General features: G+C 66.7%; 49 protein-coding genes (2 of these 49 cut by a window edge). 19 read left to right on the top strand and 30 right to left on the bottom strand.

What is annotated here, in order from left to right; translation table 11 throughout:
- The 4 genes in view from CYFUS_RS16300 to CYFUS_RS16285 are tightly spaced (at most 27 nt apart) and all read left to right on the top strand, a layout consistent with a single transcriptional unit that may run on beyond the window.
- Window positions 1–725, top strand: the 3' portion of a protein-coding gene (locus CYFUS_RS16300) for an acetyl ornithine aminotransferase family protein (RefSeq protein WP_095986067.1). The gene continues 649 nt to the left of window position 1, outside the view; only the last 725 of its 1,374 coding nucleotides appear in the window; its start codon lies off the left edge, out of view; its stop codon occupies window positions 723–725.
- Between the two features lie 11 nt (window positions 726–736).
- Window positions 737–1,654, top strand: coding sequence for a CoA transferase subunit A (locus CYFUS_RS16295; protein ID WP_095986066.1), 918 nt, complete (start codon window positions 737–739; stop codon window positions 1,652–1,654).
- The gene (locus CYFUS_RS16290) at window positions 1,644–2,417 is read left to right on the top strand and encodes a CoA-transferase subunit beta (RefSeq protein WP_232537603.1); all 774 of its coding nucleotides are present in this window, start codon (window positions 1,644–1,646) and stop codon (window positions 2,415–2,417) included. The genes CYFUS_RS16295 and CYFUS_RS16290 overlap by 11 nt, the downstream gene beginning before the upstream one ends.
- Before the next feature lie 27 nt (window positions 2,418–2,444).
- The gene (locus CYFUS_RS16285; protein ID WP_095986064.1) at window positions 2,445–3,641 is read left to right on the top strand and encodes a thiolase family protein; all 1,197 of its coding nucleotides are present in this window, start codon (window positions 2,445–2,447) and stop codon (window positions 3,639–3,641) included.
- A 194-nt stretch (window positions 3,642–3,835) separates the two neighbouring features.
- Here CYFUS_RS16285 and CYFUS_RS16280 read toward each other — a convergent pair whose 3' ends face one another.
- From CYFUS_RS16280 to CYFUS_RS16205, 16 genes are all read right to left on the bottom strand, one after another.
- Window positions 3,836–4,360, bottom strand: a complete 525-nt coding sequence (locus CYFUS_RS16280; RefSeq protein ID WP_095986063.1) for a DUF6484 domain-containing protein — start codon at window positions 4,358–4,360, stop codon at window positions 3,836–3,838.
- Between the two features lie 86 nt (window positions 4,361–4,446).
- Window positions 4,447–5,238: a hypothetical protein gene (locus CYFUS_RS16275; RefSeq protein ID WP_095986062.1), complete on the bottom strand. Its 792-nt coding sequence runs from the start codon at window positions 5,236–5,238 to the stop codon at window positions 4,447–4,449.
- Between the two features lie 3 nt (window positions 5,239–5,241).
- Entirely contained in the window at window positions 5,242–5,835 is a 594-nt protein-coding gene (locus CYFUS_RS16270; RefSeq protein ID WP_095986061.1) for an imm11 family protein, read from the bottom strand.
- Entirely contained in the window at window positions 5,835–6,701 is an 867-nt protein-coding gene (locus tag CYFUS_RS16265) for an AHH domain-containing protein (protein WP_095986060.1), read from the bottom strand. The genes CYFUS_RS16270 and CYFUS_RS16265 overlap by 1 nt, the downstream gene beginning before the upstream one ends.
- Window positions 6,689–7,999, bottom strand: coding sequence for a hypothetical protein (locus tag CYFUS_RS16260; RefSeq protein ID WP_157758476.1), 1,311 nt, complete (start codon window positions 7,997–7,999; stop codon window positions 6,689–6,691). The genes CYFUS_RS16265 and CYFUS_RS16260 overlap by 13 nt, the downstream gene beginning before the upstream one ends.
- A 14-nt stretch (window positions 8,000–8,013) precedes the next feature.
- Entirely contained in the window at window positions 8,014–8,814 is an 801-nt protein-coding gene (locus CYFUS_RS16255) for a hypothetical protein (RefSeq protein ID WP_095986058.1), read from the bottom strand.
- 3 nt (window positions 8,815–8,817) lie between these two features.
- Entirely contained in the window at window positions 8,818–9,411 is a 594-nt protein-coding gene (locus tag CYFUS_RS16250) for an imm11 family protein (protein WP_095986057.1), read from the bottom strand.
- Window positions 9,411–10,415: an AHH domain-containing protein gene (locus CYFUS_RS16245; protein WP_095986056.1), complete on the bottom strand. Its 1,005-nt coding sequence runs from the start codon at window positions 10,413–10,415 to the stop codon at window positions 9,411–9,413. The genes CYFUS_RS16250 and CYFUS_RS16245 overlap by 1 nt, the downstream gene beginning before the upstream one ends.
- Window positions 10,416–10,437: 22 nt before the next feature.
- Entirely contained in the window at window positions 10,438–11,571 is a 1,134-nt protein-coding gene (locus CYFUS_RS16240; protein WP_157758475.1) for a hypothetical protein, read from the bottom strand.
- 14 nt (window positions 11,572–11,585) lie between these two features.
- A complete protein-coding gene (locus tag CYFUS_RS16235) occupies window positions 11,586–12,908 on the bottom strand; it encodes a TIGR02270 family protein (RefSeq protein ID WP_157758474.1) in 1,323 nt (440 codons plus the stop codon).
- A 7-nt stretch (window positions 12,909–12,915) separates the two neighbouring features.
- On the bottom strand, window positions 12,916–13,524 hold the full coding sequence (locus tag CYFUS_RS16230) for a DUF1877 family protein (protein ID WP_095986053.1): 609 nt from the start codon (window positions 13,522–13,524) through the stop codon (window positions 12,916–12,918).
- A complete protein-coding gene (locus tag CYFUS_RS16225; protein WP_095986052.1) occupies window positions 13,494–13,961 on the bottom strand; it encodes a DUF4150 domain-containing protein in 468 nt (155 codons plus the stop codon). Before CYFUS_RS16225 ends, CYFUS_RS16230 begins: the two co-directional genes overlap by 31 nt.
- A gap of 32 nt (window positions 13,962–13,993) precedes the next feature.
- On the bottom strand, window positions 13,994–14,998 hold the full coding sequence (locus tag CYFUS_RS16220) for a DUF2169 family type VI secretion system accessory protein (protein ID WP_232537602.1): 1,005 nt from the start codon (window positions 14,996–14,998) through the stop codon (window positions 13,994–13,996).
- Window positions 14,999–15,197: 199 nt separating this feature from the next.
- A complete protein-coding gene (locus CYFUS_RS16215; protein WP_095986051.1) occupies window positions 15,198–16,304 on the bottom strand; it encodes a hypothetical protein in 1,107 nt (368 codons plus the stop codon).
- A gap of 12 nt (window positions 16,305–16,316) precedes the next feature.
- Complete coding sequence (locus tag CYFUS_RS16210; protein ID WP_095986050.1) at window positions 16,317–18,518, bottom strand: amidohydrolase family protein; 2,202 nt, start codon at window positions 18,516–18,518, stop codon at window positions 16,317–16,319.
- A gap of 41 nt (window positions 18,519–18,559) precedes the next feature.
- On the bottom strand, window positions 18,560–21,049 hold the full coding sequence (locus CYFUS_RS16205; RefSeq protein WP_232537601.1) for a type VI secretion system Vgr family protein: 2,490 nt from the start codon (window positions 21,047–21,049) through the stop codon (window positions 18,560–18,562).
- 184 nt (window positions 21,050–21,233) lie between these two features.
- On the opposite strand from CYFUS_RS16205, the gene CYFUS_RS16200 reads away from it, so the two are divergent.
- Window positions 21,234–23,492 (top strand): type VI secretion system Vgr family protein, encoded by a 2,259-nt coding sequence (locus CYFUS_RS16200; protein WP_095986048.1) that lies wholly within the window; start codon window positions 21,234–21,236, stop codon window positions 23,490–23,492.
- A 624-nt stretch (window positions 23,493–24,116) separates the two neighbouring features.
- Here the strand turns inward: CYFUS_RS16200 and CYFUS_RS16195 are convergent.
- A complete protein-coding gene (locus tag CYFUS_RS16195; RefSeq protein WP_198316592.1) occupies window positions 24,117–25,052 on the bottom strand; it encodes a LysR family transcriptional regulator in 936 nt (311 codons plus the stop codon).
- A 126-nt stretch (window positions 25,053–25,178) separates the two neighbouring features.
- Here CYFUS_RS16195 and CYFUS_RS50615 point away from each other — a divergent pair, with 126 nt between their 5' ends.
- Both CYFUS_RS50615 and CYFUS_RS16190 read left to right on the top strand, forming a co-directional pair.
- Window positions 25,179–25,568, top strand: coding sequence for a nuclear transport factor 2 family protein (locus CYFUS_RS50615; protein ID WP_198316591.1), 390 nt, complete (start codon window positions 25,179–25,181; stop codon window positions 25,566–25,568).
- 14 nt (window positions 25,569–25,582) lie between these two features.
- Window positions 25,583–25,942: a DUF1330 domain-containing protein gene (locus CYFUS_RS16190; RefSeq protein WP_198316590.1), complete on the top strand. Its 360-nt coding sequence runs from the start codon at window positions 25,583–25,585 to the stop codon at window positions 25,940–25,942.
- Between the two features lie 143 nt (window positions 25,943–26,085).
- Here CYFUS_RS16190 and CYFUS_RS16185 read toward each other — a convergent pair whose 3' ends face one another.
- Window positions 26,086–27,171 carry a hypothetical protein gene (locus CYFUS_RS16185; protein WP_095986046.1) on the bottom strand — a complete coding sequence of 362 codons (1,086 nt, stop codon included), beginning with the start codon at window positions 27,169–27,171 and terminating at the stop codon, window positions 26,086–26,088.
- Between the two features lie 302 nt (window positions 27,172–27,473).
- On the opposite strand from CYFUS_RS16185, the gene CYFUS_RS16180 reads away from it, so the two are divergent.
- Window positions 27,474–28,250: a hypothetical protein gene (locus CYFUS_RS16180; protein WP_157758471.1), complete on the top strand. Its 777-nt coding sequence runs from the start codon at window positions 27,474–27,476 to the stop codon at window positions 28,248–28,250.
- Between the two features lie 781 nt (window positions 28,251–29,031).
- On the opposite strand, the gene CYFUS_RS16170 is transcribed toward CYFUS_RS16180, so the two are convergent.
- A complete protein-coding gene (locus tag CYFUS_RS16170) occupies window positions 29,032–30,702 on the bottom strand; it encodes an amidase (RefSeq protein ID WP_095986043.1) in 1,671 nt (556 codons plus the stop codon).
- A 140-nt stretch (window positions 30,703–30,842) separates the two neighbouring features.
- On the opposite strand from CYFUS_RS16170, the gene CYFUS_RS16165 reads away from it, so the two are divergent.
- A complete protein-coding gene (locus CYFUS_RS16165; RefSeq protein ID WP_095986042.1) occupies window positions 30,843–31,721 on the top strand; it encodes a class I SAM-dependent methyltransferase in 879 nt (292 codons plus the stop codon).
- Between the two features lie 11 nt (window positions 31,722–31,732).
- On the opposite strand, the gene CYFUS_RS16160 is transcribed toward CYFUS_RS16165, so the two are convergent.
- From CYFUS_RS16160 to CYFUS_RS16125, 8 genes are all read right to left on the bottom strand, one after another.
- A complete protein-coding gene (locus tag CYFUS_RS16160; protein WP_095986041.1) occupies window positions 31,733–33,031 on the bottom strand; it encodes a glycosyltransferase in 1,299 nt (432 codons plus the stop codon).
- 61 nt (window positions 33,032–33,092) lie between these two features.
- Window positions 33,093–34,157, bottom strand: a complete 1,065-nt coding sequence (locus tag CYFUS_RS16155; protein WP_232537600.1) for a terpene synthase family protein — start codon at window positions 34,155–34,157, stop codon at window positions 33,093–33,095.
- Window positions 34,157–35,539: a cytochrome P450 gene (locus CYFUS_RS16150; protein WP_095986040.1), complete on the bottom strand. Its 1,383-nt coding sequence runs from the start codon at window positions 35,537–35,539 to the stop codon at window positions 34,157–34,159. Before CYFUS_RS16150 ends, CYFUS_RS16155 begins: the two co-directional genes overlap by 1 nt.
- Before the next feature lie 261 nt (window positions 35,540–35,800).
- Entirely contained in the window at window positions 35,801–36,661 is an 861-nt protein-coding gene (locus CYFUS_RS16145; protein ID WP_095986039.1) for a hypothetical protein, read from the bottom strand.
- Window positions 36,662–36,713: 52 nt separating this feature from the next.
- The gene (locus CYFUS_RS53925; RefSeq protein ID WP_095986038.1) at window positions 36,714–39,521 is read right to left on the bottom strand and encodes a serine/threonine-protein kinase; all 2,808 of its coding nucleotides are present in this window, start codon (window positions 39,519–39,521) and stop codon (window positions 36,714–36,716) included.
- Between the two features lie 549 nt (window positions 39,522–40,070).
- Window positions 40,071–40,949, bottom strand: coding sequence for an aldo/keto reductase (locus tag CYFUS_RS16135; protein ID WP_095986037.1), 879 nt, complete (start codon window positions 40,947–40,949; stop codon window positions 40,071–40,073).
- 124 nt (window positions 40,950–41,073) lie between these two features.
- Window positions 41,074–42,714, bottom strand: coding sequence for a cellulase family glycosylhydrolase (locus CYFUS_RS16130; protein ID WP_095986036.1), 1,641 nt, complete (start codon window positions 42,712–42,714; stop codon window positions 41,074–41,076).
- 561 nt (window positions 42,715–43,275) lie between these two features.
- Complete coding sequence (locus tag CYFUS_RS16125; protein WP_095986035.1) at window positions 43,276–43,809, bottom strand: RNA polymerase sigma factor; 534 nt, start codon at window positions 43,807–43,809, stop codon at window positions 43,276–43,278.
- Between the two features lie 241 nt (window positions 43,810–44,050).
- Here CYFUS_RS16125 and CYFUS_RS52700 point away from each other — a divergent pair, with 241 nt between their 5' ends.
- From CYFUS_RS52700 to CYFUS_RS16115, 3 genes are all read left to right on the top strand, one after another.
- Entirely contained in the window at window positions 44,051–44,308 is a 258-nt protein-coding gene (locus CYFUS_RS52700) for a DUF417 family protein (RefSeq protein WP_232537599.1), read from the top strand.
- On the top strand, window positions 44,292–44,453 hold the full coding sequence (locus CYFUS_RS52695) for a DUF417 family protein (protein ID WP_232537598.1): 162 nt from the start codon (window positions 44,292–44,294) through the stop codon (window positions 44,451–44,453). The genes CYFUS_RS52700 and CYFUS_RS52695 overlap by 17 nt, the downstream gene beginning before the upstream one ends.
- 125 nt (window positions 44,454–44,578) lie before the next feature.
- Window positions 44,579–46,099, top strand: a complete 1,521-nt coding sequence (locus CYFUS_RS16115; protein ID WP_157758470.1) for a flavin monoamine oxidase family protein — start codon at window positions 44,579–44,581, stop codon at window positions 46,097–46,099.
- Between the two features lie 112 nt (window positions 46,100–46,211).
- Here the strand turns inward: CYFUS_RS16115 and CYFUS_RS16110 are convergent, their stop codons facing one another.
- Window positions 46,212–46,640 (bottom strand): tellurite resistance TerB family protein, encoded by a 429-nt coding sequence (locus CYFUS_RS16110; RefSeq protein ID WP_095986033.1) that lies wholly within the window; start codon window positions 46,638–46,640, stop codon window positions 46,212–46,214.
- 212 nt (window positions 46,641–46,852) lie between these two features.
- On the opposite strand from CYFUS_RS16110, the gene CYFUS_RS16105 reads away from it, so the two are divergent.
- Window positions 46,853–49,549: an ATP-binding protein gene (locus tag CYFUS_RS16105; protein WP_095986032.1), complete on the top strand. Its 2,697-nt coding sequence runs from the start codon at window positions 46,853–46,855 to the stop codon at window positions 49,547–49,549.
- Window positions 49,550–50,067: 518 nt separating this feature from the next.
- On the top strand, window positions 50,068–51,885 hold the full coding sequence (locus CYFUS_RS16100; RefSeq protein WP_232537597.1) for a M20/M25/M40 family metallo-hydrolase: 1,818 nt from the start codon (window positions 50,068–50,070) through the stop codon (window positions 51,883–51,885).
- Between the two features lie 110 nt (window positions 51,886–51,995).
- Here the strand turns inward: CYFUS_RS16100 and CYFUS_RS16095 are convergent, their stop codons facing one another.
- On the bottom strand, window positions 51,996–52,940 hold the full coding sequence (locus CYFUS_RS16095) for a LysR family transcriptional regulator (RefSeq protein WP_095986030.1): 945 nt from the start codon (window positions 52,938–52,940) through the stop codon (window positions 51,996–51,998).
- Between the two features lie 168 nt (window positions 52,941–53,108).
- Between CYFUS_RS16095 and CYFUS_RS16090 the strand changes: the two genes are divergently transcribed.
- From CYFUS_RS16090 to CYFUS_RS16075, 4 genes are read left to right on the top strand one after another with little or no spacing between them, the layout of a single operon-like run.
- A complete protein-coding gene (locus CYFUS_RS16090) occupies window positions 53,109–53,975 on the top strand; it encodes a TauD/TfdA dioxygenase family protein (protein ID WP_157758469.1) in 867 nt (288 codons plus the stop codon).
- A 6-nt stretch (window positions 53,976–53,981) separates the two neighbouring features.
- The gene (locus tag CYFUS_RS16085; RefSeq protein WP_095986028.1) at window positions 53,982–54,527 is read left to right on the top strand and encodes an FcoT family thioesterase; all 546 of its coding nucleotides are present in this window, start codon (window positions 53,982–53,984) and stop codon (window positions 54,525–54,527) included.
- A 33-nt stretch (window positions 54,528–54,560) separates the two neighbouring features.
- A complete protein-coding gene (locus tag CYFUS_RS16080) occupies window positions 54,561–55,541 on the top strand; it encodes a TauD/TfdA family dioxygenase (RefSeq protein ID WP_095986027.1) in 981 nt (326 codons plus the stop codon).
- A 12-nt stretch (window positions 55,542–55,553) separates the two neighbouring features.
- Entirely contained in the window at window positions 55,554–55,964 is a 411-nt protein-coding gene (locus CYFUS_RS16075) for a hypothetical protein (RefSeq protein ID WP_095986026.1), read from the top strand.
- Between the two features lie 86 nt (window positions 55,965–56,050).
- Here the strand turns inward: CYFUS_RS16075 and CYFUS_RS16070 are convergent, their stop codons facing one another.
- Window positions 56,051–56,929 carry a hypothetical protein gene (locus tag CYFUS_RS16070; RefSeq protein WP_095986025.1) on the bottom strand — a complete coding sequence of 293 codons (879 nt, stop codon included), beginning with the start codon at window positions 56,927–56,929 and terminating at the stop codon, window positions 56,051–56,053.
- A gap of 372 nt (window positions 56,930–57,301) precedes the next feature.
- Here CYFUS_RS16070 and CYFUS_RS16065 point away from each other — a divergent pair, with 372 nt between their 5' ends.
- Window positions 57,302–57,394: the beginning of a hypothetical protein gene (locus CYFUS_RS16065; protein WP_095986024.1), read on the top strand. 924 nt of this gene lie beyond the right edge of the window; the window shows 93 of its 1,017 coding nt (coding positions 1–93); the start codon lies at window positions 57,302–57,304; the stop codon falls past the right edge of the window.

Raw genomic sequence — 57,394 nt, 5'->3', positions numbered from 1 at the left:
ACGTGGACCCGCGCGAGGTCGCCGCCGTCTTCATCGAGCCCATCCTCGGCGAGGGCGGCTACGTGGTCCCCCCCAAGAGCTTCCTCCAGGAGCTGCGCCGCATCTGCGACAAGCACGGCATCCTGCTCGTCTTCGATGAGATCCAGTCCGGCATCGGCCGCACCGGCCACATGTTCGCCGCGGAGCACTTCGGGGTGATGCCCGACATCGTCCTGTCCGCCAAGGGCATCGCCTCGGGCATGCCCCTGGGCGCCATCATCGCCAAGGAGAGCGTGATGACCTGGCCCCGCGGCTCGCACGGCAGCACCTACGGCGGCAACCCCGTGTGCTGCGCCGCCGCGCTCGCCACGCTGGACGTGGTCGACGGCCTCATGGAGAACGTGCGCACCACGGGCGATCTCCTGCTCAAGGGCCTCAAGGATCTCCAGAAGCGCTTCCCCACCCTGGGCGACGTGCGCGGCGTGGGCCTCATGGTCGGCGCCGAGTTCGTCCACCCCCAGACGCGCGAGCCCGCGAGCGCCTACGTGGGCGATCTGGAACAGCTCGCCTTCCAGAAGGGCCTGCTCCTGCTGTCGTGTGGCAAGTCCACCATCCGCTTCGCCCCGCCGCTGGTCGTCGGCCCGCACGAGGTGAACGTGATGCTGCGCATCCTCGAGGAGTGCCTCACCCTCCTCGATGACAAACACCAGATGCGCGCCAAACCGCCGCTCGACGAGAAGATCTGAGGACCCCGTCCATGTCCACCACGAACAAGCTCTGCTCGATGAAGGAGGCCATCTCCGCCTCCGTCAAGAATGGCAGCTCCCTCGTCATCGACGGTTTCACCCACCTCATCTGCTTCGCGGCGGGACATGAGATCATCCGGCAGGGCATCAAGGACCTGACGGCCATCCGGCTCACGCCCGACCTCGTCTATGATCAGCTCATCGAGGCCGGGTGCGTGAAGAAGCTCGTCTTCAGTTGGGCGGGCAACCCGGGCGTGGGCAGTCTGCACGCGCTGCGCCGCCGGGGGGAGGCCAGCTCGCCCCAGCGCCTGGAGCTGGACGAGTACTCGCACTTCGGCCTGCTCTCGCGCTTCCTCGCCGCGAGCGCCGGCCTGCCCTTCTGGCCCCTCAACAACTACTTCGGCGGGGACATCGCCCAGGCCAACCCCGCCATCAAGACGGTGCAGTGCCCGTACACGGGCCAGACGCTCGCCACCGTCCCCGCGCTCCACCCCGACGTGGCCATCATCCACTGCCAGCGCGCGGACGTGGAGGGCAATGCCCAGGTGTGGGGCCTGCTCGGCTCGCAGAAGGAAGTGGCCTTCGCCGCGCGCAAGGTCATCGTCGTGGCCGAGCAGATCGTCCCCACCGAGGTCATCCGCCGGGATCCCAACCGCACCGTGGTCCCCGGCATCATCGTGAGCCACGTGGTGCACGAGCCCTGGGGCTGCCACCCGAGCTTCGTGCAAGGCTTCTACGATCGCGACAATGACTTCTACGTGAAGTGGGAGGATATTTCCCGCCAGCCGGAAACCTATCAGGCCTACCTCCAGGAGTTCGTCTACGGGGTCAAGGACAGACAGGAGTATTTGAAGAAGCTCGAGTCGGGCCTGCTCGACAAGCTCCGGGCGAAGCCGCGCATGAGCGAGGGGGTGGACTATGGCTACTGAAACCCAGACAGGCGCCAGCGCGTCCGAGCGCATGGCCTACCGGGCCTCGCAGGAGCTGCACGACGGCAACGTGGTCTTCGTGGGCATCGGCCTGCCCAACCTGGCCTGCAACCTCGCGCGGGCCACGCACGCCCCGGGCCTGTTCATGATCTACGAGTCCGGCGCCGTGGGGGCCATCCCCGAGCGGCTGCCGGTGTCCATCGGGGACCCCTCCCTGGTGACGGACTCGCTCGCGGTGGTGAGCCAGGCGGACATCTTCCAGTGCCTGCTTCAGCGCGGGCACATCGAGGTGGGCTTCCTCGGCGGCGCCCAGGTGGACAAGTGGGGCAACATCAACACCACGGTCATCGGCGACTACGCCAACCCCAAGGTGCGCCTGCCCGGCAGCGGCGGCGCGTGTGAAATTGCCGTCCACGCCCGGCGGCTGCTCATCATCATGCGCATGAGCAAGCGCACCTTCGTGGAGCGCTGCGACTTCGTGACGAGCCCCGGCCATCGCATGAATGGCAAGAGCCGCGCGGAGCTGGGCATGCCCGGAGGGGGGCCGACCTGCCTCATCACCGACCTGGGCGTGATGACGTTCGACACCACGGGCGAGGCGGTGCTCACCGAGGTGTACCCGGGCGTCACCCCGGAAGCGGTCCAGGCCGCCTGTGGTTGGAAGCTGAAGGTGGCGGACACGCTGAAGACGGCGTCCGTCCCCGATGACGCGACGTTGCGGCTGCTGCGCGAGCGGCTCGATCCGCAGCGGCTGTACCTCTAGACCCCTACGCCAGGAAGCCAGGGCCCCATGTCCGAAGCCTTCATCGTCGACGCCGTCCGCACCCCCATTGGCCGCTACCGGGGAGCCCTCAAGGGCTTCCGCCCGGATGACCTCGCCGGCCATGTGCTGCGTGAGCTGGTCAAGCGCCAGAACCTGGACCCCGCCCAGGTGGACGAGGTGTTCCTCGGCTGCGCCAACCAGGCGGGCGAGGACAACCGCAACGTCGCCCGCATGGCCCTGTTGCTCGCCGGGCTGCCCACGAGCGTGCCCGGCGTGACGGTCAACCGCCTGTGCGCCAGCGGCCTGGAGGCCATCATCCAGGCCAGCCGGATGATCCGCCTGGGCGAGGCGGACATCGTCCTGGCCGGAGGCGTGGAGTCCATGACCCGCGCCCCCTGGTCCATGCCCAAGCCCGAGGACGGCTTCCCCTCGGGCAAGTTCGAGGGCTGGGACACCGCACTCGGCTGGCGCTACCCCAACCCGAAGCTCGCGGCGCTCTTCCCCCTGGAGCAGATGGGCGAGACGGCCGAGAACGTGGCCTCGCGCTACAACGTCTCGCGCGAGGACCAGGATCGCTTCGCCCTCGGCTCGCACCAGAAGGCCGTCATCGCCCAGAAAGAGGGCCGCTTCGCCGACGAGTTGGTCGCGGTGGAGCAGCCCCAGCGCAAGGGGCCCGCCCTGCGCGTGGACGCCGACGAGGGCCCCCGTGCGGACACCTCGCTGGAGAAGCTCGCCTCGCTCAAGGCCGCCTTCCGCGAGGGCGGCAGCGTGACGGCGGGCAACTCCTCGACGCTCAACGATGGCGCCTCCGCGGTGCTGCTGATGAGCGAGCGGGCCCTGAAGGCCTCCGGTGCCACGCCCCTGGCGCGCTGCGCGAGCAACGCCAGCGCCGGCGTGGATCCCCAGTACATGGGCGTGGGCCCCATCCCCGCCGCGACCAAGGCCCTGGCGCGCGTGGGCTGGAAGGCGGATGAGCTCGACCTGACGGAGCTGAACGAGGCCTTCGCGGCCCAGGCGCTCGCGTGCATTCGCGAGTTGGGGCTCGCTCCCGAGCGCGTCAACGTCAACGGCGGCGGCATCGCCCTGGGCCATCCCCTGGGCTCGAGCGGCGCGCGCATCGTCACCACCCTGGTGCACGAGATGAAGCGGCGTGGCGCGAAGCGGGGGCTCGCCACGCTCTGTGTTGGCGTCGGACAGGGACTCGCCCTCACCCTGGAGCGATAAGGTCCTCCAGCGGAGGCACCCTCTCCATGCGACCACCGAAGGAGAGGTAAGCCCTCCTCGGCCATCCTGCACCAACCCACACCCTCAACAGGCCGCCCATCCCTGACAGGGGACCTCCGGGCGCCAGTGGCTCATCCACGGCGACGCAGACACAGGCCATGCACCTCTGGGCGGGTGAGCCCGACGGGCACGGCTCAGTTGATGTCGACCGTGCCCGCCTTGATTCGGTGGGAGCCCCGGGCCCGCGTCTCGACCGTGACGCCCTGGATGACTATCTTCCCGTTGCGCCGCAGGGTGATGCTGGCTTCGCCGCATTGGAGGACGACCTCGTCTTGCCCCTCCAGGACGACCCGCCGCCCATCGACACGGGCTTCGGCTGGAAGGCGCGGGGGGATGGGATTCGGCTCCAGCAGTGCATCCAGCAGCGGCGTCGGGCTGGGCTCATGCAGCAGGGCCATGAGAAAAGGCAGGCGCGGGTCCCCCTTCTCGAAAAGCAGCACCACCCGCTGGCGGGACGCAACGGCGTCCTGCCGGGCCTGGACATCGAGCGCCACCGCCAATCTCGCGGGCACAGGCTGTCCGAAGGGGTTGTCCTCGAAGTCCACGAGCAACCGGCCCTGCGAGTCGATGCCGGCGGCCCAGCCCTCTCGGCTGCCAAGGATTGGCTCCAGCGTGTGGGTACCCGGGCCGGTCTCCGGGGCGTTTGACCGTGTGCTCATGAGTGTGCTCCCACTGCGGGCCCATGTGGACCCGTCCAATCCATGGAGTCTACCGTCTCTGGGGTCCGCCAGCGATGAGTCCTCGCTCAAACAGTCAGGCGGACAAGCCAGTCCTCATCAATGGGCACGGCCATGCGCACCCGAGCCAGCGGTGGGCAGTAGAGGTACCGGTCGTGGCTCTGGAGTCCAGTGCGCTCTCCAAGGCGTAGCAGCGCCAAGCCCTCGAACCAGACGTAGCGGTAGGGCGCGAAGTGCTCCGCATCCGTGGTGAAGCTGTTGGCAAGCTTCTCCGTCTGTTGCCCATGCGCCAGCCGAGTGGCCTCGAAGGCCTCGAAGAAGGCGCGGGCGTCCCGGTGCCGCAGAGCTTCCACCAGCGCCAGTCGATCCGCGTAGGTCTCGCCCCCGGAGCGCTCCAGTCTCACCACCAGCGCGTCCGTCCGCTCCGGCCCTTCCTCTCGTGGAGCGATGAGCTCCCGCAGAAGCACCGCCCAGTCGAAGTCGTCCTCGTACTCGTCGGACTCCGGCTGCCTCTGCGTGGCCGAGTCCTGGACGATGCGCCGGGCGAGTTCCCAGTGCCCGGCGGCCACCACACCCAGCAACGGCTCCTGCCAGGTAGCGGGCGGGGGGGACTCACCGCGCGAGCGCAGCAGCGCGAGCAGTCGGCGACAGCTCTCCCCCGCGCGCCCCAGGTTGAGGAAGAAATCCTTCGGGTAGCCGTCCACCAGCAGGCTGGCTACCCCCAGCGTGTGGAAGCACAGGCACACGGCCGCCACGTCGCGCACCAGTTCCTCGCGGGAGGCATCCGGGTGGATGCGGCCCAGCAGGACCTCGAGCGCCAGGGCTGAGTCTTGGCGCAGGCTGCGGAAGTCCAGTTCCATGCGCTAGTAGATGTCCATCCCGTCCCAGCCGTCCGCCCGGAAGCACTTGAGGCCGGTGACCTCCTCCTTCGTCAGGGCCTCGTACGCGGCCTGGTTGACGAGGAACTCGTCGCGCTTGCGCGAGAGCCGGAAGATGACCGCGTTGGGCGGGATGGCGTCCCGATTGAGCACCAGTTGCTCGAAGTTGCCGATGCGGTCCTTCAGGATGGAGTTCATCACCACCTGGGAGCGCTCCATGTCCACGGCCTCCACGTGACCCAGCACGTTGAGCAGGAAGTGCTCCTTGCTGGCCACCTTGCCCTTGTGGTTGAGGATGGTCAGCGGGATGAACTCACAGTCGTCCGCGCCCTGCTCCTCCAGGATGCGCTTCACCTTGGCGGACACGATGTGGGAGCCGAAGATGGTGGACATGAAGTCGCAGACCTTGCGCCGCGTGGGGTGGTCCTCCGAAAAGCGCACGGTGGGCTCGGGCGGGAACAACTCCGCCACGCGCTCGCCACGGTCCAGGATGAAGGCCTCCGGCCCACCCGGCGGCAACTCCTCGATGACGACGCTGGTGTAGTCGGTCTTCAGGACCCAGTAGTCGTTGCCTGCCATCAGCTCAGCACTCCAAAGGGAAAGAGGGACTTGCCCCGCTTGAAGGAGACGAAGGGCCGTGTGGTCGGGCTCCCCCGTAGGACTTCCGGGACGACCGCCGCGCTGATCTTCAGGAGACGGTTCCAGAGCACCTGCTCCTTCTTGGTCAGCTCGTCCAGTATATCCGCGAGCACCGTCTTGTGATCCTTGGGGGGCGTCTGCTGCCGGACCTGATCCGCCAGCGTCTTGAGGGAACTCTTCACCGAGGCAATCTCCCTCTTCACAAACTCGGTGTACGCGTTGTGGTTGCCCTTGTGTTGGACGATCTGGTGCATGGGCACGGCCCAGGAGCAGGCCGGAGCGATGATGCCATTGTGTCCGTTGTTGACGTCGTAGCCCGACTGCTGGAGCAACTCGTACTCCTTGTCTCCGAGGTTCTTCTCCGAGAGCAGCTCGTGCGGGATGAGGTGGTGGGCGGTCCACTGGTAGGGATACCAGGAGCCGGTCAGGTAGAAGTTGTCTTTCTCGGTCTTGTGCTGGTTGACGTTGCTGAGCACGAAGCGCTTGCTGTCCTTGCTGTACTTCGACGGCGAGCCCTCACGGGGAAACGCCATCGCGTCCTTCCACTTCTTGTCGTCGCTCAGGGTGTCGTACGTCGTCTGGCGGATGAGGCCCGAGGCCAGTGCGGCGTCCAGCGCATCCTTCCCGTAGTCGGGCCGCTTCGTGTAGTGGTCACGCCCGATCTTGCTCAGCTTGCCCTGGTCGTGGATGTAGGCCGCCGTCCGGTACTTGTGGAAGCCGCGCAGCCGACGTCGGTGGGCGATGACAGGAGGGCAGTCCTCGGCCTCCTTGTCCCGCTGCTGCTTGTCCTTCTTCAGCTCCTCCATGAGCTTCGCCGCGCCGGGTAGTCCACATCGTCCAGTTCGGGAAAGAGCCCCGGCTTGGCTGACAGGTCCGGGTTGAAGATGTTGCTCTCACCGGTGCCCAGGGGCTGCTTGGTGAAGTTGTCGCTCTTCTTCGGCTTGCTCACGATTCGCTCCCCCTCTACCCGCTCAGGTGGCCGTGGACGCCAGCAGCACGGCGGCACGCTCGCCGCTCTCGTCGGTGGACAGGATAATACCCGCTCGAGCTGGCGCATACCCGCGCTCCAGGGCCCGGGCTCCCAAGCACACCCCCAGTGCCCCGGAGGCCACCCCGGTCTCCCCGAAGCCCGTGGCGGTGTACCATGCCTCAAAGGACGCCCAGTGGGGGGCTCCGCCCGGAGCAGCGTCTGGAGCATGCCCCACTCCATGGCCCGGAGTTCCTCGCCGTTGTGGTCGCTCACCCAGAAGGGCTCCCCGGCCTCGCCGGGCAGGAACGATCTCAGCGCGCGCACGCACGAGGCCAGCATGCGAGCATCACCCGGAGCCTCCGCGGGTGCCTGCCCCAGGCTCACGGCCTCCACCAGGGGGCGGCCCCGGGGCAGGTCAGCCGGGGTGCGGCCGGGGACGCGCAGCAGCAGCGCCACGCCCGCCTCGCCCGGAGTGAATCCCACCGGCTGCTCCTCGTTCTTCACTCGCTGTTGGAGCAAGAGCGTCTCGAGCAGTCCCGCGTCCAGCAGGCTGTCCACGGACGCCACCACGCAGGCCCGTCTGGCGCTGCCGGCCATCCAGGCTCCGGCGGACTGGAGCGCTCGGGCAAACCCCACGTGTCCGCCGCCGAAGAAGTGCCAGGGGCCTCCGGGCCAGGGCCAGCCCAGGTTCTCGAAGGTGATGGACAGCACCCTCCGCCCCAGGGACTCCAGCCGCCGCGCCGCGTTGCGTTCCAGCTCCGGGGACACCGCCATCCCCAGGTCCAGCGGGTCCGGCAGGGCCAGGAAGAGGGGGGTGTCGCGCGTGAGGGTGCATTCCGGCAGCCGGGCGCGCAGATCCTGGAACGTCTCGCAGGCGATGGCCACCAGCCTTCCGGCACCGGCGAAGCCGAACGTGGCCGACGGCAGGGCGGACACCTTCAGATCCAGCCGTGTGTTCTCCTCGCCCGCGAAGTAGTGGAAGTCTCGTGCCCCCTCGAAGCGGTCCAGGCCCGCGCGGAACGCCGCGCAGGCCTGGACGAAGGGCCCCAGGGGCGAGCCCATGCCCGCGGCCTCGACGAAGGCGTGGATGCGCTGGGTGACTGCGGGCTCGGCGGCATTCAGGGGGGGAGGCATGGAGGCGCTCGCGCTCACGAATCCAGCAGGGACGAGAAGGGCAATGCCCCACGTGGAGCGAAGCCATGAACCGTCGCCAACTGCCGGTGGCGTCGGAAGCTGAAGTCGCGCGCGGAGACGATGTGGCGGCCACGGCTCCGGATGGCCAGCTCCAGCGCCAGGGCGAACCAGCGCCGCGCGGGTACCGTGGCGAAGGACTGGAGCAACGCCGTGGCGGAGAAGGGGACGCCGGCGAGGTAGCGCGTCCCGGGTGCGAAGCGCCGCTGCTCGCGCTGACGAGCCCACCAGTCGCGCACGGCCTCGGGAGCCGCTCGCGGCAGCGTCTTCTCCACATCCAGCAGGAGGGGAGCATCGGGGGACTCGTCCTCCGGGGGCTCCTCCTCCGCGAGCAAGTGGGCGTCCTCCAAGGGGAAGCCGGTGATGGCGACGAACGCCTCCGTGGCCAGCCGCGCCACGTGGGCGTCCCCGTCCTCCAGCAGCCTCAGGCAGGCGTCCGCGGCCTCGGGCCGACCACCATGGCCCAGCGCCCAGACAGCGTCCGCGCGAGCACGGGGCTCGCCGAGCAGTTCCATGAGCAGCGCCTGTTCCCGCGTGTTCCCCCCCAGCGCCAGCAGCAGCAGCGGCAGACGGCCCGGCGCCCCCGAGTCCTCCACCACTTGCCGGCAGCACGTCCACGCGGCGCGCAACCCGAGCACCGCCCCGGACGCCACGTCGCGCACCAACTCCTCGCGAGCTGCATCCGGGTGGATGAGTCCCAGCAGGACCTCGAGCACCAGGGCTGAGTCCTGGCGCAGGCCGCGGAAGTCCAGTTCCATGCGCTAGTAGATGTCCATCCCGTCCCAGCCGTCCGCCCGGAAGCACTTGAGGCCGGTGATCCCCTCCTTCGTCAGGGCCTCGTACGTGGACTGGTTGACGAGGAACTCGTCGCGCTTGCGCGAGAGCCGGAAGATGACCGCGTTGGGGGGAATGGCGTCCCGATTGAGCACCAGGAGTTCGAAGTTGTCGATCTGGTCCTTCAGGATGGAGTTCATCACCACCTGGGAGCGCTCCATGTCCACGGCCTCCACGTGGCCCAGCACCTGGAGCAGGAAGTGCTCCTTGCTGGCCACCTTGCCCTTATGGTCGAGGATGGTCAGGGGGATGAACTCGCAGTTGTCCGCGCCCTGCGCCTCCAGGATGCGCTTCACCTTGGCGGACACGATGTGGGTCCCGAAGATGGTGGACATGAAGTCGCAGACCTTGCGCATTGTGGGGTAGTCCTCCGAGAAGCGCACGGTGGCCCCAAGAGGGAACAGCGCCGCCGCGGGCTCGCCCCGGTCCAGGATGTGGGCCTCCGGCCCGTCCAGCGGCAGCTTTTTGATGACGGCGCTGGTGTAGTCGGTCTTCAGGACCCAGTAGTCATTGCCTGCCATCAGCTCAGCACTCCAAAGGGAAAGAGGGACTTGCCTCGCGCGAAGGAGACGAAGGGCCCCGCGCGCTGGGCCCCCTTCAGGGCCTCCGGGACGACCGCCGCGCTGATCGCCAGGATGCGGTTGAAGAGCACCTGCTCCTTCTTGGTCAACTGCTCGAGGACGTCCGCAAGCACCGTCTTGTGGTCCTTGGGGGGCGTCTGCTGCTTGACCTGGTCGGCCAGCGTCTTGAGGGACTTCACCACCGAGGCGATCTGCTTCTCCACGAACTGGGTATACGCGCTGTGGTTGCCCTTGTGCTGGACGATCTGGTGCATGGGCACGGCCCAGGCACAGGCCGGGGCGACGATGCCATTGTGCCCGTTGTTGACGTCGTAGCCCGACTGCTGGAGCAGCTCGTACTCCTTGTCTCCGAGGTTCTTCTCCGAGAGCAGCTCGTGCGGAATGAGGTGGTGGGCGGTCCACTGGTAAGGATACCAGGAGCCGGTCAGGTAGAAGTTGTCCTTCTCCGTCTTGTGCTGGTTGACGTTGCTGAGCACGAAGCGCTTGGCGTCCTTGTTGTACTTCGACGGCGAGCCCTCACGGGGGAACGCCATCGAGTCCTTCCACTTCTTGTCGTCGCTCAGCGTGTCGTGCGACTTCTGGCTGATGAGGCGCGAGGCCAGCGCAGCGTCCAGCACTTCCTTCCCGTAGTCGGGCCGCTTCGTGTAGTGGTCGCGCCCGTTCTTGCTCAGCTTGCCCTGATCGTGGATGTAGGCCGCCGTCCGGTACTTGTGGAAGCCGCGCAGCCGGCGCCGGTGGGCGATGACGGGAGGGCAGTCCTCGGCCTCCTTGTCCCGCTGCTGTTGGTCCTTCTTCAGCTCCTCCATGAGCTTCGCCGGGTAGTCCACATCGTCCAGTTCGGGAAAGAGCCCCGGCTTGGCTGACAGGTCCGGGTTGAAGATGTTGCTCTCACCGGTGCCCAGGGGCTGCTTGGTGAAGTTGTCGCTCTTCTTCGGCTTGCTCACGATTCGCTCCCCCTCTACCCGCTCAGGTGGCCGTGGACGCCAGCAGCACGGCGGCACGCTCGCCGCTCTCGTCGGAGGACAGGATTATACCCGCTCGAGCTGGCGCGTACCCGCGCTCCAGGGCCCGGGCTCCCAAGCACACCCCCAGTGCCCCGGAGGCCACCCCGGTCTCCCCGAAGCCCGTGGCGGTGTACCAGGCCTCAAAGGACGCCCAGTGGGGGGGCTCCGCCCGGAGCAGCGTCTGGAGCATGCCCCACTCCATGGCCCGGAGTTCCTCGCCGTTGTGGTCGCTCACCCAGAAGGGCTCCCCGGCCTCGCCGGGCAAGAACGATCTCAGCGCGCGCACGCACGAGGCCAGCATGCGAGCATCACCCGGAGCCTCCGCGGGTGCCTGCCCCAGGCTCACGGCCTCCACCAGAGGGCGGCCCTGGGGCAGGTCGGCCGGGGCGCGGCCGGGGACGCGCAACAGCATCGCCACGCCCGCCTCGCCCGGAGTGAAGCCCACCGGCTGCTCCTCGGTCTTCACGCGCTGTTGGAGCAGGAGCGTCTCGAGCAGTCCCGCGTCCAGCAAGCTGTCCACGGACGCCACCACGCAGGCCCGTCTGGCGCTGCCGGCCATCCAGGCTCCGGCGGACTGGAGCGCTCGGGCAAACCCCACGTGTCCGCCGCCGAAGAAGTGCCAGGGGCCTCCGGGCCAGGGCCAGCCCAGGTTCTCGAAGGTGATGGACAGCACCCGCCGCCCCAGGGACTCCAGCCGCCGCGCCGCGTTGCGCTCCAGCTCCGGGGACATCGCCATCCCCAGGTCCAGCGGATCCGGCAGTGCCAGGAAGAGGGGGGTGTCGCGCGTGAGGGTGCATTCCGGCAGCCGGGCGCGCAGATCCTGGAACGTCTCGCAGGCGATGGCCACCAGTCTTCCGGCACCGGCGAAGCCGAACGTGGCCGACGGCAGGGCGGACACCTTCAGATCCAGCCGTGTGTTCTCCTCGCCCGCGAAGTAGTGGAAGTCTCGTGCCCCCTCGAAGCGGTCCAGGCCCGCGCGGAACGCCGCGCAGGCCTGGACGAAGGGCCCCAGGGGCGAGCCCATGCCCGCGGCCTCGACGAAGGCGTGGATGCGCTGGGTGACTGCGGGCTCGGCGGCATTCAGGGGGGGAGGCATGGAGGCGCTCGCGCTCACGAATCCAGCAGGGACGAGAAGGGCTGCTCCCCGCGTGGAGCGAAGCCATGGACCGTCGCCAGCCGCCGGTGGCGTCGGAAGCTGAAGTCGCGCGCGGAGACGATGTGGCGGCCACGGCTCCGGATGGCCAGCTCCAACGCCAGGGCGGACCAGCGCCGCGCGGGTACCGTGGCGAAGGACTGGAGCAACGCCGTGGCGGAGAAGGGGACACCGGCGAGGTAGCGCGTCCCGGGTGCGAAGCGCCGCTGCTCGCGCTGACGAGCCCACCAGTCGCGCACGGCCTCGGGAGCCGCTCGCGGCAGCGTCTTCTCCACATCCAGCAGGAGGGGAGCATCGGGGGACTCGTCCTCCGGGGGCTCCTCCTCCGCGAGCAAGTGGGCGTCCTCCAAGGGGAAGCCGGTGATGGCGACGAACGCCTCCGTGGCCAGCCGCGCCACGTGGGCGTCCCCGTCCTCCAGCAGCCTCAGGCAGGCGTCCGCGGCCTCGGGCCGACCACCATGGCCCAGCGCCCAGACAGCGTCCGCGCGAGCACGGGGCTCGCCGAGCAGTTCCATGAGCAGCGCCTGTTCCCGCGTGTTCCCCCCCAGTGCCAGCAGCAGCAGCGGCAGGCGACCCGACGCCCCCGAGGCCTCCACCACTTGCCTGCAGCGCGTCCACGCGACGCGCTGCCCGAGCACCGCCCCGGATGCCAGGGCCGCATCGCGGATGAGCGGCTCGGACGACTCCAGCGCCTGGGCCCACCGGCGCTGCACGGGGGCGGTGAGCGCGGTGCCCGTGAAGGGCAGCACGCGGCACGCCGCGGCCACCACGGCGGGCTCCGGGTGCGCCAACCAGGACTCGAGCGCCACGGAAGGAAGACACCCGTGCGCCGCGTGCACCTCCAGCGCCACGGCGGTCACGGCGGAAGCGGTGTCCGGCGTGAGCAACGCCGTCAGTCCCGGGAGCACGTCCTCGCGCCCACAGAGCTCCAGCGCGCGCTGGAGGCCCGGCAGCGCCTCGGGCGGCCCTTCCGTCAGCGCGGCCAGGACGGCGTCACGCCCGGCGGTGCCCTCCTGTTGGAGCAGGGCGAGCGCGGTGGCGCTGACACGGGGAGTCTCTTCGGCCGCGAGGGCGGGCAGCAGGTAGCGCCGGGACAGCTCGCCTCCACCGAGCGCCAGCGCATCCACATGCGCCAGCAGTCGCGCCTCGCGCTGCGCCACGTGGACCAGGTACCGGTCCGGTGCCGTGAGCGCGTTCTCCCATTGGGTTCCGAGGTACTCCGCCTCGTCGAGGTGGACCTCGTACAGTTCCCAGTGGGGAGTCACCTCCGGGTACGCCATGGCCGCCTCACTCCATGCCCAGATCGAGCGCCGAGACCGGGCCATCCTCCAGCAGCACCAGCATGCCCTCGCGCCGCTCTGCCGCCCGCTGGAAGTACTCCACCAGTTCCGCGTAGGACTGCTGGAGCGCCGGAAGGTCCTCCTCCATCCACGGCTCCAGGTGGTCGAGTCCCTCGGCGAGCTTCGCGAGACCGGAGTCCTCCAGTTCCTCGGCGTCGAACCGAGAGGCGAGTTCCAGGGCGGTCACCCGCGCCAGCCCCACTTCGACCCGCCGGACCTCGTCGGGAGACAGGTACCAGGCCTGGCCATCGAGCGGCGTTGGCTGGCCCACCGCCTCATCGATGGGACGAGCCGAAGCCCGGGTCGCCACGAAGGGCACGCTGCTCCCTGGCTCCTCCGCCTCTCCCAGGAGAAACCGGAGCGCGTCCACGACATCCTCCTGGAGCGTCAGCCCGCGGAAAGCATAGCCCCCCTCCTCTTCCTCATAGAGGACCGGGGAGGAGGGCACGTCGAGCCCGGTCCGCGGCTCGCTCCGGAGCTGCTCCCAGGCAGTCTGGGGCAGCGCGAGGAACAGGCAGTTGGCGCTCATTTCCGAGGCCTCCCACAGCAGGGGCACTTGGGCTTCTCCTCGCTCTTGCCGAGCGCCACCACGGGGGGCTGCACCAGGGGGGCGGGCGGGGTGTTCTTGTCGTTGTGGAGCATCAGGTCCAGCGCGCGGGCGACGTTCTTTCCCTCCGCCTTCACGTCGAAGGAGAAGTTGACGAACTCGGCCTTGCCCTTGGTCTTGCTGGAGGCCACCCCTCCCCCCGCGGTGCCGGCCTCGTCACCCGTGCTGGTGCTGAAGTTCGAGTCCTTCACGCACAGGGGCTTGCCCGCCACGGTGACGGAGTCGGCCGTCTTGGCGGAGTCCGAGGACTTCGCGACGTTGGGGTAGGGAATGGGAATGGGGCCACCCGGACCAGGCGTCTTGCAGACGTCCGGGAAGGCCATGGTGACGCCATTGCTGTCCTTCGTCACCACGGAGAGCTTGTTGACACCGACGGTGTTCGCCATGGCGGGCCTCGATTGAGCGTGGCGCGTCCAGTCTACACCATCCGGATGTCGATACTCCGGACGTCATGGGGTCCTCTGTCCAACGGAACGTGCCCCCGCCAGAGGAGCATCACCTGGTGAGCATCCGTGTCCAGGATGACTGTGTCCAGGTGCATCTCCGGGACAATGGGTCCTCCCAGGCGGACGGTGATGGCCGGAGGCGCCTGGCGCGGGAGCATGAAGGAGAGCCGGCCCCGGGGCGAGGCGTTCACGAGGACGACAGCCTCGTCCCCCTTCAGGTAGCCCGGGACGACGAGGCCCGGCGCGGCGGCGTTGAAGAAGCGCCGGTCGAAGTCGGTGGGCAGCAGCGGCTTGCGCGTCTTGTTCCACGCCTCGTCATAGGTGCCCGCATACCTCGCTCGTGGCTGCCAGTGGGGCGCGGTGAAGCCGAAGCCCACGGGCGTCACGTGCTGGCCGAACTCGCGCAGCGGCTCCGCCGGGTCCTCCAGGTTGGGCAACCTCAGCCCCTCTTCGAAGTGGCGTGGGCTGGCGCGGAAGCCCACCCCCACTGGGTTGCGCGGCTCGAAGGTGGGGCTCGCGGAATCCATCCGGTCCCAACCGCCGAAGGCACGCTCCCAGGTGAGGGGTAGCTTCTCGAAGGCAAGCGGCGGGGTCACGGCCACGCGCCCCATGCTCCTGAACCAGACGCGCTCGCCCAGCACCCGGATGGCCTTCTTCAGGGGGCCCACCTGCAGTGCCACCAGGGTCTCGGTGGCGCCCTTCGCGGGAGGGTACGCGTGGCCAATGAGCGCCACGTCCGTGGCTGGCTTGAAGAAGGCGCCCTCCGGCTCGAACTTGTAGCTGGACTCGCCGGGCTCTCCCCAGGATTTGCCTCCGAGGTCGACCGGCACCTGCGTCTCCGCCAGGTGGAGCCCGTCCTTGCGGAGGTCGTAGGTGGCCTTCACCACGAGCACAAGCAGCGGCCGGCCATCCTCGTCCGCGACGTACACCTGCTCGAAGGCAAAGGGCATTTCGTTCTGGAGTTCCGCGTGCGGCACGCTGGCTACCCTCCCGCCGTATATATCATGGCACGGAGGTTGAGCCCCGCCCTCTCACGCACGGACAACGAACGCCCGCTCGGATGGACGCCAGAAGCGAGCCCCTTCGCTTGCTGCCAGCTTGACGCTGGAGGGCTTCGGAGAAAAACAGAAGCCATGTAGCCTCGCAGCAAGTCCGCGAAACTCCAGGTTTGAGCCCTCACTTCGTGGGCGTCTTGGCATCTGCCCCCTTCGCGGCGGGCAGCCTGCCGAAGTTCCAACGGGTGACGGTCTGGGTATCGGGTGCCAGGGCGGCCAGGGCCAGGGGAGCACGTGTCCAACACAGCAGGTCCACGTTCTCGACGGAGCCCAGCGCGAAGGGAGGGCCCGGTGTCGCCTCCACCTGTTGGACGTAGAAGCGAGTGAGGCTTTTCGACGTGCTGCTGTACGCCAGCCAGCCGCCCTCAGGGGCGAACTCGCCCAGGCGGACGCTCTCAAGCGACGAGTAGCCCGCAAGCGGCACCAGCTTCGCCTCGCCCTCGGCCCAGGTGGCTCTCCAGAGCGAGCAGGCGTCCTTGCCGGTGGGATCGTTTCCCCGAACGGTGAAGACGGCCAGGGGGCGCGTGGGGTGCAGTCGCAGTTCGTCCAACAGAAGGCTCGCCGACAGCAGCCCTCCGAGCGCGGCCAACAACGGGTGCTCGATGGGAGCCACGAGATCCGGCCCGTAGGCGCGAACCTGCTGGCCCTGCCACAACACCAGCACCCCATTGCCGGCATCCCACTCGAAGTCCCCAGAGGTGCCCAGGTCGAGCTCGCCGAGCTTCTTCGCTTCCGGCCCGGTCACGTCGAGCACGCGCAGGCGGAACTGGACTGTGTCGGTGTCAAGGTAGTTCGTCATGTCACGGAACTGGACGGCGAGCCGCCGGGGCTCCACTGACAACCAGCGGCCCCAGGTGGCGCTCTCGTCCAGCGAGTGCGTGACCATGAATAGCTGAGGCTGCTTCTGGGCGAGATTGTAGAGGATGAGCGAGCGGGACTGGAGATAGGCACACGTGTCAGGCAGCACCGCTGGCGAGACGCCCTCCAGGTTTCCCGCGGACACCATGGGGATGTAGTTCTTGGCAACCTTGGTGAGGCTGGCCCCGGTGTCGCCGAGCTGCACCAGTCGCAGCGTGTCATCCAACAGGATGGCGGCGACCGCGCCGGGCCGGGGCGTGGGCATGAGGACGGCCAGCATGTCCGGGTCCACCGGGAGCGGGTAGCTGCTGGGGGGCACGGGGAAGGGTTGGCTCTTGCTGAGGACGGCAAGCTCGGAGAGAGCAGACATGGGAGTCCCGATTCAGAAGTCGGCGAGTACGTTCACGAAACGCACCTGATCTTCATAAAGAAGGGCTCCTTTATCTCCCGCTTCCTTCTCCAGCGTGTCGAGGATCACCGCGAGGTTCTTGAGGATGGTGTGGTTGCGCCGGAGCTTCTCCGGAGTGTCCTGGAAGTGCTTCTTCTTCATGCGCTTGTCCACCGCGGGGCCGTTCATGAAGGTCTCGATTCCCTTCTTCAGGTTGTCGGCGATCCGCCCCAGGCCATAGAAGCGCATCGGGTTGACGATGGCGAACTGGTAGAAGAGGTTGACCTTGCGCGGCAGCTTCAGTTCCTTCTCCACCAGCGCCAGCCCTTCCATGGCCTCCTTGAACCACTCCTGATAGCCCATGGGTTCGGCGAGGATCATGTACCAGTCAGTGCCGAACATGATCTTCCGGAGCATGTGCTCGTGCTGGCACACCTTTACCAGGGCTTTCCAGTAACGCACGGCGTCCGCCTGCTTCTCGTAACGCTTCTGCTCCTTCTCCGGCATGCTGTGCGGCGTGATGGAGCGCATGAGTGGCAGGTACGAGAGATCCGTGTAGAAGTTGTCGTACTTCTCGCAAAGCTCGACGATGGCAGTGACCCAGTTGCGGTCGTACGTGATGCCATCCCCATCCTGGCATGGCCCACCGGGGTTGTCGTGGTAGCCCCACCAGATGTGCTTGTCGGAGGCGAAGTGCGCCAGGCACAGGCGCAGCTTGGAGTTCTTCTCCATGAGCGGTGCCCAGGCATCCGGGTGCAGGTACTTCTCCTTGAAGTACTTGAGGCGCTTGGGGTCGGACCTGGTGAGGCGGAGTTCCCGCGCGAGTTCCTCGTAGGACTCGTAGGCAGCGTCGTAGTCCGAGAGTGCCTTCTGGTACTCCTCGCAGGCCTTCCAGTACTCGGGATCCGTGGGAAACGACACGGGCATCATGGGCACGAGTTCGCCCTGCATGTTCCAGGCATAAGCATCCTGGGGTAGTCCGTACTCGCGCATGTAGCCGGCGAACTTCTTCTCCGCCTTCTCGAAGTCCCCCTTGGCGTCGAGGTACTTCCCTCGCTTCTCCGAGGCTTCCTTGTAGGCTTCCTTGTCCGCCGGACTGAGGCCCGCCGCCGCCGCCGGGTCAAGATCGATGAAGAGCTTGCGGTCGTGCGTGTAGTGCCCGCTGGGCGTGCAGTGCGTCATGATGGGGATGTCCTCTTTGACGCACTGAGCGAAGAATTTCTCCAGGCTGGGGACACGCGTGTCGGTGGGCGTGTACCCCTGCGGCGTGTACATCTTGAAGCCGGCGAAGAGGCCCTCCCTCTCCTTTGTGGCCACGTGCTTGAAGGGGGCGTCCCAGTTGTCGGCGAGTGTCGCGCTCTTGCCATTCCACTGGATGAAGCGGCGCGGCTCGTAGTGGTACATGGGAATGAGCCGCAGGGGATTGGAGCTGCACGCCAGCTTCGTCTCCAGCACCTGCTCGGACCACTTCTGGTAGGCGCGCCACTCGAGGGGGTGGGCGTAGAGCTTGTCCTCGCGCTCATCAAGGTGCCCCGTGAGCCGAACGTTGAAGGTGTAGCGCGGGTCGCCGCCGGGCTGGGGCTCCACCTCGTAGACGCTCCTGCCCTTGTAGCCATCGAGGTGGCAGAGGTCCATGTCCATGGGAAGCGCGATGGAGATGCCCAGGAAGGACTTCTTCCCTTCGCGCAGGTGCTGGGTGGAGGGGCTCTTGTGGAGGGTGGCGGGGAGGCTGTCGTTGCTCTTGATGGTGTCGTGGCCGATCTTCAGCGTCGAGCGGTGGGACCAGCCGGCAATGCGCAGCATGGGGATGAAGCTGAAGACATTGCCCACCGTATTGAGGGTCCGGCGTGAGCCACTGGGGTTGGCCATGAAGCGGGCCTTGACCTCGAGCTGGGTGTAGTTGAGCACCGGGAACGGCAGGCAGTTGCCGCTCATGATGTGCATGTGCGCATCGATGACGACTGGTGGCAGGGACACCAGCTTCGAGGACTGGAGCACGGCGCTCGAACCGCTCATCAGCTCGCAATAGGCGTCGGGAATGCTGACCTCGTCCCCCGTCTTCAGCTCGTTGGGGCCGCGCTGGCCTCGGAGCTTCTCATTGGCCTTGTGCTCGTAGATGTTGCTCCATTGCTTGAACCCAAACAGGGAAGCGATGGCCTGGGGAGTATCACCGTCCTGGACGATATAGGTCTTCATGGTGTAGGGGAGAGGAGGAGGGGAAGGGAGAGGAGGGAGCGTCAGGTCTTGAAGACGCCCGCCTCAAGGTCAGGGAAGGAGATGCGGCACTGGCCAGGGGGGACATCCTCCAGCTTCGCGCGCCCACTGCCATCGAGCCGACCCTTCTTGAGGGTGCCATCCGGCAGTTCCACCTCATAGGCGACGTTCGCGAGGGCCTTGCCATCAGGGCCCTTGAGCTGGAACTCCATGGGGCCGAGCTTGGCGTCCTCCAGCTTTTCGATGTCCTTGAGCTTGGCGGACTTGTCCTTGAGGGAGCCGGCCGACAGCTTCTTGACCTTGGCACCCTTCATCTTGACCTCCGAGCCCTCCAGGGTGAGCGATTGGGCGAAGAGCTGGACGTTGCCGGACTTCTCGATGGAGAGGATGAGCTTTTCGTTGACGATGAGCGAGACCTTGTCGGCCTGGAGGGAGAACGTCTTGGCCAGCCAGGCCACGGCCTCGGTGACCTCCAGCTGGGACTCGGCTCCGATGTCTTGCTTCTGGTCCTCGCCCACCGTTTGGTTGAACTGCCCCTTCACCTCCGTCGCGTACCCCTTGGAGACCTTGAGATCACTGTCCTTGGAGACGATCTCCTGGCGGCTGCCGATGACATACTCGGTGTGCGCTCCAGCAATCTGCTCGGATTTGAGGCCGCCAACGGCCTCGTTGAAGGCCAGCGCCACGTTGACGATGTAGCCCGCGCCAACGGTGAGGGCCTTGGCGGCCCCCACCGACTCCGAGGCCGCCTGCGTGACGGTCGCCGTGAAGTTCTTCACTACGGTGATGGCCTGGTTGCCTTCCACCGACTCGCTGTGGCTCCCGTTGGTGTCGGTGGTGCGGTTCCCGCGCACCGTCAGCGATTGGTTCCCCTCCACGAAGCTGTCATCCTCAAGAGCAACAAAGAGGAACTGGTTGCCCTCCACCGTGCGGGAGCGGTCCTTCTTCACCAGCAGCTCCTCGTAGCCACGCACTTCCTGATCCTTGTCGTTCTCGGTGAGGAGCTCCTCGTCCTTCTGCCCATGCACGAAGATCTCCTCTTTACCAACTGCGTCCTCGATGCGGAATTCGTTGAAGCCGTCGCTGCCCAGGCTGGAGGCGCTCTTGAGTGTGGACTTCGTCTTCTCGTCCGGCAGCACGTAAGGCGTCGGGTTGCTCCCGTTGTACACGGTGCCGGCAATCAGCGGCCGGTCCGGGTTGCCCTCCAGGAAGCGCACCACCACTTCCTGGCCAATGCGCGGCAGGTAGAGGGCGCCCCAAGCCGGGCCTCCCCACGCCTGCCCCACCCGCACCCAGCACGAGGCCTTGTCGTCCCGCTGGCCCTCCCGGTCCCAGTGGAACTGCACCTTGATGCGCCCGTGCTCGTCCGTGTGGATTTCCTCTTCCCCCGGCCCCACCACTGTCGCCGTCTGCAACCCGGGGATGTGCGGCATTGCTGTGGTCCGTCTCGGCCGGAAAGGCACCTTGGCCGGCATGCACTTGAAGCTGTTGCGGTACAGCTTGCCCAGCGCCTCGCGGCTTCCGCGCGCCTCCGGTTGCTGGCCCGAGTGCACCACCTCCACCACCACGTATTCGCCCGCGTGGGTGCCGTCGTCCTCCACCTCGAAGCGGTAACCTGGAGTCAGTCGCGGGCACACGCCCTCTCCCTCCAAGGTACGCGCCGCCTGCACCGCCTCTTCCAGGCGCACCTTCGCCGTGCCCTTTCCTACCGCCAGGGCGACGTACTCTCCCGGGTAGTCGTACACCTCCAGCGCGTCCTGGCCGTTGGAGATGTCCTGCGCCTTGCCCGACACGTCCAGCGCGGGTTTCTCGAAGTCGTAGTCCTTGAGGTGCAACTTTCCAGGTCGCAGCCGGTGCACCCTCTGGAGTGACGAGAGGTATTCCTCGTCTTCCGCCCGTCCATCGTTCTCTCGCAGCGGCAGTTTCGCTCCGCCCGGCAGCACTTCGTGCACGTTGGGCTTGTCGCCCACCACCAGCACGTGCCCCGCCTCCGAGTGCTGGAAGAAGTAGAAGAGACCCTCCCACTCCATCAGCCGGCTCACGAAGGCGAAGTCCGTCTCCCGATACTGCGTGCAGTACTCGCGTGCCTCGTAGCTGTCGCTCAGCGACAGCATCACCTTCACGCCCCTCTCCTCCAGCACCGTCTTCACGATCTGCGGCACCGTCTTGCCCTGGAAGATACGGCTGTGCTGCACCCGCGTGAGCCACCACGCCCTGGGCACCACCCAGACTTGGTATCGCCAGCGCCCCCCCTGCTGGCCCAGCGTGTCCACCGCGCGCACCCACCCATGCACATGACGCGTCTTGCCCTCGGGCAGAAGCACCGTCAGGAACGCCTCGGTCCCCAACAACTCCTGCGCGTCCAGTGGCTCGTCTCCCAGAGGATGGAAGCCCACCTGGAACTCATAGAGGCGGTTGAGCCCCTCTCGACCCGAGATGTGACTGACTGACAGGCTCTCCGCCTCGTGAGACCCCACCTTGAAGGAAAAGGCAGGAATTCGGGTCTGGCTCACGGACCCCCCTCTTTCTAGGACTGGAATGGAACCATACCACAAAGCCCCCACCTGGATTGAACACCCTTTGGTCACGGGAACACAAGCTGGGGCAACGTCGCTAGAAGCACACGGTGCTCCATTGCGCGGCGGCGACGGGACGTGCTTTGAACCCATCCAGACCCATGAGACGAAGGGGGACTTCGTGATCGCGAATGCCGCACTCCAGGCAAATCAAGCCGAATTCGAGTTCCAGGTCGGACCGCATGCCGCGGGGGATCTCGCTGTCGTGGGCTTCGAGGCCAACGAGTTCCTCTCCCAGCCCTATTCCGTCGAGGTGACCCTCGCGGCTCCGCCTGACGTGGAGGTGGACGACAAGGCCCTGTTGGGCCAGCGTGCGCTTCTGACGGTGCAGCTCGGTGATGGAACGGCGCGTTTCTTCCAGGGCATCGTGGTGCGCGTCGCCCGGTGGGAGGCTGGCCGGTCCCCGGAACAGCAGCGCCACCGCGTCACGTTAGTTCCCCGCCTCTGGACTCTCCGCCATACCCGCCGCAGCCGCATCTTCCAGGAGATGACCGTCCCGGACATCGTCCACAAGGTGCTCAACGAGGCGATGGTGGAGCACAAGCTGTCACTCAAGGGCTCCTATCCCCCCCGAAACTACTGCGTGCAGTACCGCGAATCGGACCTGGAGTTCGTGCAACGGCTGCTCGAGGAAGAGGGCATCTTCTACTACTTCGAGCACGCTGAGGACTCACACCTGATGGTGCTGAGCGACACGTCCCTCACCTGCCCGGCCATGACCGGAGATGCCCGCCTCGTTTTCCGTGAGCGCAGCAAGCTGGTGGCGGGAAGCGAATCCGTGCATGCGTTCTCCTCTCAGATGCAGGTCCAGCCCGGCGCGGTGGCATTGCGAGACTTCAACTTCGTGCGGCCAGGGCAGGATCTCACCGCCACCGCCGACGAGGGCGAGACGGCGCTTGAGATCTACGACTACCCCGCCCGCTACGAGGAACCCGGCGCGGGCAAGGCGCTCGCCAAGGTGCGCCTGGAGGAACTCCGCGCGCGCGTGGAGCACCTGGCGGGTGCCAGCAACTGCCGGCGCCTGTGCACGGGCTACAGCTTCGAATTGGACGAGCATCCGGTGGGCGCGTTCAACCGGAGCTATCTCGTGCTCTCCGTAAAGCACGTGGGCCGCCAGCCCGAGGTCCTCACCTTCGAGCAGGCCCAGCCGGGCAGCAAGGAGGGCTATCACAACGAGTTCACCTGCCTGTCCGCCCAGGTCCCCTACCGCCCGCCACGAGACACCCGACACCCCTTTATCGCGGGCGCACAGACGGCCATCGTCGTGGGGCCCCCAGGAGAGGAAATCCACACCGACGAACACGGCCGTATCAAGGTCCAATTCCATTGGGATCGTGAGGGCAAGGGAGATGACAGGAGTTCCTGCTGGATCCGCGTGAGCCAGGCCTGGGCTGGGCCGGGCTGGGGGGCGCTCTACCTGCCGCGCATCGGGCAAGAAGTGGTGGTGGAGTTCCTCGAGGGGGACCCTGATCGTCCCATCGTCACCGGGAGCGTCTACAACGGCCAGAACCCGCCTCCCATCGATCTGCCCCGGGATAAGACCCAGAGCACGCTGCGCTCCAGTTCCAGCCCAGGGGGCAACGGCTACAACGAACTGCGCATCGAGGATGCCGCGGGCGCGGAGCAGATCTACCTGCACGCCCAGAAGGACTTCCAAATCGTCGTGGAGAACGACAAGACGCAGGAAGTCCGCGGCAACGAGACGCTGCTCGTGAAGAAGGACCGCAGCCGCACCATCGAGGGCAACCAGTCGCTCGAGGTGAAGAAGAACGATGACACCGTGATCGGCGGCAACCAGAGCCTGGAGGTAGTCAAGGACCGCTCGACCACGGTGACGGGCAACCACACCGAGTCCGTGATGGGGGACCAATCCATCCAGGTCGGTGGCAACCAGAATGTATCGGTGTCACTGGCCTCGGCAGAGACGGTGGGTCTGGGGAAGATGCTCAACGTGGGCGGGGCCTATGCCGTCACGGTGGGTGGAGCACTCAACCAACTCGTGGGCGGCCTCAAGTCCGAGCAGGTGGGCGGTGCCAAGGTAGAGGTGGTGGGCGCGAAGAAGTCCGAGACGGTCAAGGGCTCGCGGACCCTCCAAGTAGGAGGAGACATGTCCGAGCAGGTCGACAAATCCCGCACCCTCAAGGTGGGAAAGGACCTGCTGCTGAGCGTAGGCGGCAAACTCAACCACGCCGTCAAGGACTCCTACACGCTATCCGCCAAGGAGCTGTCGCTGGTCGCCCAGGAACAGTTCACCCTCAAGGTCGGCTCCGCCACCCTGCAGGTGAAGAAGAATGGTGACGTGGTCATCAAGGGCGCGAAGATTGAAATTACCGCCAGCGGAGACGTGATCATCAAGGGCTCGAAGATTTCGGAGAACTAATTCACCTGCTGGTGTGGGCGCGGAGGCTGAGCACGCCTCCTTCATGCAGTACCTGCGCGCCAACCTGTCCAAAAAACTCGGAAAGTTGGTGGATTGGAGCCAGGAAGGGTGTCCCAGGAAGGGTGTCAGACGACTCGTAGGCGCGCGGAAGTGAATGCGGTCGTGGGAGGGTGCCGCAGGTATCAGACGACTCGTCAGGGGCCGCCCCAGCCCCAGGTGTCGCCCCAGGTGTCAGACGACTCGTCAGCACGAGAACGACGACGTGAACGGCGATAGAGGCCTCTGACGCGCCGGACAGTCGGCGCGGGGTGTCGGGGCAGGACCCCAACGTTGGGTAGCCAAGTCTCGACAGAACCTCCGCGGGTCGCCACCTTTACAGTCCTGCCAAGACCGACCAGGTCGCGCCCCTCACGGCCCCGCCACGAGGCTGGCGAACCGGTAGCCCCCTCGAGATCCAGCACACGCGCGAGACCACGAACAACGATTTCGCCCCGCGCGGTCCCACGCTCCTCGTCTGGAAGCCGTGACGGTCCTGCCGCGAGGGCAACACTGCCCTGCCCGCCCGAGGGCTACAGCGACCGCGCGCACGCTGCCAGAGTCGTCGGCATGTCAAGACGATGCGGGTCAGAGGAGATCAGAGAAGTCCGGGGCACGCGCGCTCAGGAAGGCCATCAGCGTAGAGAGGCGACCGGGCGTCAGCCGGCGATCCCGGCGCAGCATGACCACAGTCGCGGCGGCGCCGCGGAAATCGGCGAGGAGCTCGACTGCCGCGCCGTTCCGGAGCGAGGCGGCCGCGATGTAGAGCGGGACGCATGCGATGCCGCCGCCCGCGAGCATCGTACCCCAGACGGCGCCGCCGTCGTCGAACGCGAACCGCGCCCGTGGCTCGTAGGTCCCCCCGGTCGTGCCGGCCACCGTCCGGTGGGGCCAGGGCTGGATCTGTCCGCTCTGGGGGTTCCGGAACCTGATGAGGTCGTGCTCGTCGAGCTCCGAGATCGTCCGCGGCGCGGGTCGCCGGGCGAGGTAGCTCGGCGCGGCGCAGATCACCCACGGGCACGTGAACCAGGTTTGATGGATGTGGCCTGGCAGACCGACGAGGGAGCCAGATCGGATCGCGAGGTCGATGCCGTCGTCGGCAAGATCGAGGACCTCGTTCGTCGCGCGGACGTCGAGCTGGATCTCGGGATGAAGCCGCGCGAGCTCGCCAAGCATCGGCACGAGGACGTGCCGGACGAACCCCACCGCCGCAGTGAGGCGCACGACGCCGGCGTCGCCGCTGCCTCTGGCATGCCCGGCCGCATCCTCGAAGGCCTCCGCCGCGCGCACGGCCTCGCGCGCCGGCTCGAGCAGCGCCTCTCCGGCCTCGGTGAGAGAAAGCGCGTGGGTCGACCGGTGGAGGAGCCGCACGCCGGCGCCCTCCTCCAGCCGGGTGATCGCCTTCGACACGCTCGCCGCCGACATCCCGAGGCGGCGACCAGCCTCGGCGACCGAGCCGGCGTCCACCACGGCGATGAAGCATCGCAGCTGCGGAACGGAGACCTCGAAGTCGATGGCGCTCATGGACCGCGGTGTACAGCCCGAGCGCTGGGCACCGCAAGGGCGCGGGCGCTCCTCGTCTCGGTCGGGCTCTGCCTCGCGACGGGCTGCGCCACGACCGCACCGCCGACGCCCGCGGTGCGCACCTCGATGACGGAGCAGGTCGCGATGACGGACTTCCGCGTGGCCGCGTACGAGAAGTTCCTCTCCGCGTGGTCGGCGATCCCGGACGACCGACGGCTGCAGCTGCTGCATGCGAGCGTCACGGAGGGGATCGTCTTCACGAACCCCACGAAACCGCGGACCGGCATCGACGACCTGGCAGACCACCTCAGGGCCTTCCAGACGCGGAGCCCGGGTGGCTCCTTCCGCCTCGTTGCGATGCTCGGCTGGGAAGACAACGCCATCGCCACCTGGCAGTTCGTCGACGCCGCGGGGAACGCTGGCTTCACGGGCTACGACGTCGTCGCCTTCGACGGCGAGCATCGCATCAAGAGCATCCTCCTCTTCAGTAACGTGCCGCAGCAGACTCTCAAGTAACGAAAGGAATCCAAATGATTGCGTTCAATCCCGCCGATCTCGATCGCTTCCTCCGCGAGGACGACGGCGCGCCGGTCGTCATGCTCAACCTGCTCCGCTTCCGCCCCGACGGCGGACGGGAGCGCTATCTCAAATACCTGCAGATGGCGGGTCCGCTCGTCGCGCGCTACGGCGCGGAGATCCTCTACGCGGGCGACGGCATGACGCCGCTCGCGGCGGAGCCGGGCCAGGCCTGGGACACCGTCGCCCTGGTCCGCTATCCGAGCCGGCGCGCCTTCGCGAACATGATCGCCGATCCGGAGTACGCGGTCGCCGATCCCGTACGCATGTCGGCGCTCTCGGAGGCGGTCCTGCAGCCCACGCGTAGTATTTAGCCGACCTGAGCGTACGAAAGCGAAACGCCTCGGTCTTCTCGAACCGCGGCGCTTCCAGTCAACGTGCGGTGGCTCGACCTTGCCCGGGGACCGCTCCGGATGAAACGCGGGAATGCCCCGTCACCGGGGCAAGCCCCCAGGCCTCAGCCCGGCATCATCGCATGCAGTGAGAGACCGCCTCCCACATAGTCCTTCCCATACGTCTTGTTCATGTGGTCGGTCATGAAGTTCTTGAGATTCTGCTCGGGGATCTTCGAGAACTCGCCCGTGTTGGGATCCAGCATCGAGTACTCCATCTTTCCACCGGGCAGATGAGTCATCTTGACGCCGATGGCGTGACCCCCCGTTTGATTCTTGTCCGTGACCATCATCTTGGCGAAGAAGCTCGTGCCCTCGGGGACCAATGGCTTGGCGGTCTGCATCGCGCCTGACACCATCTCGGCCAGGTGCTCATTCGAGTTGATGCGCTTGGTGGCGGGGAACAGCATGTCCTCCGGCTTGAAACCAGCGACGTTCATGGTCTGATTGTGTTTGTCGTTCTCCGCCTTGAGTTCATTGCGAACGTCTGATTTCAGGTGGTTCGCAATGGGGTGGCTCTCGAGGAAGTCGTCGTTCTTGATGAACTGCTCATGCTTCTGCCTGCTCGTGCGCTGCAGATCGACGAAGTGCTGGGTGTCGCCATCGTTCAGGCGCTTGCGGAAGTCGGCCTCCTGCTGGGGGCCCGCCGAGCCCGCGCGAGCCCACTCATTGACCATCGCGGCACAGACCCCCCCCTTCTCGGAGGAGTTCTGGATGGTCGGATTATTGGCCTGATCGGACCATGCGGTGATCTCCGCCTGGTGCGTCGTCGCGAGCTGCTGGAATTTCGCGGGCGCTTGCCTGGCGCTCGTGGCGAGGGGGGCGGAGCTGGCCGAAGTTCCCTGTGCGGGCCGGGTCGAGAACACGGAGCCTCGCCGCGAGTTGAGCGTGGCGATGTCTTGCCTTGACTGGAACACCGCGTTGCCCGAGGGCGCCTGGGCAGGCGCCTTCGGTTTGCCGAGCTGGTCCTGGTGATAGCTGGGCGGGGCGGATGCGGACGGCTTCTGCGGCTGGACCTGCGGGCTCGGACTCGCGCCCGCGGTCCCATTCGCCGCGTCGCTCTTGGCCGTTGGCGTCGACTTCGCGGGTGCCTGGGTGGACGTCGTGTTGAGCGTCCTCGGCGCCGGCCTGTTCTTGACGTTGATGGTCATTCGAGTCTCCGAAAAGCCACCTTCAACCACATGGGAGGCCCGGCGCGTCTTTGGTTTCGCGTCGGGACCTGCTCCAGTATAGCCGGAGAATTGTACTTCGTGGGCCGCAGTGAGGGCAGTGAGGGTGTCAAAGAACTCCCAGTTTCGAATCCTTTGACACTGAGCCGGCCATGAGCGGGAACGAGGTTGCCTGTGGTACTGTAAGCCAAGCCGTTCTCGCCACCTGCTTCCGAATCCTCGGAGAAGCCCATGTTCGAACCATTCCCCGGCATGTCCCTCCTCATGAGCCTGGGGCTGAACTCATGACCGCCGCGGCGCGCATGGCTCGGGATCTCGTTCAGGGGACCGCTCGCGCATGGATTCGGGAACTCCCGGCCTGTCCCCAGTTGCCAGCGCTCCTGGTTCGGGCACAGCGCTTTCTTCCCGGCAGTGCCGAACAAGCGACGAACGTCATCCTGCAATCCCTGGTGCCCAAGCTCACGGCCCTGACCAACGAGATCTGGAACCACGCCAGCGGCGCCTTGAACCCGGCCGCCGCCACTCCCGGACGGAAGTCCGACAAGCACGTCCACAAGTTTCTCTACGGCCTGTTCGATCTCATCGCCGCGACCGACGGCCACCGACTGGATGATCAGGACCTGTTCCATGCCCACCTGGTCCGTGTGGACGTGGCGGGAGGAGGCGTCGCGCGCACCCAGGATGTCGGTCTCTTCTTTCACGCCAAGGAGTTCCCGACGAACCTCGATCCCAGAGCGGCGCTTCGCGACGTGAATGGGAGAGCCTCGCAGCAGTTCAACTCGGCGGTCGCTGGATTCGCGAACCGTAACTACATCTGGCTCTTGTCTCAGAACAAGCTCTGGTGCATCAGCGGCGACGTCACCGATGTGGGCCACGCTGATTTTACCGCAGTGCTGTTTCCCGCCGACGAGGCGCCGGATCGCACCAATTTCATCTACGACGATCGCATCGCTGGCCGAGCGCTCAAGCAGGATCTGTTCGGCACGGAGGTGGCCGGCGTCAACTACTTCCCCAACCATATCCGAGGCGGGCACAAACACCGCAAGGTGTTCTTCAAATAGAGAAGAGGCGCGTGGGCCATCCGGCGAGCGAAGCCCGCGCGGCCAGGAGCGCTCAGAGGAAGTGCCCCTCATGTGTCAAAGAAGTTGAAAGATTCAAGCCCGGCACCACAGCCCCCAAGTCATCGGAAAGACTTGGACGGCGGTTGGCTCCCCCGTCCAGGCCAGGTTTCGTTCCCGTTCAAGTCGCGGTTTCGAATCCTTGACTCCGCCAGCCGCACTGTGCGTGATATCCACGCACCAATGGTGGTGAAGACGGACAAGAGGATTCGAATGAAGCGATTCGCCGTGATGACTGGGTTGATGGGCTCGCTCTTTGCCTTCGGCTGTGGGACTGAGCTTCCCGTGAATGGTGACGAAATGGAGACCCAGTCGGAGGGTATGGCGTCCCAGCCAGGAACGTTGCTGGCATGTACCAGGACGACAACGCAGGCGCCGTGTGGCACTGGCTACACCAGGACTACCGACACCATGTACTGCCCTGACATCAACTACATCCACACAGAGACGATTTGCGTGAAGTGCAGCACCGGGTGCTCGGTCACCTCTGTGACGGAAAGCATTGGCGGTTGCCAACACACGTACGGCGCTTGTCAGTAGACCACCTCGCGCGACTCAAGGACAGAGGTGGGGTTCGAGGAGGGGTTGAGGCTGACGGGACCCGCGAGCATCCAGTCGCGGGTGTTCCTTCATAGCGCGGACTGACTCGTTCACCCTCCCCGCCCCCGTCATCCCAGCCGTTTCGAGTGTCGAGTCCAGTACAGCTCCCGCGCACAGACCCTCCCTACACCTTGGCGGGTCGCAGGTCCGCCGTCGGGGCGAACATGGGCGGGCGGCGGTGCTTCGTGGCCTGCTCGTAGGCGAAGGCGAGCCGCAACAGCGTGGGCTCGCTCCAGGCCTTCCCGATGAAGGACAGGCCCACCGGCAGTCCGGCGATGTAACCCGCGGGCACGGTGATGCTCGGGTAGCCCGCCACCGCCGCTGGCGTGGAACTGCTTCCCAGCCAGTGGTCTCCGTTCACCAGGTCGATGAGCCCCGGAGGCGCCTGCGTCGGCGCCACCAGCGCGTCCAGCTCGTGCTTCGCCATCACCGCGTCGATGCCCTGCTCCCTCGACAGCTTCCGGCACGCCTCCAACGCCTTGCGGTACTTCTTGTCCGTCAGCGGCCCCTTCTCCTGCGCCTGATGGAAGAGCTCCTGGCCAAACCACGCCAGCTCCGTGTCCCGGTGCTCCTCGTTGAACCGGATGAGGTCCGCCAGCGTCTTCAGCCGCGTCCGCTCCCCCAGCCCCGCGAGGTACGCCTCGATGTCCGCCTTGAAGTCGTGGAGCAGCACCTCCAGCTCCGGCTCGTCCAGCTTCGCCGCCGAGGGGATGGGCGCCTCGATGAGCTCCGCGCCCCGCGCCTTCAGCACGTCCAACGCCCGCTCGATGAGCGCGTCCGTGGCGGGGTGGTAGCCGAAGAACCGCTCGCGCGGCACGCCGATGCGCGCTCCCTTCAACCCGTTCACGTCGAGGAAGCGCGTGTAGTCCGCGTGCGCATGGCGCTGGCTCGCGGCCGTCACCGCGTCGCGCGGATCCACCCCCGCGAGCACCCCGAGGAGCACGGCCGCGTCCGTCACCGTGCGCGTCATGGGACCCGCGCTGTCCTGGGTGTGTGACAGGGGCACGATGCCCGAGCGGCTCACCAGCCCCACCGTCGGCTTGAGCCCCACGAGCGAGCATGCCGCCGAGGGCGAGACGATGGAGCCATCCGTCTCCGTGCCCACGGACACCGCGCACAGATTCGCCGCCGTGGCCGCCCCCGAGCCCGAGCTCGAGCCCGACGGCGTGCGGTCCAGCGCGTAGGGATTGCGGCACTGGCCTCCCCGCCCGCTCCAACCGCTGCACGAGTGCGTGGAACGGAAGTTGGCCCACTCGCTGAGGTTCGTCTTGCCGAGGATGACCGCGCCCGCGGCCCTCAAGCGCTCCACCACGAACGCATCCCGCGAGGGCACGGCGCCCACGAGCGCGAGCGAGCCCGCGGTGGTCTGCATCTTGTCCGCCGTCCCGATGTTGTCCTTGATGAGCACGGGAATGCCGTGCAGCGGGCCCCGCGGCCCCTTCGCCTCGCGCTCCGCGTCGAGCGCCGCCGCGATGGCGAGCGCGTCCGGGTTGAGCTCGATGACGGACCCGAGCGCGGTGCCTCCCTTGTCGATTTCCTGGATGCGCGCGAGGTAGTGCTCCGTGAGGCCGTGCGCGGTGTACTTCCCCAACGAGAGGTCCGCCTGAAGCCCGGCGAGCGTGGCCTCCTCCAGCTCGAAGGCCGAGCCGCGCGGAGCGGCGGGAGGGGTGGAGTTCGCGGAGGGCTGGGCCTGGACATCCAGGGCCACGAGCGTGCTGGCGACGGCCGCGCCACCCAGGAACGTGCGGCGGCTCAGCTCCCGGGGAGTCCCGGAGGAGGGAGAGGGTTTCTTCATGAGGCGCGTGACTACAGCAGCGCGCGCGATGGGCCGCAATCGCACTCTCCGTGAGGTCGCGGAGAAGCAAACATGCTTGCACTCCGGCCGTGACCGGCTTATCGGGCGACGGCAAACCAGGCGCAACCAAGGAAAACGAGATGAGCCTCCGCGATTACGACAACATCAGCCCCACGGCCAGGCTGGTCGCCGAGATGCGGCGCCATTCCGACATTCCCTTCGCCGAGGAAATCGCCACGCGCATCGGTTCCGCGCAACTGGTGCGGGAGATGCTGGACGGAGACGCCCCCGCGCCCGAGCTGCTGAGCTGGATGGCCCCGACGCTCGAGGCCCGCTACAAGTGCCTGGAGACGGCCCTCAAGACGGCTGGCATCAAGCAGATCGTGGAGCTGGGGAGCGGCTTCGCGTTCCGTGGCGACGCCATGAGCCGCACCCACCCCCTCCGCTATATCGAAACGGACCTCCCCGAGATGCACGAAACCCGGCTGCGCCTGCACGACGAGTTGCGGCGGGACGGCGTGCTCCCAGCCCAGGAGAACGTGGTCTTCGCGCCCTTGAACGCGGTGGCGCCTGAGGACGCCGCCGTCCTGGAGCAGCACCTCGTCCCGGGCGAACCGGTGGCCGTGATTCACGAGGGGTTGCTCCAATACTTCACTCGGGACGAGAAGCGGGCGACGGCCCAACTGATCGCCGGGCTCCTGAAGCGCCACGGCGGAGTCTGGCTGACCCCGGACTTCGAGTTGAACGACGACGACTCACGGAAGCAATGGACCCATCCCCACTTCGCGCGAATCTTCTCGGTGATCGCCCGCTCCACCCAAAGCAACCTGCGCGACACGACCTTCACCCGCGTGGACGAGGTGAAGGATTTCTTTTCGAAGCTGGGCTTCCGCGTCACGCCCCGTGCGCAGATCGACGGCACCTTCGCACTCTCCTCCGCGGAGCGCGTCGGCACGACCCCGGAGCAACTCGACATCCTGCGCCGGAGCCGCATCCTGTGGGAGCTGCGCCTGGACTGACGCCGATCACCTCAAGAGCGCAGAGGGGCGCCCGGTACACGCTCCTCGATGATGCGGACCGCCGTGGCGGTGCCATCTTCCCGCCGCATCAGCTCTCCCAGCCTGTTCGCCCGATCGCGCACCGCGCCGTCCTGGATGTGGCGCAGCGCCTGGGTGAGCCGCGCCGCGGTGAGTTGCTTGAACGGCATGCTGTAACCCACCCCGAGCGCCGTCACCCGGTTTCCCCAGAAGGGCTGATCATTGCAGATCGAGCAGATGACCGTCGGCAGCCCGGCACGTAGCGTGGCCGCGGTCGTGCCCGCGCCGCCGTGGTGGACGGTCGCGCTGCAACGCGCGAACAGCCAGTCGTGGTCCACGGAGCGCGTGATGAAGATGCTCTCGGGCACCCGGAGCGCCGCGATCTCCTCCGCGCTCCAGCTCGCTCCGATGGCGAAGCGGACGCCCAGCGTGTTCGCGACCTCGATCGCCAGACGCACCATCCCAGCCTTGTCCATCGAGGGCAGCCGCCAGTAACCCAGGTAGATGGGCGGTGGCCCCTGGTCCAGCCAGCGGATGAGCTCCGACGATGGGGCGCCGCCCGCGCTGGCGCGAACGTCCGGGGGCATCATCCAGGGGCCGGTGATGACATTCGCGGCGCTCCAGTCGGACGGACGCGGAACGAGATGACTGCTGTAGCAATGGAGGATCGGCGTTCCGGCGCGCCACAGCTTCTCCCGCATCGAGATGGCCGTTGGCGGCAGCCCGAGCTCCGCACGCCAGGCATGGATGAGGCGCTTCTGCCCCTGCCAGTAGAACGTCTCGAGAAGAGTGTGCGTGAGCCGATTCATCGCGCGCAGCGGCAGCTTGCGCTCGGAGATGAACGGGCTGGGGAACTCCGATGTCGGCAGCATCGGCATGGTGTACCCGGGGATGAAGGGCACCTCGAGCTTCTCCGCGATGCAGGCGGCGCTGTCCTCGATCACCAGGTTCGCGACGATGGCGTCGGTGCCCTCGCAAGCGGCCAGGAGCTCGCGGTGCATTCGAGGCTTGAGCCTGCTGTCGATCCCCACCCCTTCCCCGGCCAGCATCCGCATGAACCTGGCCGTGTTGTCGGAGCCGGCCATCCACCGGATGCCCTCCTCCGACTGGAACCACTCCTCGTAATCCGCCGAGACGGGGACATACCGGACACCGCTGTGCGCGACCATGTCGGCGAAGCTGCGGGACGTGGCGACACAGACCTCGTGACCGCGGCGCTGCAAGGCGATCGCCAGCGCGATGAAGGGCTGCACGTCCCCACGCGTCCCCAATACCAACACGGTGATCTTCATCGCTCGTTCCTTTCAGCGCCCGCGAAGCGCGAGGACGGCGCTCGCGCGGCCCGTCAGGGGCTCACCCCTGGATCGTCCGGACGATCGCCTGCGCCCGCTCGATGCCCGCGCCCAGGTGCAGGTCCTGGATGAAGCCTCGGCCGGCGATGGGTTGGGTGTGCTCGGACCGGGTGGAGTAACGAACACACTCGGCATGTGAATAGACACAGCCGTGGATCATGAGCTCGAGACAGTGGATGTACCGGTCCATGTGGGCACGGTCGGTGGCACCCAGCCCGAGGGTCTCGTAGAGAGCGGGCATGGAGGCCTTGACGGTGAGGAACTCCTGGACCTTCTCATCGACCAGGGCGGAGGTGCGCGCCAGGGCCTGGGCCGTGGTGAGGTTCTCCGAGCGCTCCATGGCGAGGATCACGTTGACTTCCTGCTGGTGCCGGTCCTTGGGCAGGGAGAAGACGTCGTTCTGCAGGATGACGATGTCGATGACGCACTGGCGCAGGGCCTGGATCTGGGTGGTGCCAAAGAGCACCTCGGGCACCTCGAACCCCTCCGCGACCTCGATGAGATCGATCACGGCGTCCATGCTGATGTCGAGGCGGCGGATCTCGAACGCGGTCCGCGTGTCGATCTGGCTGAGGTGGTTGCGGTAGGTGGTCATCCGCAGCACCCCGATGAAGAACCACTTCAGATCGTCGCGGAAGCGGGCCATCCAGGCCGGGGACATCTTCGAGGAGAGCCGCTGGAGGATGTCCGTGATGCCCCGCGCGCAGGCGTCGTCGCTCGGGGTCGCGGACGTGGCGTGGAGAACGCCAATCATGTTCTCGGTGATTCGCGCCACCCGATCCGGCTGGTTGCCGAGGGGGCCAGCGAACTGGTCATCGTAGAGGAACCCCCAGGTCATCCAGTCGGTGGCCAGGTCCAGGTTGGCACCGCGCGCGGTGGGCAGACAGTGACCGGTGAGACGGCCCCAGTTCCACGCCTCCAGATACCGGAGCGCGGTGTCGGTGGTGGCCAATCCCATCTGACGGGCCCAGGCGATGCTGTGACGCTGGGCCTGTTCGATGTCGGGGCTGAGGTCGCGAGGGAACGGAAAGTGGAACTCGATCGCGGCACGCTGGGTGTCAATCATCAGTGGTTCTCCTCGGGGACGGGTGCGGCGGAACGGGGAACGGCGGTCATCAGGACCTGGTTGGGTCGCAAGACCGAGCGGGGGACCTCCCAGACGCGGTGACCGGGCACCGGAACGAGACGCCACCGCGCGGCGATGGTGGCGACGGCGATCACCATCTCGGTGCGGGCGAAGTAGTCACCGATGCACTTGTGCTTGCCGTCCCCGAAGGGGAGGAAGGCGTGGCGTGGAAGCTCCCGCGCCCGCTCCGGCAGCCAGCGATCGGGGTCGAACCGCAACGGCTCGGGGTAGAGCTGGGGGTTGCGGTGGACCATCATCGGGCTGACGATGACCTCGGCCCCGGCCGGCAGGAGGGTGCCCGCCAGCTCCACGTCACGGGTGGCGCGCCTCATCAGCAGCCAGGCGATCGGATAGCGACGCAGCGTCTCGGAGATCACGCTCTGGATGTATTGCAACCGGGGCAGGTCCTCCGTGGTGACGGGCCTGCCACCCAGCACGGCGTCCACCTCGGCGTGGATCCGCGCTTCCACCTCGGGGTGGCGTCCCACTTCGTGGAAGAGCCAGGTCAACGCGGTCGCCGTGGTCTCGGACCCGGCGACGAACAGGCCGGCGATCTCCATCCGGAGCTGTTCATCGCTCATCCCCTTGCCGGTCTCGTCATCCTGTGACGCCAACAACGCGGACAGCAAATCTCCCTGGTCGCGGCCATCCGCGCGCCGCGATTCGATGAACGTATTGATGATCTCGTCGAAGCGGGCTTTCTTGCGCTCGAAGGCGCGGTTGACCGGCATCGGCAGCCGCTCGAAGAAGCGGCCAGGAAGCACGGTGTGGAGACCCACCCACGAGTTGGCGGCGTCGATGTAGTCGCCGATCTCGGCGGCGATGCGCTCCTCGGTGTTCGCGCCGAACAGTGTCCGGGTGACGGCATTGAGCGTCAGCCGATGCATCTCCTCACGCAGCGAGATGCGGGCCCCCGGCGACCACCCGGCGATCTGCGCTTCGGCTTGCCGATGGATGATCTCCATGTAGCCGTGGATGCGAGGCCGGTGGAACCCCGGCTGCAGGAGCTTTCGTTGCTGCCGGTGGAAGGTTCCGTTGGAGACGATGAGCCCCTTGCCAATCGCGGCCGTCGCCTTGTCGAAGACGCGCCCTCTCTCGAAGCTGTCGGCGTGAGTGACCAGCACCTGATGGATGAACTCCGGGGAGGTGACCACATACACGGGCGACGAGCCGATGCGGAGCTGAACGATGTCACCGAACTCACGCAACGACTGGAGATAGGCGATAGGCAAGCGCAGCAACCGGAGCGCATGGCCAAGCAGCGGCAACCCACCTGGCACCTCTGGGGCGGTGGCAGTGGGCAGAGGGGTCACGGTGTCCATGGGAGGAACACTCCTCGCTGAATGATTCCCAATAGCGGCCATGGCCGGCATCGGGTGAGAAGAAGCTCGGTGAGGAACGCCTGGGGGAGGCAACGTTGCTCCTAACGGATTCCCGGCTGGCAGGCAACGCGAGTTTTCAATAGATTACTGAAAAAACCGGTTGACAGGGCTCCGGACCAAAGGGCGAGCAAGTGCCATGCTCCAGCCCCCTGTCCTCGACGGAATCCCCATTCCTTTTCCGCGCATGGCAACCGGGTGGGCTCACTGACAGCTGGAGGTCTCCAGCTTCACCCGCACCGTCTCCGTCCACAACGGAGCGAGCAGGAACGGTCGGCACTTCCAATAGGGCCCCGACCCCTCGCAGGACAGTGCACACGGACCCACCGGCAGGAGGCCACACAGCGGCGCGTCGTCGCAAATCCGCTTCTCGAGAAGCGGCAGTCCCAACAGACCACACGACTGGGGCAACAGGGACTCCCAGCAGACGAAGACGTTGAAGGCGGGCAACAGGCCCAGCAGGGGCGTGGAGGAGGAGAAGAGGTCGCCAAAGACGGTCGACTCCTCGATCGGATACTGGGAAGCATAGGTCGTGCTGTGCGCGATGGCGGGATGAGCGCCCTCGAACAGGATGGGAACGGAGGCGCCATAGAAGTTCAACCGCTGGACCATGCACGCCGTCACATACCGGCGGCCCGCGGTATCCAGCACGTCGCCCAGCCACGAGGGCGCGAGCCCCCACCACCCCGTGTACAGCGCGCCCGTCACGGGATCTCTCACGGACTGCGCTGGCGTGAGCGCACACTCGACCGCGGAGCGGAACACGTGCCGGCAGGACTCGGAGACCAGGTTCAAGGGGAAGCTCGGCAGGAAGCCCGCCCCCTGGTCGAGCGCGGCGCTCCCCATGGACCGGAGCGCCTGCTGGGTCCCATGTGCCCAGAAGCAGGAAGGGGACGTGCCATTCAAACCATTGGGTGGGGGGCGATCATAGATACCCCCACCCGACGCCTGCTCGACATTCGCGAGGGACGAGCCCTGCTCCCACTCCTCCGCGGTACCGCCGCATCCGACGAAACAAGCCACGACGAGAGCAATGAACAGACGACATGCGCGCCACATGGGCATGTGAACCTCCAATGGGTGATGCGATTGGGAATGGCCGCACCGTGTCCTGGTGCTATCGGTAGGACGCCTGGGACGAGTTCAAGAAACGCTGACACTCCCGAACCGGGAATGAACTCAATCGGGTCGCCAACTCGCAGGTCTCCCTGGCCCGCGCCCCATCCACCTCGCCCAGCTTCCGCACCAGGGCCCGCCCCCTCTCCAGGGCCACCGCCGGATCCCGTCCATGAAGCCGCTCGTTCTCTGACTCGAGGACACGGCCCAGGACCAGCTCCTTCAACAGCCAGGAGTCTGTCGGCGACTCCCCCGCGGCGGCGTGAATCACCTCGAGGAGCGACGCCAACACCGGACGGGGATCCCTGCCCAGCACCAGGTCATGGTGGGCACGGAGCCGGTACGCGCGCGCCTTCCACAGGGCGAGGACCCACGGGGTGGCGCCTGACTTCTCCAGCTGGCCCAGAGCATGGGAGAGCGCCTGGAGCGCCTCGGGTGCCTCTCGCTTCCGGGCGATCTCCCCCTCCAGCCGGGTCGCCGCGGCATCCAGCAGACCGCCCACGGGCAGGGCGAAGCCGGGATCGAGCGCCAGGGCTCGCGTGTACTGCTCGACCGCCTTCTCCAGCAGCGGCGCCGCCTCCCCTCCCCGCGCGCCAATCCGCCTGGCCTCCTGGAAATACACATCCCCCAGCTCGTTGTGGGCCCAGGTGAAGCCCGGCTCCAGGGAAAGCACCCGCTGGTACGCCGCGATGGCCGGCTCCAGGGACACCTCACCGCCCCGCCCCTCCAGGAGCCGAGCCCGAAGGTAGAGGGCTTGAGCCACGGCGTAGTGGGCCAGGACATCCTGGGGGCGAGCGCTCCGTTCCGCCTCGACGGTCTCGAGCGCCTCCTCCACCAGGGGGAGCGCACCCCCCGGGATGTTGGCGCCAATCACGAAGGCCCGCGCCAGCAGCACGAGCGCCCGCTGCACCACGGCGCCTCCGTCCCTCGAGCTCGAGCGCACCGCGCGGCCACAGGCCGCCTCGGCGGCCTCGAACGCGGGACCGGGCGGGAGGTCTCGCGAGTAGTCCGCCCACCCCCGCTTCTCCCACAGCTCGCACTGCGCCCGGTGGATGGCCGGATCGCTGCTGCCCATCTCCGCCGCCACCCGGTACGCCTCCTCGGCCCGTTCGAAATAACCCTTCATCTTCTCGTGGTCGAACGCCGCGTCATGCCGGTACTTGCTGCCCTCGGCATACAGCGCATCACCCTCGAGCTTCTTCGGCTCGTACATCCAGGGCGCCTTGCCGAAAGCCACCTTCGCCTTGGCGATCGCCTCGTCGTGGCGGCCCTCGTACAGTGCGATCAGCCCCTCCACGTACTCGGGCACCTCGAGCCGTGTCCCCATGGCCGCCCGCAGGTGCAGGAGCGCCGGCTGGCGCAGGGACGTGTCCAGCAGCGCCACCCTCCGCTGACGCTCCAGCGGCTGGGTGATGCGCCGGGTCTCCTCCAGGGCGCGCCGGTACAGCTCTCCGAGCGCCCGCCCCAGCGCATACTCGAGGTTCGCCGACGTGTACCCGGCCGCGAGTGCCTTCTCCAGGTGCTCCCGGGCCCGAGTGGGCTCACCCAGCGCGAGCTGCCCCAATCCGAGCGCGGTGTGCCCGGGCCCCAGTCCGGCGTCTCCCGAGGCGCGCAGGTGCTGCTCGATCTCGCCGAGCCGGGCGCGCACCACGTCCCGCTCCCGCTCCACGTCATGGAGTGGCAGCCCATACGCCGCGCGCAGGAACAGCTCCATCTCCTTCACGCTCTCGCCCAGCTCCCGGGCGAGCCGCGCCTGCTCCGCGGCACGCCGCCGGGCTCCTACCCAGACGGTGCCCACCCCGAGCCCCCACAGCAGGAGTGCCCCGAGCACCCCCGTGAGCAGCTTGTTCCTGCACACCGTCTTCCGGAGGCGCTCCCCCCAGGAGGCCGGCTTCGCCCAGATGGGCTCGCCGTCCAGGGAGCGCCGCAGATCCTCCGCGAGCGCCCGCGCGGAGTCATAGCGGCGCGCCGGCTCCCGCTCGAGACACTTCATCACGATGGTCTCGAGGTTCTTCGGAACGCCCGACTTCACCTGACCCAGCGGGGGCGGATCCTCCATGGCCGCGATCAGGAGCAATCGCCATGGGTGCTCCGAGACATAGGGCGGCCGTCCGGCGATCACGTCGTACAGCGTGGCCCCCAGCGAGTACACGTCCGAGCGGCGGTCCAGCTGGCGCACGTCTCCATTGGCCTGCTCGGGCGACATGTAGGCCGGCGTCCCGAGAACCTCTCCCGTCTGGGTCGTTCCCTGCTCGGCGACCTGGCGCGCCAGGCCGAAATCCACGACGTAGGGCTTCCACGTCCCGTCCGCGCGCTGCTCGACGAGGATGTTCCCCGGCTTGAGATCCCGATGGATCATCCCCAGGCGATGTGCCTCGTGCACCGCCGTGGAAACCTCCTGGAGCAGCGTCACCTGCTGCTCGAGCGTCATGCGCTCGCGCGCGCGCGACAGCGGCACCCCGTCGACGTACTGCATCACGATGTACGGCTCGTCCTCCGCCAGCCCGGCCTCGTACACCCCACACACATGCTCGTGCTGGATGCGCGCCTGGGAACGCGCCTCCGAGAGGAACCGCTGGATGAGCGCGGGGTTGTCATTCTTGAGCAACTTCAGCGCGACGGTACGGCCCAACCGTGGATCCACCGCCCGGTAGACAACCCCCATCGCGCCCTCACCCGCCAGGCGGATGTCCTTGAACCGCGCGGCCAGGGACGGGGGAATCCTCCGGCGCCCGGGTGGGAGCGCGGCCAACTCCTGCATGTAGGCCGAGGTGAACTCAGGATTGATTTGACTGTCATTCTTCTGCATGGGGGACTCAGGAGGCGGCTCTTCCTGCCCAAAAGGAACGACAAGCGCCTGGGCGGGCGAAGAAGGACCGAGATAGGCCCCCTCACGGGGGCCCCATAAGCAACTCACTGAATCGACGATGGCACCAAACCCCTATCGGAATATCGTGTTTTACATGGATTGTCGGAAGGCTGACTGCTGGGCCGTGAGCAGCACCCGACACTGTCTGGATTCTGAATTCGGTATGAGCCTCCTGGGTTGCCCGTTCCTGTTTTCGCGCGCCTCGCCGAAGCGCGGCCGCCGAGCAGGAGAAGCGGGTGCTGTTCTTCGCGCCGGAGGACGCCAGGGGGCCATCCATCGCGGACCTGGATGCGTATGGGACGGAAGGGGGATTGCCCTGTGGGGCACCCCGCTGCATTCAACTCAACACCATGCCAGCCGAGCAGGCCGCGTAGGCCACCGGGGTTGGTGACAAGGCGTTGGGTGAGGAGCTGGACCTGCCCAAGCGGGTGGGCGTCAACGAGGTGACGCTCCTCCCGCGATACGTGAAGCGGAAGTGGCGGACCTGGCTCAGCGGCCCGACGCCTGCGCGTCCACGGCGGCCAGCTCCTCCTTGCCGAGCTTCACCTCCGCGCCCACCAGGTTCTCCTCCAGGTGTTTCACGGAAGACGTGCCCGGGATGGGCAGCATCACCGGCGAGCGCGCCAGCAGCCAGGCGAGGGCAATCTGCGAGGGGGTCGCGTTGTGTTTCCTCGCCACGGAGTCGAGCGCGCTCCCCGGCTTCGCCAGGCCGCCCGTCGCCAGCGGGAACCAGGGGATGAAGCCCAGGTTCTCCTTCTCGCAGTAGTCCAACACCCCCTCGTGCACGCGGTCCACCAGGTTGTAGCGGTTCTGCACCGACACGATGTCCACCACCTTGCGCGCCCGCTGGATCTCCTCCACCGACACCTCCGACAGGCCGATGTGGCGGATCTTCCCCTCCTTCCGCAGCGCCTTCAGCTCACCCAGCGACTCCTCCACCGGCACCTTCGGATCGATGCGGTGCAACTGGTACAGGTCAATGCGCTCCAGCTTCAGTCGGCGCAGCGACAGCTCCAGCTCCTGGCGCAGGTACTTCGGCGCGCCCACCGGGTGCCACTGGTTGGGCCCCGTGCGCACCAGGCCCGCCTTGGTCGCCACCACCACGCCCTTGGCGTACGGGTGCAGGGCCTCCGCGATGATCTCCTCGCTGTAGTAGGGGCCGTAGGAGTTCGCCGTGTCGATGAAGTTCACTCCCAGTTCCAGCGCGCGGCGCAACACGCGCACCGCCTCCGCTCGGTCCTTGGGCGGACCCCAGATGCCAGGGCCGGTGAGCTGCATGGCGCCGTAGCCCAGACGATGGATGGGCAGGTCGCCGCCCAGCTTGAAGGTGCCACTCTTCTCCGCGGGACGCGATGAGGTGCTGCTCATGGGTTCTTCCTCCGTGCTGTGAATGCCGGAGTAGATGCATATGCAGGAAGCGCGTTTCGGCGCGGGACGCCCGGGACCGGGCCGGGAGGGACCCCACCTCGAGCCCTCCCAGCCACCGGCTGCATCAGTTGACCGTGCAGGTCAGGGTTGGCGCGGCGTTGGAACCGGAATACGCCGCCTGGAAGCCGAAGGACGTGCTGCTCCCCGGCTGGAGGACACCGTTGTAGCTCATGTTCCGCGCCGTGGCGCTCGCGCCGGACTGGGTCGACGTGGCGTTCCACATGTTGGTGATCTGCTGGTTGCCACCGAAGGTCCAGCTGACCGTCCAGCCCTTGGTCGCGGCGGTCCCGGTGTTCTTCACCGTCACGGTGGCGCCGAAGCCAGAGCCCCACTCGCTATCGAACTGGTAGGTCGCCGTGCAGCCACCGTTTCCTCCCCCGGAGGACTGGGTCGTCGCGGAAACCGTGTTGGACGCCTCGCTCACGTTCCCAGCGGCATCACGCGCATACACCTTGTAGCTGTAAGCCGTGTTCGCCGCCAGCCCCGTGTCCGTGTACGTCAGCATGCTGCCGGGGAGCGTCGCCACGCGGGAGGATCCGCGGTAGACATCGTAACCGGTCACCGCGACGTTGTCCGTCGAGGCGCCCCACGCGAGCGACACGCTGTTCGCCGTCGTGCCTGTCGTCGCCAGGCTGGCGGGCACGGTCGGGGGCTGCGTGTCGCCACCACTGCTGCCGAAGACCGAGGCCTCGACGGAGGTGGCCTCGAGGCCATTGGCACTCGTGATGAGCCAGTTGCCCCAGTCCGTGCGTCTGGCCGGGTCGAAGTTGGTGACCATGTCGAGGTACTCGACGCCACCTCCGTTGCCGCTCCACGACCACCCCATGTAGCCGAGCCCCTGCAACGTGGTGTACTCCGTGAGTGTGAACTCATCCGGATCACCGTCGGAGTGGTACCACCCGAACTCGCCGACGAGGATGGGCAGGCCCCGGCTGGTGAACGAGTCGAGGTAGGCCTTGACCTTCTCCGGGGTGTTGTAGACGCCGTACATGTGGACGCTGAAGATGGAGTTGCGCAGCGGGTCGGCCGCCCAGATCGTATCGGCGTTGTCCCGCATGGTGTTGGACCAGTCCTGCCCCCAGTTCGGCGCGTCAATCATCAAGGTGTGCGTCAGCCCAGCGTTGCGCAGGCGTTGGATGGCATTGATGGTCGCCCCGACCCACTCCGTGTAGAGGGTGTTGCCATACGGCTCATTGCCGATGTTGATGATGACGTAGGCCTCCTGGCCAACGAGCGCGCTGCGAATGCTCAGCCAGTAGTCGACGGCCTGATCGAGGCTGAAGGCGCCACCCTGCTCCCCATAACCCGTCGTGTCGTGGTTCTCGAGCACGCAGATGAGCCGGTTCTGCTTACAGAGCGAGATGACGTTCGCCACGTCGCTGGCCGTGTTGACCGACCACCGGCCACCGCTCAGCACGACACGGACGCTGTTCGCCCCCACCACCTTGATGTCAGCGAACGCGCTGGTCCTCTGCTGGAACCACGCGTGCGGGTGGCTGATACCGCGGATGATGAAGTCGTTGCCGTTCGCGTCGAGGAGCCGGCCATTGGCGATATGGAAGCCGCCGGTGGCGGCATGGGCGGCACTGATGGGCGCGAGGACGGAGAGTACAGCGGCCAGCACCGCGGTCGTCGCGGTGGTGAGGAGCCTTCGCCACCAGAACCAGGCACTACGGGTATCAGCATGGAAAATCTGTCGGGACATGGGTAGGTGTCTCCAGAAGCAAGTGATTGAGATGTGATCCACGACTTCGGCGGTTTCCAGATCAGCCCGACGCCCAATGGCAGGCATGGACCCGCCATGGGTCTGCAATGATTGACAGCATTGTTCTTCCTCTCCCTGGGGTAAGCCCTTCATCGTTCCCAGTGCTGCTCCACGGGTCACAAGAGGGGGTCAGCGAATCGCAACGTTGTCATTTTTGGCCGATGGAAATATTCCAGTCTGATGGCAGTCCGAGGACTCCCGCGCGGACACAAGGGGGGTGGAAACGAATCGTAACGTTGTCATTTTTGGTTGAAGGAAAATTCCAGTCTTGTGGCAGTGAAGCGCATCCTCCAGATGGATTCGTGGGATTGGGGGGGCGCTACCGCTGAGTCCGCCCCATCAGACGCGAAGCAACAATGACACTAACTGAAACCAGATTGTGGAGAAATTCAAGCGAAACCGCCTCTTCCAGAACATGTCGGATGCAGGACAGTTCCTCGGAGGCAGGAAAGCGATTCAGCAGATGGAGCCGTGGCCTCGCCAGGGAGGTGGAACACCGCGTCAAGACATCACGCAGCGTTGCAACTCCGCCTTCGCCCGGTGCAGCAGCACGGCCACGTGACCCGGCGTCAGGGAGAGCTCGCGCGCCACCTCCGCGCCGCTCACCTCTTCCAGCATGCGCATCGTGACCACGTGACGCTGCACCTGGTTGAGCTTGTTCACGCAGCCCCGGAGCTTCACGTGGTCCTCGGCGAGCACGAGCAGCTCGTCCGCCGTGGGCTGCGGCGCGGAGAGCTCCCGCGCCGTGTCCACGTCTTCGTGGGGCATCGCGCGGTGGTGGCGCCGGCGCATGTTGCGCGCCGCGTTGCGCACCAACACCGCAAGCAATGCCCGCGAATCCTCGTGGTCGTCCGACAAGGAGCGTGCGTGGGGCAGCAGGAGGTAGGTGTGGAAGGCCTCCTGGATGGCATCGAGCGCATCCTCGGCGGACAGCCCTTCGTGGCGAGCGATGCGCGTCAGGGAGTGCACCTGCGTCCGCGCGAGTTCGGATACCCAACCGAGGAAGGGAAGGGTTTCTGCTGAAGGCTGGCTCATGGAAACTCGTCAGATAGGAAGGGGGGTGACTGGCGAAGGAGACGCGCGAGCCCGAGACGCGTTGCACGCGAGGCGGTGGGTGTCAACATGGTTGTCGCGAGAAGCCGACTCGAGCAGCAGGACGGAAAAAGGGCACGGTGGATCCGGCCGTGTAATTCCCGCCGCGGTCGCGACCTATCCCCTCGAGTCCGCACACGCTGGCACCTCCGTGCCCGTCCGCGGACAACGAGGAGTGCACGGTATGTACGCATTCGAGCGGGTGTTGAGATTGGCCGCTGGAGCCGAGCGGTTCGGAATGACGATGTTGCGGCTGGGCCTGGTGACGGTCCTGCTGTGGATTGGAGGCCTGAAGGCCTTCCCCTACGAGGCCGACGGCATCGTGCCCTTCGTCGCCAACAGCCCGGTGATGAGCTTCTTCTACAGCGCTCCGCCGTCCGAGTACCGCGCCCACATGAACAAGGAAGACGACTCCCGAGTCGTGGGTGCCGAACCTCGGTGACGGCTCATCCGGCTTCCCCTACCTGAGCGCGCGGGGCCGCCTCGTCATCAAGGATGCCATCATGCTGGGGGCGGCACTCGTCACCATGACGGACTCCGCGCGCGTCGCGCTTGCCCGGCGCGCCCCGCCCATCCGTCCCGGCTGACTCCCAATCCTGGCATGTGCTGTTCACGAGTACCCATTCGAGCCGCGCGACGTGACTCGACGGCACTCACCCCGCCTAGGATTTCCGAAGGAGTTCCGAAACAAAGTCTCCAGGGGGGGTATGACATGATGAAGAGAAGGTATTGGCTCTCATCCCTGTTGATGGTGGTTCTCGCCATCCAATCCTGTTCGGGCAGGAACCCGGAGCCCCCCTCGCCCCCCTCGAGGGACGCCCCCGTCGTCATCGTCGGCGCGGGTCTGACGGGGCTGACCCTGGCCTACGAACTGAACAAGGCGGGCATCAACTCACTGCTCGTCGAGGCGGCTCCGCGCCTGGGCGGCCGCGTCCAGACGATCACCTTCCCCGACGGTGCCACCGCCGAGGCTCACATGGAGGAGTTCTTCGAGCGCAGCCCCGCGGTGGCGCTACTGCGGGAGCTCAACCTCCCCTTGAGCGAGGACGTCGCCCACTCGTCCGTGCGGCTCGATGGGCAGATCCATCCCTACCAAGGGGAGGGAGAGCGCGACACGTACCTCGCGGGGATCTTCAACGAAGGGGAGCGCGCGGCGTTCCTCCGGTGGAACGCCAAGGCCTGGAACCTCTACTCCCAGTTGCACGCCAGTCATGAGGCGGGAACGCCACTGACACCGGAGTTGGAGGCGCTCATGCACATCAGCTTCGCGGAGTTCATCGCCCGCGACGAACTTCCGCACAAGGTCGGTGAGTGGATCCGCGTCACGCTGGAGCCCGAGCTCGCCATCGAGTGGGACAAGATCTCCGCGCTCGACGGGCTCGACGAGATGCGCCTCTTCCTGGATTCACCGGAGGGGTTTGGCGAGAAGAACTACCACGTCCTCGGTGGCAACACGCTTTTCACCGAGGGGCTCGCCGCCCACCTGCGTCCCGGCCAGCTCATGACCCAGGCCCGCGTCACCGCCATCGAGCAGACGGACTCGGGCGTGAAGGTGCGGGTCCTCCAGGATGACCGCCAGTTCCTCGACATCACCGGGCGGATGGTGGTGGTCACCGTGCCGGTCCATCTCCTGGGGAGGATCCAGTTCTCGCCTTCGCTCAGCCCCGAGAAGCGGCAGGCCATCCAGACAACGAGGATGGGGAGCTACGTCAAGGTGCACTTCCGTGTCGCGCCCGAGGCGTCCCCATTGTGGGAGGTGAATGGTGAGAACGTCCTGACGCTGCTCTCGGACTCGCCGGCCGGTACCATCTACGACGTGTCGGAGATCCAGGAAAACGAGCAGACGCCTCGGGACCGCGTCCTCACCCTGCTCCTGCACGCCCGGTTCGCGCGCGATGTCATGAACCTGCCGGCCGACGAGATGCGCGAGAAGAGCGCGGAGGCCCTCGACAATCTCTTCCCGGGTGTCCGCCAGCACATCCGTTCCGCGGAGCTCTTCGTCTACCCGCAGGCGGTGGCCTACTGGCCCCTGGAGCTCGGGCGCTCCCGCTTCGATGCCCTCGCGAACGAGCTGCGCCGTCCCCAGGGCCGCCTCTACATCGGAGGCGACACGACGGAGAACAGCCACTCGGAAGGCGCCGTCATCGCCGGGCTCCGGATCGCGCGGCAGATCATCGAGCGTCGGGGCGAGCTGGGGGAGCGAGTGGATTCTCCCCGGGCCGCCGCGCAGTAGGCGGGCGGAGGGGATCCCAGCCCCACCCGTCGCGGCAACCCCAGTCCAACCACGGCGGCACCTCGAAGGCTCGTCGCGGGCGGCCTTCGGGGAGTCGGGCACCACCCTCGAGCTAGAGCAGCTTCGCCATGATCTCGCGCTCGCGCTGCTCGAGCTTGATCGAGGCGAGCGTCCAGTCGATGAGTTCGTCGGCGACAGATACATCGAGACCGAAGGCACCAGCGGCCTCCTTCACCGACGCACGCTCCTCGTTCGCGATCTCCCCGTCGGCGCACGCCACCTCGACGATCATGCGCAGGAGGGAGGCGCGCAGCTCGCGGATCTCGATCTTGCTGACGATGTCGGTGAGGCGACTGGGCTTCTGGAATTCCCGCTCGATGAGCGCGGCGACCTCCTCGTCGCTGGGCGACAGGCCCATGCCCATCACCACCTCATCGAGCTGCTGGCGCTCGTCCTCGGTGACGCGGCCATCGCTCGCCGCCACGTTGGCCATGGCCTGGACGAACGCCATCAGTTGCTCCTGGGGGTACTCGCGCGACATGTCGTCTCCTTGGCGAGCGGCGCGCGGCTGGCCGGGGACTCGCGGACTCAGGACGGGCCGGGCTGCTCGGCGAAGCAGGATAGTGGGCGCCAACGAGGACCGGAAACGGTTTTCGCCCGGGTGCGTGGAAGCGTGGCCTCGGCCCGGCCCCACCGGGCTTCGAGAGCGCCTCCCACGTGACTTCGTGTTAAGCCGACTCCGCCGAGGTTCCCGTGTCCAATCCGCCGCCCCCGAACGACAACGCCGGACGCGACGTGGCTTCCCAGGATGAGCCCGCGGGAACACCCACGGCCAGGCCGGGAGACGGCCCCCCGCGGGAGGGACTCGCACGGAGTCCCGAGCCGCTGGCGTTGCTGGAGGGAATGTTCACGCACTCCCCCATGCCCTTCATCATCTTCGATGCGGGCGGGCACGCGCGCCTGAACAACCGGGCCTATCGCGAGATGTTCGGGGCCGAACCGCCGCCCGGGTACAACCTCTTCGAGGACAAGGAGAGCGAACGGACGGGGCTGACCGGGTTCGTGCGCCGTGCCTTCCGAGGTGAGGCGATCCAGGCACCCACGGTCTGGTATGACCCCAACGAGCACTGGGAGCTCGGCGTGCGAGAGGCGCGGCGCGCGGCCATTTCCTGCACCTTCTTTCCCCTGATGGGCGCGGGCGGCGACGTGTCCCATGTGGCCATCGCCTTCAAGGACGTGACGGCGGAGTGGGTGGCACGAGAAGAAGCGGAAGCCGAGCGCGATCGGCTGCGCGAGGTGGTGGCGGAGAAGGAGTCCCTCGGCAAGAACCTCCGCATGTTGGAGATGCTCTTCCAACGCTCGTCCATTGGCGTCGTCTTCGGGATGCCAGATTCCCAGACGCTCACGTGGGCCAACCCGGCGTTCCGCCGGATGCATGGGTACTCCCCGGACGACATGGAGGAAATGGCGCTCGAGGCCCTCTTCGCGCCGGAGGAGCGGGCGCGGCTCCCCGAGCTCATGCGCCAGGTCCACGCAGAGGGGCACGTCACCTGGGAGTCCGTCCACCTGCGCCATGACGGAAGCCGCTTCCCCGTGATGATCGAGATGACGGCCGTGCGCGATGCCTCGGGGGCGATTCTCGCCCGCGGCGTGACCGTCCAGGACATCAGCGAGCACAAGCGACTGGAGGCCGAGCGCGTCGCGCACCTCCAGCGCACCGCGAAGCTGCAGGAAGTGACAGCCGCCTTCTCACGAGCCCTGACACCCGCCGAGGTGGCCCGCATCAGCGCTTCCGCGGGCATCGAGTTGCTCGGGGCGCGGGCGGGCGGGATCAGCCTTCTCAGCCCGGACGGCACGGAGCTCATCGCGGTGGGGACCGTGGGGTTGGGCGACGACCCGGTTCGCCAATACAGCCGCATTCCCATGACGGCGAAGATCGTGCCGGTGGACGCGGTGAAGACGCGGCGGCCCATCTTCTGTGACTCGGAGGCGGACTACCTGCGCGAGTACCCGGACGCCGCGCGGACCGACACCTTCCAGGGCGGTACCCGCACGAGCCTCCCCCTTTGCGTGGAGGATCGGGTGATCGGGTCGATGGGCTTCGCCTACGAGACATGGTGTCCCCTCTCCAGGGAGGAGCGCGAGTTGCAGCAGGCCCTGGCCCACCTGTGCGCCCAGGTCCTGGAACGGACCCGCCTCTACGCCGAGCAGCGACGGGCCGAGCAGCGCGCCAGCTTCCTCGCCCAGGTGGGCACCGCCCTCATGGAATCCCTGGACTACGAGGCCACGCTCACCCGCATCGCGCAACTGGCCGTTCCCTCCATCGCGGATTGGTGCACCGTCAACGCGATCCAGGACGAGCGGTCACTCGGCCGTATCGCCGCCGTCCACAAGGACGCCGACAAGTTGCCGCTCATCGAGGAACTGGAGCGCCGCTTCTCCCCCAACCACCACTGGGATGAGCGCTACCTGATGGTGTTGCGGCAGGGACGGCCCCGTCTCGTCGATGTGGTGGATGAGGCGGTGCTGGTGGGGGGTGCTCAGGACGAGGAGCACCTGCGCCTGATTCGAGCCCTGGGCGTGAGCTCCTGCATCATGGTTCCGCTCATCACCCGAGGCAGGCCGATGGGCGTGATTTCGCTGATGCGGTCGGATCCGGGACAGCGCTATGGCCCGGCCGACCTCGCGCTCGCGGAGGAGTTGGCCGGGCGCGCCGCCATGGCGATCGAGAATGCCCTTCTCTACAAGGAAGCCCAGGAGGCGATCCGCGCCCGGGATATCTTCCTCGGCATCGCCTCCCACGAGCTGAACACCCCCCTGACCTCCCTCAAGCTGAATCTCCATGGACTGCGGCGCGGCCTGGAGTCGCTGCTGCCCGGTGTGCTCGCGGAGACGGTCCGCGTGAAGTTCCCGCCCATCCAGCGCCAGGTGGACCGGCTCGCCAGCCTCGTGCGGGAACTGCTGGACGTGTCGCGTATCACCGAGGGGCGGCTGAAACTGGAGGTGGGGGAGGTGGACCTCGTCGCCGCGACCCGAGAGGTGGCCACGCGCTGCGCGGAGGACGCGGCCCGAGCGGGCTGCGAGCTGCGACTGGACGTCCCCGACCCGGTGGTGGGCGAGTGGGACCGGCTGCGGCTGGATCAGGTGCTCCAGAACCTGCTGTCCAATGCCATCAAGTACGGCCATGGCCAGCCCGTGACGGTGACGGTACGCGCCGACGCGGCCTCGGCCACGGTGACGGTGCGCGACAACGGCATCGGCATCGCGACCGAGGCGCAGGCCCGCCTCTTCCAGAAGTTCGAGCGCGTGGCCAGTGAGCGCAACTACAGCGGCTTCGGGCTGGGCCTGTGGATCGTGAAGCAGATCCTCGATGCCATGGGGGGCACCATCCAGGTGGAGAGCGCACCCGGGCGCGGCGCCACCTTCTCCGTTGTCCTGCCGCGCACCTGACCTACGGAAGGGAGGGGTTCCAGGTCGGCTGCCCTGACCTCCTCCCCATCCTTCTCATTGCACCCCATTTCCCACGGACGAGTGCTTTCATATCCATCCAGAGAATCATTACGCACGCCCATGCCAGAAATTGGGATGTGGCTTTTCATGGGGATGACTAATCAGCCCTCAGCGGATTGTCAACCAACCCCGACAGTTCCGCCCCTGCTCCAACAAGCCGGTGGGCTTTCCTGAGAAGGTTCTAAGGCACGCCCAGCATGGTCATTCCTCAGAGATTTCTCAGTTGCGGCCATACACCAGGCTCTACATCCAGTGAGTTCGCGAGGTTATGGATTCACTTTACTTCATTGGCTCGCCTTGATTATGAGGCCCCCACGCTGGCTGTGTCGCCACGGAAGAACATTGACAGTTTCTTCCTCTTCAGTCTGACACAGCAGTCACCAGGACTCAGGAGGGAAAAAGAAACTCCTGATCCAGCCGAAGCGGAGCGAATGCTCCGTGTAAACGGAAAGAATGACATGTCTAGATCTCCCATCCGACTCGCCTTCGTGGCGCTCCTAGGGTTTGTGTGCGCGTGTAGCCCGACAAAAGAGGCGCCGTCGAAGAAGACGCTGTCGAACGATGGACTCGAACAGCTCCAGCGCTACATCGACGAACGGTTGTTCGATGACCTCTCGAAGTTCGTCGCGGTCCAGACCTACCGCGGAGCGGACCTGTCCGAGGCCCAGGTCGTGGCCAACATCCAGCAGCTCCAGCAGGAGTTGCAGCTCCAGACCCAGCAGTTCAATGCGACGCAGCAGGTCCACAAGCTCGTCCCCTTCGAGTGGAAGAAGACGATCAATGGCCGCGAGTACTGGCTCTTCGGCGTGCGCGTGGGCTCCGGGCCACGTCGGGTCGCGCTGAGCAGCCATCTGGACACGGTGCCCGCTGGGAGCCAGGACAGTTGGGCGCCCTTCACGCTCGTGAAGGAGCAGCGGCTCTATCTGGGCACGGAGCAGGAGTTCTACGTCGGCCGCGGCTCCATCGACGACAAGGGCCCCGCCCTCGTCGCATTCAACGTCCTGAAGGCCGTGGCCCGGCAGTTCGACGGCGACCCCAGACTCGACCGCGTCACCCTGGAGGTCATCTTCGACACCTCGGAGGAGACCGACATGGCGATGCCCTACTACCTGGAAGACAAGCCGGAGGAGAACCCGAACCTGGGGGTCATCTTCGACGGCATCTGGTGCGTGCGCGCCGAGAAGGGAATGGAGCGCCCCGTCTTCACCATCAAGCGCGGGACCGCGGCGCCCACGGGCGTGTGGATTGAATCGCTCAACACCCCCCAGGGGCCCGTCAACCAGATTCCCGACTCGGCCATCGCCGTCATCCGCTCGGACTCGGCGGGGGCACTCCAGAGCTTCGCCCAGCAGGTGTCGTCCCTGTACCAGGCCTATGGGTTCGACGACCCCGCCTATCACCGGGCCCAGCTGACCGTGGATACGTCGGGACTGGCCGACAACCGCCTCGTGCTCACCACCAAGGTGAGCGGTGCGCAGCATGCCTCGACGCCGGATGAGAACCGGGAGGGGGGCGCCAACCCGCTGGTCTCCCTGGCCAACTTCTTGAGCGCCCAGGTGGGCACACACCTGGCACGCAATGAAGTCAGCGAGCTGATCCGTTTCATCTCCTGGAGCTGGGGCACCCAGGTCTTCGGCGAGCACCACCCGGACCTGCTGCTGAGCAACGATGAGGTCTTCACGGCGGGTAACGGGACGACGTATGCCGTGACCCGCTTCTACACGAACCCCGCGGGCGCTCCCGACATCGCCGCGCGGGTAGAGGTCGACGTCCGCTATGCCCTCGGCCACAACAGCGTGGCCTGGGATGGCAAGACCGAGGGCCTGGTCGGAGGCAAGGGAACGCCCAGCCGCTTCCAGGAAATCCTCACGCGGTTGCTGGGGCAATTCCCCGCCGAGGCCGGTTACACCCTCGCCTTCCAGACGACGACCTTGTTTCCGCCCGACGTCCGGCTGACGACGGGCCAGACGTTCCAGCGCGTCAGCTCGGCGTACGAGCAACTCCTCGGCGAGCAGTGTCCGACAGTGGCGGTGGGTGGCGCGACGAATGCCAAGGGCAATACGCACCTGATCGCCGCCGGCGCGCTGTTCACCAAGAAGCTGGGGCCGCCCATCAACTTCCACGGCATCAACGAGGGCGCTCCGGTCGAGGATCTGCGCAAGAGCGCCAACATCCTCTACAACCTGTTGACGGATGAGGTGGAAGGAGCCGCGAAGGCCTCGTCCACCGTCCGGCCCCTCTTCACGCCGATGCGCGTCACGCCGGACTTCCACTAGTCCGCGACGGGGAGCCCCAGCGACGTCGCGCGCGACCCCGTCCCATCCCTCGAGGACGGGGTCACGCGGGCGCCCCCCCCACGCGGCCTGGGAACGAAACGGCCCGGGCGTCACGACCCCCGGGACGGCAAAATCCTTTTCATGATCTTGGGAGGCTCGAGCAGGAGGGCGGCCTCGGCGGCGTCGATCAGTGCCCGCAGCCGGGGATGGTGTCGAAAGTCTCGATGGTAGCCCATCCAGACATCCCGACCGGGAGGCGGCTCGCCGAGATCCACCCGCTCCAGGCCGGGAGTGGACTCCGCCACCTGAAGAGGTAGCACCGCGATTCCTCCTCCCTCGGTGCACATCCGCGCCTGCACGTCGCGGCTGGTACTGCGCCCCATGATGCGTGCCTTGGGCAGCCGCCCCGTGAGCCAGACGACATCCGCCTGGTGGCTGAGCGCCGCATCCATGGTAATCAAACAATGACCCGCGCCCCCCGTGGACGGATGCGGCATCCCTCGCTGCTCCAGGTAGGCGCGCGAGGCATAGACCCCGTAGTGAACGTGCGTGAGCTGCCTCTGCACCACATGGGCCTGCTCGAAACGGTTGAAGCAAAAGACAAGGTCGGTTTCCCGCCGGTCGAGGCGCAATAGACGGGGATCCGTACTGAGCTCCACCATCATGCGCGAATGCTTCTGCTGGAGCCGGGCGATGACGGGCGCCAGGACACGGCTGGCGAGCCAATCCGAGGCGGAGACACGCAGGGTCCCCTCGAGTTCACCGTTACGCGCGGCGAGCTGGCGCTCGAAGGCCAGGGCCTCCTCTTCCATGCGCTCGGCGTGAGCCAACACCGCCATGCCCTCATCCGTCAGGACGTACCCGTCGGAGGTACGCCTCAACAACTTGCAGCCCACGAGCTTCTCCAGCGACTGGAGCCGGCGGCCCATCGTGGGTTGCGTCAGCCCCATGGCCCGCGCCGCACCTACCAGCGAGCCATCTCTCGAGATGGCGAGGAAGATCTTGAGATCATCCCACTGCGGGCTTCGTGTGTTCTTCGTGCGATTTCGTTTCATGCATCAATGTATACTGTGAATTCATAAACGGCTATTTCCAATTAATCTAGAATAAGACAATCTACCTCCCGTACTGACGCCCCGAGTGCGGGGACGGTCGTACCGGCGGGACTGGCGGGCCAGCGGATGGCTCACCCCCGCCCGAATCAAGCAAGAGGTGCAGTGACAATGAAGATACAAGAAGGGTTCATCAACGGCGTGGGCGCGCTGGTTGACAAGGTGGACGTTCGAAGGTTCGGTAACGAGGAGGCGCGCGAGCTCCGCGAGAACGTGCTCTACCGGCGGCGCTTCATCCTCTTTCGTGGTCAGAAGCTCTCCACCACCGAGTACATCGACTTCGCCCGGAAGCTCGGAACTCCCCAGGTCTACCTGCAAGACAACTATCACCACCCCGAGCACCCGGAGATCTTCATCTCCTCCAATGTCTCGATCAATAGCAGGAAGATGGGGGTGTCCAGGACGGGCTACTACTGGCACACGGACTGCTCCTTTCAGCAGCAGCCCCTGTCATTGACGATGCTCTACCCGCGAATCCTTCCCGAGGGCCGCCGGGAGACGCTGTTCATCGACATGCCCTCCGTCCTGGAGCGGCTGCCCATGGGGCTTCGGCAGCGGCTCGAGGGCCGTGACGCCTGGCACGGCGGCAACGGGCGCTACAAGGTCCGGGAGGAGGACATCGGCAAGCCCCTCCATGAGCTCATCGAGGCCGAAGCCAGACTCGCACCGCCCGTTCGCCATCCCAGCATCATCCAGCATCCCCTCACCCAGGAGCGGTCGCTCTACGTCAACGAGGGGTTCACCCAGCGCATCGATGGCTATGCGGCGGACGAGAGTTCGGCGCTGCTCGCGGACGTCTTCGCCTTCATCGCCAGGCCCGAGCACGTCATCACGCATGAGTGGGAAGAGGGCGACATCCTCGTCTGGGACAATCGCACCCTGCTCCACCGCTCTGGCGCGAGCCCGCGGCACGAAGCGCAGATGATCTACCGGATTGGTCTCTACGACGGTCACCCCTTCTACTCCCCCAAGGATTGATTCCCCATGGATGCATCGCTGATCGAGTCCACGCCCCTCCTGGTTCCCCCCGCGCGGCCGGTCCCGCGGGAGCTGCTGGAGCTCGTGCTCGCGCCCTATCTGCCCCCGTGCCGGTACATGAAGCACGCCAACGTGGTCCCCGCGGCGTCCGACACGACGTTGGCGCTGCGAGGGGATTTCGTGATTCCGTCGTCCTGCTACATCGACTCGACCGGGCACTTCAACGCGGTCGAGGCCAACATCTGCGTCAACCAGTTGGGCTATCTGATGTTCGCGTGGTCCCTGGTGGAGGCGAAGACGCATCCGTTCGCCGCCACCGTCGGTCCGTTCGACCTGCGGGCCTTCCGCGAGAAGCAGTTGCCGAACATGTGGATCCTCTCCCTGCAGACGTCCTTCCGCAGGGCCATCGATCCTCGCGGCTTCCAGGGCACCATCGAGTGGACCGAGGTCACGCGCAAGCGCGCGGACCTGCTGATGCTGTCCATGTCCTTCCGGTTCTCGGACGGTGCCAACGGTCAGGCCGAGGGCAAGGTGCTGTTCGCCGTCACCTGAGTCCCATCAAAGACATCATTGGAGCCATACATCATGAATGACATCATCAAGACAGACATTCTCTACCCCGAAACCGACTTCCTGCTGCGCATCGAGGCCAGGCGGGAGGGCATGTCGGCGGCGCAATGGGCCGAGGAGAACAAGGCGTTCCTGAAAGCCGCCATCCTCCGCCACCGTGGCGTCATCCTGCGGGGCTTCGACTGCGACCGCAACGGCTTCTCGGCTACCGCGAAGGCGCTCGAGCCCGAGTCCATCGACTACCGGGGAGGCATCGGGCCGCGAACGCTCGTCGCGCCCGAGGTCTACAACTCGACGGAGCTGCCGCCCAAGCACAGCCTCGCCCAGCACCATGAGATGGCCTACAACGCCTACTGGCCGATGCAGATCCTGTTCTTCTGCGAGGAGCCGCCAGAGGAAGGGGGGGCGACCACCCTGTGCGACGCGCACCAGCTCTACCGGCGTCTGCCCCGGACGGTGCTCGACAAGTTCCTCTCACTCGGGCTCAAGTATGTGCGCAATTACACGCAGGATACGCCCTACCGCTCCATCCAGGAGACGTTCGGGACCACGGACAAGCAGTGGATCACCGAGTTCTGCCGGGGCAACGGCGTCCAGGCTGAGTGGAATGGAGAGCGGCTGACGCTCACCCAGAGGGCCCCGGCCGTGCGCGAGCACCCCACGACGGGCACGCCCATCTTCTTCAACACCCTGGCCCTGTGGCACTACACCTACTGGTCGAAGCTCCTCGGCTCTTTCGGCGGCCCGATGTCGAGCGCCGCCCAGGGCGAGGCCTGGCAGAACTCCCTCTACGGTGATGGCACCCCCATCGAGGACTCGGTCGTCGCGGACATCCTCGCGCTGTACGAGGAAGAGGAGATCTCCATCGAGTGGAAGAAGAGTGACATCCTCTACTTCGACAACATGCTCGCGTCGCATGGCCGGAAGCCCTTCGCTGGCCGGCGGAAGATCCTCGCGGCGTTCCGCTCACCCCGTCACGCCTCCGCGAAGGCGTAGTCAGGACCGCACATGGAAGCCGTGAGAACCATCTGTCGTGAGATCGTCGAGGGGTTGGAGGGCGGGCTCGCCTGTGCCGTCGTCGACCTCCGGACCACCGAGCTCATCGGGGTCCACAACAAGGTCACCGGAAAAAGCACCCTGCACTCGTCCGTGGTCATCGGACTCGCGCAGATGTTCAGGGGTCCGACCGTCACCCAGGTCGAGCAACTGGTGCGCATCCAGCGTGGCATCCCGGAGAACGGCGAGCACTACTTCGAGGAAGTGCAGATCATCTCCCGCAACAACCTGCACTTCGCGAGCGTGCTCTCCAAGGGGCGGGCCGCGATCATGTTGATCACCGCGCGCACCAGCTCACTCGATGAGGGCTGGCGGCTCGTGCGCGAGCACATTCCTCGCGTCGAGGACGCCCTCGGGGGCTGAGGGCCTTCGTCGAGGACCCCCGGAAATGAGTCACCCCCCACCGGCACCGGGCCGATGAGGGGTGGAGGGGCGATGCAGGGACCGGCTCAGGCCTTGGTGTTGGTCAGGCGGGCCAGCTGGATGGTGAGGTCGGTCAGCTGCTGCGCCTGGAGCAGCTTGGAGGCGTCCTCGGTCGAGGAGATGTTGCCCTGGGCCTCCGCGAGCGCGCCCTGCTCCTCCGCCAGGTCGGTCAGCTCGAGGTTGCTGATGGAGCCATCCTCGAGGCCCTTGGCGATGTCGCTGAGCTGCTGGGCCTGGTGCTGGGACGCCGGGTTGATGGAGGCGAAGGAGGCCTTGTCACCGTTCTCGAACGCCGACTTGGTGTTCGTGATGTTCTCCATGCTCAGCTTCTGGAGGTTCGCCGCCTCCTCGGCCGTGACGTTGCCGTCCGCCGACGCGGCCCGGGTCGCCTCGGCCAGCTTCTTCACGCCCTGCATCAGCGGGCCGAGCTCCTGCGGGGTGATCTTCCCGGACTTCACGCCCTCGGAGATCTTGCTCAGCAGGGCGGCCTGCTCCTGCTTCGCGTTGTTGAGCACCTGGGCCTGAGCGGCGAAGGGCAACGCCACCCCACCCTGCTGGGAGCCCGGCGCGCCACCGGGGCCCTGCTGGGGACCGCCCGCCTGCGGGTTCTGGAGGGCTTCCAGCGTCTGCAGCAGCTGCTGGAACTGCTGGAGCAGCGGATTGGTGCCTTCCGCGCCACCCGAGCCATTCGTGCCGCCCGGCTTGTTGCCGCCCCCGAAGGAGTCGCTCTTGCCTTGAATGCTGTCCTGGAGGGTCTGCAGGGCCGTCATCATCTGCCCGAGCATCTGCAGCATCTTGCCGGCGTTCTCGAGGCTGAGCTTGCCCTGTCCCTGGGAGCCCTGCGTGGAGGTCTGCAGGAGCTGGAGCAACAGGTTGTTGGCGTTGTTCTTGACGGAGATGGACATGGGAGGCTCCGGAAAGCAGAGGGAAGGGGGGAGATGCGGCGCGGGGAGGTATCGGTCCTGCGATGGGGAAGAGTATTGCAGCCGCCATGCCAGCGTCCAGGCACCTCGGAAATATCCACCCTTCGAGAAAAATGGGTTGATCCGCGCCGAGTTCCTCTCGAGGCCCGAGAAGGACGCGCCTCCCGCGGGTGCTCGCTGGTGACAACAGTCACCAGGGGTGGTGACTCCAGTCCCGCGAGGGTCTGGCGCGGGGGTGGTCGAAATGGGGCGAGGAAAAGGCTGTCAAGTGACAGGATAGTCACCTGAGCGCTGGTTGGAGTTGGTGTATTGGGGCGCATCCCCCTGTTCTCTCCTCGATCAAGGAGTCACCTGATGCGTCGTCTTGGCCAAGCCCTTCTCGCCGTGAGCCTGTTCGCCGGTTGCGGTGGTACCGAACCCGCTCCCTCCACCGAGTCCATCGAGCAG

The organism is Cystobacter fuscus, assembly GCF_002305875.1.
GTDB classification, from domain to species: Bacteria; Myxococcota; Myxococcia; order Myxococcales; family Myxococcaceae; genus Cystobacter; species Cystobacter fuscus_A.
Note: the sequence above shows the minus strand (reverse complement) of the source record. Positions and strands in the feature narration are given on the sequence as shown.

Excerpts from the sequence above, each read along its gene's own strand:
- CYFUS_RS16110 (WP_095986033.1), bottom strand. The coding sequence starts at position 46,640 with ATGTCGCGCGAGTACCCCCAGGAGCAACTGATGGCGTTCGTCCAGGCC.
- CYFUS_RS53925 (WP_095986038.1), bottom strand. The coding sequence starts at position 39,521 with ATGCAGAAGAATGACAGTCAAATCAATCCTGAGTTCACCTCGGCCTAC.
- CYFUS_RS16295 (WP_095986066.1), top strand. The coding sequence starts at position 737 with ATGTCCACCACGAACAAGCTCTGCTCGATGAAGGAGGCCATCTCCGCC.
- CYFUS_RS16130 (WP_095986036.1), bottom strand. The coding sequence starts at position 42,714 with ATGTCCCGACAGATTTTCCATGCTGATACCCGTAGTGCCTGGTTCTGG.
- CYFUS_RS16225 (WP_095986052.1), bottom strand. The coding sequence starts at position 13,961 with ATGGCGAACACCGTCGGTGTCAACAAGCTCTCCGTGGTGACGAAGGAC.
- CYFUS_RS16265 (WP_095986060.1), bottom strand. The coding sequence starts at position 6,701 with ATGGAGGAGCTGAAGAAGGACAAGCAGCAGCGGGACAAGGAGGCCGAG.
- CYFUS_RS50615 (WP_198316591.1), top strand. The coding sequence starts at position 25,179 with ATGACGGAGCAGGTCGCGATGACGGACTTCCGCGTGGCCGCGTACGAG.
- CYFUS_RS16195 (WP_198316592.1), bottom strand. The coding sequence starts at position 25,052 with ATGAGCGCCATCGACTTCGAGGTCTCCGTTCCGCAGCTGCGATGCTTC.
- CYFUS_RS16075 (WP_095986026.1), top strand. The coding sequence starts at position 55,554 with ATGGAAGCCGTGAGAACCATCTGTCGTGAGATCGTCGAGGGGTTGGAG.
- CYFUS_RS16150 (WP_095986040.1), bottom strand. The coding sequence starts at position 35,539 with ATGGACACCGTGACCCCTCTGCCCACTGCCACCGCCCCAGAGGTGCCA.
- CYFUS_RS16100 (WP_232537597.1), top strand. The coding sequence starts at position 50,068 with ATGTCTAGATCTCCCATCCGACTCGCCTTCGTGGCGCTCCTAGGGTTT.
- CYFUS_RS16115 (WP_157758470.1), top strand. The coding sequence starts at position 44,579 with ATGATGAAGAGAAGGTATTGGCTCTCATCCCTGTTGATGGTGGTTCTC.
- CYFUS_RS16070 (WP_095986025.1), bottom strand. The coding sequence starts at position 56,929 with ATGTCCATCTCCGTCAAGAACAACGCCAACAACCTGTTGCTCCAGCTC.
- CYFUS_RS16255 (WP_095986058.1), bottom strand. The coding sequence starts at position 8,814 with ATGGAACTGGACTTCCGCGGCCTGCGCCAGGACTCAGCCCTGGTGCTC.
- CYFUS_RS16125 (WP_095986035.1), bottom strand. The coding sequence starts at position 43,809 with ATGAGCCAGCCTTCAGCAGAAACCCTTCCCTTCCTCGGTTGGGTATCC.
- CYFUS_RS16080 (WP_095986027.1), top strand. The coding sequence starts at position 54,561 with ATGAATGACATCATCAAGACAGACATTCTCTACCCCGAAACCGACTTC.
- CYFUS_RS16155 (WP_232537600.1), bottom strand. The coding sequence starts at position 34,157 with ATGATTGACACCCAGCGTGCCGCGATCGAGTTCCACTTTCCGTTCCCT.
- CYFUS_RS16250 (WP_095986057.1), bottom strand. The coding sequence starts at position 9,411 with ATGGCAGGCAATGACTACTGGGTCCTGAAGACCGACTACACCAGCGCC.
- CYFUS_RS16160 (WP_095986041.1), bottom strand. The coding sequence starts at position 33,031 with ATGAAGATCACCGTGTTGGTATTGGGGACGCGTGGGGACGTGCAGCCC.
- CYFUS_RS16165 (WP_095986042.1), top strand. The coding sequence starts at position 30,843 with ATGAGCCTCCGCGATTACGACAACATCAGCCCCACGGCCAGGCTGGTC.
- CYFUS_RS16290 (WP_232537603.1), top strand. The coding sequence starts at position 1,644 with ATGGCTACTGAAACCCAGACAGGCGCCAGCGCGTCCGAGCGCATGGCC.
- CYFUS_RS16135 (WP_095986037.1), bottom strand. The coding sequence starts at position 40,949 with ATGAGCAGCACCTCATCGCGTCCCGCGGAGAAGAGTGGCACCTTCAAG.
- CYFUS_RS16280 (WP_095986063.1), bottom strand. The coding sequence starts at position 4,360 with ATGAGCACACGGTCAAACGCCCCGGAGACCGGCCCGGGTACCCACACG.
- CYFUS_RS16285 (WP_095986064.1), top strand. The coding sequence starts at position 2,445 with ATGTCCGAAGCCTTCATCGTCGACGCCGTCCGCACCCCCATTGGCCGC.
- CYFUS_RS16210 (WP_095986050.1), bottom strand. The coding sequence starts at position 18,518 with ATGAAGACCTATATCGTCCAGGACGGTGATACTCCCCAGGCCATCGCT.
- CYFUS_RS16090 (WP_157758469.1), top strand. The coding sequence starts at position 53,109 with ATGAAGATACAAGAAGGGTTCATCAACGGCGTGGGCGCGCTGGTTGAC.
- CYFUS_RS16085 (WP_095986028.1), top strand. The coding sequence starts at position 53,982 with ATGGATGCATCGCTGATCGAGTCCACGCCCCTCCTGGTTCCCCCCGCG.
- CYFUS_RS16190 (WP_198316590.1), top strand. The coding sequence starts at position 25,583 with ATGATTGCGTTCAATCCCGCCGATCTCGATCGCTTCCTCCGCGAGGAC.
- CYFUS_RS16260 (WP_157758476.1), bottom strand. The coding sequence starts at position 7,999 with ATGCCTCCCCCCCTGAATGCCGCCGAGCCCGCAGTCACCCAGCGCATC.
- CYFUS_RS52700 (WP_232537599.1), top strand. The coding sequence starts at position 44,051 with ATGTACGCATTCGAGCGGGTGTTGAGATTGGCCGCTGGAGCCGAGCGG.
- CYFUS_RS16145 (WP_095986039.1), bottom strand. The coding sequence starts at position 36,661 with ATGCCCATGTGGCGCGCATGTCGTCTGTTCATTGCTCTCGTCGTGGCT.
- CYFUS_RS16170 (WP_095986043.1), bottom strand. The coding sequence starts at position 30,702 with ATGAAGAAACCCTCTCCCTCCTCCGGGACTCCCCGGGAGCTGAGCCGC.
- CYFUS_RS16180 (WP_157758471.1), top strand. The coding sequence starts at position 27,474 with ATGACCGCCGCGGCGCGCATGGCTCGGGATCTCGTTCAGGGGACCGCT.
- CYFUS_RS16095 (WP_095986030.1), bottom strand. The coding sequence starts at position 52,940 with ATGAAACGAAATCGCACGAAGAACACACGAAGCCCGCAGTGGGATGAT.
- CYFUS_RS16270 (WP_095986061.1), bottom strand. The coding sequence starts at position 5,835 with ATGGCAGGCAACGACTACTGGGTCCTGAAGACCGACTACACCAGCGTC.
- CYFUS_RS16275 (WP_095986062.1), bottom strand. The coding sequence starts at position 5,238 with ATGGAACTGGACTTCCGCAGCCTGCGCCAAGACTCAGCCCTGGCGCTC.
- CYFUS_RS16215 (WP_095986051.1), bottom strand. The coding sequence starts at position 16,304 with ATGTCTGCTCTCTCCGAGCTTGCCGTCCTCAGCAAGAGCCAACCCTTC.
- CYFUS_RS16235 (WP_157758474.1), bottom strand. The coding sequence starts at position 12,908 with ATGGCGTACCCGGAGGTGACTCCCCACTGGGAACTGTACGAGGTCCAC.
- CYFUS_RS16185 (WP_095986046.1), bottom strand. The coding sequence starts at position 27,171 with ATGACCATCAACGTCAAGAACAGGCCGGCGCCGAGGACGCTCAACACG.
- CYFUS_RS16240 (WP_157758475.1), bottom strand. The coding sequence starts at position 11,571 with ATGCCTCCCCCCCTGAATGCCGCCGAGCCCGCAGTCACCCAGCGCATC.